This is a genomic window from Xanthomonas sp. WHRI 1810A (assembly GCF_040202885.1).
In the GTDB taxonomy this organism is placed as follows: domain Bacteria; phylum Pseudomonadota; class Gammaproteobacteria; order Pseudomonadales; family Pseudomonadaceae; genus Aquipseudomonas.
Genome location: NZ_JBEGED010000002.1, coordinates 115,343 through 171,861, shown reverse-complemented (window position 1 = coordinate 171,861; position 56,519 = coordinate 115,343). Strand labels below are relative to the sequence as shown.

Sequence of the window (56,519 nt, the reverse complement as noted above, 5' to 3'; positions counted from 1 at the left end):
GCAGCCCATCACGCCCTGCTCCATGTCGATCACCGCACCGGTCATCATCCCGGACTGATCGGACAGCAAAAAGGCCACGCTGTTGGCCACTTCCTGGGGCTTGAGCAGACGGCCGAAGGGCGACTGCGCTTCGGCCCGCGCCAGCCATTGATCGTCGGCGTTGTGGTACTGGCGCTGGATGTCGTCTTCGTGGGGCGTGTCCATCCAGCCGATGTTCAGGCCGTTGACCCGGATGCGGTTGCGCAGGGTGCTGAACGCGACGTTTTTGGTCAGCACCGCCAGCGCCCCTTTGGACGTAGCGTAGGCCGACAGGAACGACTGCCCGCCGTGCCCGCTGACGCTGAGAATGCTGACGATGGCGCCCTCGACGCCGGTGGCGATCATCAGCTTGATGGTGTCCTGCATCAGGAAAAACGGCGCGCGGACGTTGACCGCGAAGAGGCGATCGAACAGTTCCGGCGAGGTGTCGAGGATGCTGCCCCGGTCGGACATGCCGGCGCAGTTGACCAGCCCGTGGACGGTACCGAACTGTTGCCGGGCGGCGGCCACTACGCGGCGGCAATCCTCGACGCTTTCCATGTCGGCTTCGACGAAGAACACCTGGCAGCCCAGCTCACTGAGTTGTCGCGCCTGCTGCTCGCCCTTGTCACGGCTGCGCCCGCAGATGATCAAGCCTGCCGCGCCACGTTGGGCCAGGGTCAACGCGACCGCAGCGCCCAGGCCCTGGGTGCTGCCGGTCACGATGTAGTAACGACCGGTGAAGGGTGAAGAAAGATCGGTGGCGACTGACATGCCTGTCTCCTGCGATTTTTATTATTGGAATGCGGTGATGGGGAGTGAGGGCTTCCTGATGCGACTGGAATTTAAATTCCATCTGTACAAGAAACAGAACAAAGACTAGCCTTTCGATGACCTCACAGAGGCCCGATTCGACCTCAACAAAACCTCACCGCCAATAACAACAAAATGGCCAGGGGAAAACATGCTCGACCAAGCCCGACGCTTTTCCATCAAGCAGATCGCCGCACAAGCGGGCGTCAGCAAAGCCACGGTCGACCGCGTCCTGCACCAGCGCGGCAGCGTGCATTACCAGACCGACCGGCGGATCCAGCAAGCGCTTCAGGAACTCGACGCTCAGGAAAAGTCAGGCCCGGTGGTGGGCCGCACCTTTCACATCGACGTCATCCTGCACACGCCCACCCGCTTCAGCGACGCGGTGCAGGAAGCAATCCACGCTCAGCTCGGCAGCCTGGCGCCGTTCCGGATTTTCCCCCGCTTCCATCTGTATCAGGAGATCGACACCCCGCGCATGCACGACTTGATCCTGCGCTGCGCCGGCAAGGGCTCCCAGGGCATCATCCTCAAAGCCGCCGATGAACCGCAGGTCAACGAGGCGGTGAACCGGGTGACGGCGACCGGGATTCCGGTGGTGACGCTGGTGTCGGACCTGCCGCAAAGCGAGCGCGTGGGCTATGTCGGGATGGACAACCGCACCGCCGGGCAGACCGCGGCCTACCTGATGGCGCGCTGGCTGGATCAGGCGCCCCAGGACGTCGCGGTGGTGATCAGCAGCGAGCTGTTTCGCGGCGAAGAAGAGCGCGAGATGGGCTTTCGGGTCTGGCTGCGCAACCGGGCGCCGCACTTGCGGGTGGTGGACATCAGCGGCGGTTACGGGGTGTACGGCCCGACGTTCGACCGGGTCAGCCAGGCGTTGGCGGACAACCTCTCGTTGCGCGCGGTGTACAGCGTCGGCGGCGGCAACCGCGCCATCGTCGACGCCTTCGCTGCCCAGGACCGCCCGCTGTCCGCGTTCATCGGCCACGACCTGGACCAGGAAAATCGCCAGTTGCTGGCCGAAGAAAAAATCGCCGCCATCATCGACCACAACTTGCAGGTCGATGCGCGCCACGCCTTCCTGCACATCCTGCAGTTCCACCGCTTATGGAAAACCGACGCGATTCCCGCGTCACCGGTGCAGATTGTCACGCCGTTCAATCTGGCTCACTGACGGTTTCCGTCACGCAATGCCCGCAGCGCCGTTTTGCCAGTCCGAAAACCCGATCTACCCCACAACAACAATTCCAGGAGATCCACCCATGCTTCGCATCGCAGTCCTCGGCGCAGGCCGTATCGCTAACATTCATGCTGCCAATGTGGCGGCCCACCCCGACGTGGCGCTCTCGGTGATCGCCGACCCGTGGCGTGAGGGGGTCGACCGGCTGGCCGCCAGGCTGGGGAGCGCGGCGGCGTATGACTGCGCCGCGGCCATCGAACGCGATGACGTGGACGCCATCGTCATCGGCACCCCCACCGACACCCACATCGACCTGATGCTGCGGGCTGTGAAGCTGGGCAAACCGGTGCTGTGCGAGAAGCCCATCGACCTGGATTTCGCCAAGGCGGCCAAGGCCGTGGAGGACATCGAACGGCAGAACGGCAAGGTGATGCTGGGGTTCAACCGGCGCTTTGACCCGGACACCCTGGCCATGCGCAAAGCCATCGCGGCGGGGACCATCGGCGAGGTGCGCCAGGTGGTGATCACCAGCCGCGACCCGGGGCTGGCACCGGTGGAATACCTGAAGCACTCCGGCGGGATCTTCCGCGACATGACCATCCACGACTTCGACACCGCGCGGACCTTACTGGGGGAAGAGCCAATGGAGGTGATGGCCATCGCCAGCCGCCTGGTGGAACCGGCCTTGGCACAAATCGACGATTTCGACAGCGTGATGGTGCTGCTGCGCACGGCCTCCGGCAGACAATGCCACATCAATTGCTGCCGCGAAGCGGTGTACGGCTACGACCAGCGGCTGGAGGTGTTTGGCTCACAGGGCATGCTGCTCAACGACAACCACCGCCCCAGCACCCTGCGCAGCTGGACCGCCAGCCAGACCGACGTGCGCGAGCCGTTGATGAATTTCTTCCTGGAGCGCTACGCTGATTCCTACCGCATCGAGCTTGAGCATTTCATCGCCGCCGTCGTCGCCGGCGACCCCCTCCCCAGCACCGCCCGCGACGGCCTCAAAGCCCTGCGCCTGGCCAACTGCGCGATTGAATCAATCCAGACCGGGCGCGCGGTGGCGGTTGAGGGTTGAGGGTTGAGTTGCTTGTGACCGGCTGACGCAGGCCCGCTTTTGTAGGAGCAGTAAAACCTGAGCACGCGGTGTGTCAGGCGCAACCCGGTTGACTGGGTTCAGGGCCGCTTCGCAGCCCATCGCGAGCAAGCTGCGCTCCCACGGCCTCCGGCCAGAATCAAGGGCCATGAATGATCGTTCCCACGCTCCGCGTCCCGTTTATGACGCGGAGCATCACCAAAGGCATTCCCACACGGAGCGGGGGCATGATCAATATGCAAGGGCGTACGCCGATCCGCTTCTGCCGCAGGCGTGGGAACTGACTTGTCAGCGATCTGCCGGGAACCGGCAGTAAAACCTGAGCACGCGGTGTGTCAGGCGCAACCCGATTGACTGGGTTCAGGGCCGCTTCGCAGCCCATCGCGAGCAAGCTGCGCTCCCACAGGTTTTGCACACGGCGCGGAATCAGCGGCGCTCTCGGGACAACACCGGCACCTGCGCCAGTCTTCAAATTTATGGACGGCAGTCAAAGATACGAATTGCCGGGCTCGTCTTTTTCGTCGACCAGGCCCCAGTCGGCGACGCTGACCTGGGGTGCGGGCTGCGGCGGTGGGGGCGGTGTGGTGATGTCGCTGACGTGGTTTTCGCTGTGCAGCTTCAGGCGCAGGCGCACGTTGTTCATGGAGTCGGCATTCTTCAGCGCTTCGTCTTCGGTGATCACGCCTTCCACCGCCAGGTCGTAGAGCGCGTTGTCGAAGGTCTGCATGCCAATGTGGGTGGATTTCTCCATGATGCCCTTGAGTTCGGACAATTCGTTGCGGTGAATCAGGTCACGCACGGTGGAGGTCCCGAGCATCACTTCCACGGCGGCGCGGCGCTTGCCGTCGGTGGTCTTGACCAGCCGTTGGGACACGAAGGCCTTGAGGTTGTTGCCCAGGTCATGCAGTAGTTGCGCGCGGCGGTCTTCCGGGAAGAAGTTGATGATCCGGTCCAGCGCCTGGTTGGCGTTGTTGGCGTGCAGGGTCGAGATCGCCAGGTGGCCGGTGTCGGCAAACGCCAGGGCGTGCTCCATGGTCTCGCGGTCGCGGATTTCGCCGATCAGGATCACGTCCGGCGCCTGGCGCAGGGTGTTCTTCAGCGCGGCGTGGAAGCTGCGGGTATCGACGCCGACTTCGCGCTGATTGATGATCGATTTCTTGTGCTTGTGGATGAACTCCACCGGGTCTTCGATGGTGATGATGTGGCCGCTGGCGTGGCGGTTGCGGTGGTCGATCAACGCGGCCAGCGAGGTGGACTTGCCCGAGCCGGTAGCGCCGACAAACAGCACCAGGCCGTTCTTTTCCATGATCACGTCGAGCAGCACCGAAGGCAGGTGCAGGTCTTCGAATTTCGGGATGTCGAGCTTGATATTCCGCGCGACGATGGACACTTCGTTGCGCTGTTTGAAAATGTTGATGCGGAAGCGCCCGACGCCGGACAAAGAAAACGCCAGATTCATCTCAAGGTCGCGCTCGAAATCCTGACGCTGCTCGCTGTCCATGATGCTCTCGGCGATCTTCGCGATGTCGCCGGGTTTCAATCCTTCTGTGCTCAACGGCTTGAGCACGCCGTTGAACTTGGCGCACGGCGGTGCGCCCGTGGACAGGTAAAGGTCCGATCCATCCTGGCTGGCCAGAATCTTCAACAACGCCGGAAAATCCATAAACTGCACCGCACAAATAAGGTAAGAAAACGGCAGGTCGCCACTTAATGCGACCTATAACCCGGGACAGCGTTCGCTCATCCGATCGAGTGTACGGAAATTACCTGAAAGCGCGGCACAAAGGCATAATGCGCGGCGTTTTTATCGAGGGATTTCCATGAAAGCTCAGGCACGGCACATTCTGGTCAAGACCGCCGATGAAGCCGAACAGCTCAAGCAGCGCATCGCCAAGGGTGAAGCCTTCGATGTGCTGGCCAAAAAATACTCCACCTGCCCTTCCGGCAAACGTGGCGGCGACCTGGGCGAAGTGCGGCCCGGTCAGATGGTGGGGGCGATTGATCAGGTGATCTTCAAGAAACCGCTGCGGGTGGTTCACGGGCCGGTGAAGAGCAAATTCGGGTATCACCTGGTGCAGGTGTTTTATCGGGATTGAGTACCCGACCTCTACGGCCGATGAGAAACCCCGTGGGAGCGGACCTGTCCGCGAAGAGGCCGGTGCAGGCCGCAAGAGATTCAACGTCTGGACGTCCGTCTTCGCGGACAGGTCCGCTCCCACACGTATGAGGTTTTATCCGGAACTCAGGGTGCAAATGACACACTGCTATCGCGAGCAAGCACCCTCCCACACTTCATCCTCAAGCCGGCATCATCACAGTAACGGCATCAAACTTCTGGGAATCACCGCCCCCGCATGCTGGATCACCTGGCTCGCCAGTCGATGCCCGGCGTCTGCCGCGTCCACCGGGCTGCCGCCGCGCAAGCGCCGCGCCAGGTAGGCGGCGCTGAAGGAATCCCCCGCCGCCGTGGTGTCCACCACCGTCTGCACCGGGTACGCCGCGATTTCAAAGCGTGCGCCCATGGCGTCCACTACGCAGCTCTGGGCGCCGCGCTTGACCACCACTTCACTGACGCCCAGCGCGCGGTACGTCGACAACAACTGTTCGGTGTCGGTGAAACCGAACAGCGCCTGTTCGTCGTCCTCGGTCAGCAGCGCCAGGTCCACCTCCTGCATCACTGCGCGATAGGCCTGTTGCGCCTGCTCGACGCTGCGCCACAAGCGGGGCCGATAGTTGTTGTCGAACACCACCCGCGCGCCCCGGTCACGGGCTTCGCCCAGGGTCGACAACAGCCGCGCTCGACCCACCTCGCCCAGTACCGCCAGGGTAATCCCGCTGACATACAGCACGTCGTAGTCCGGCAGCGCCGCCAGAATCGGCTCGGCGGCCGGCGTGGTGAAACAGTCGCGCACCGCCGCCTCGTTGCGCCAGTACAAAAAGCGCCGCTCGCCGTTGGCATCGGTCTGGATGCAATACAGCCCGGGCAAGCGTCCGGGCAGGCGCTGGACCCGGCTCAAGCCGATGCCCTCCTCCGACCACAGCCTGCACATGGCGTCGCTGAAGCTGTCGTCGCCCAAGGCGGTCACGTAATCCACCTGCGCCGCCGAGCCCAGCAGGCGCGACAGATACACCGCCGTGTTCAGCGTGTCGCCGCCGAAGCTCTGCTTGAGCGTGCCGTTGGCGTTCTGCTGCAACTCGATCATGCATTCACCGATCAGGGCGACGCTGGGGTGGCTGTGGCAGATCAATTCGCTCATGCAATGGCGCTCCCTTCAATGGCCACGGTCAGAAACAGGTGTCCAGGGTTTCGATGACGCTCAGGTCATCGTCCACCAGACAGCCCGTGCGCCATTTGTCGAAGGTCAGACACGGGTGCGAGGTGCCGAACGAGATGATGTCGCCGATCTTGATGTCGCAGCCCGGCGCGACGGTCATGAACGCGTGTTGATCCATGACGGCCGTCACGGTGCAGGCGCTGACGTCATCGCCCTTGGCCGGCACCACCCCGGCCTTGTAGCGCAGCAACGGGCTGGGCATGCCGGCGTCGAACGCCACGTCGCGCTTGCCCAGCGCAATGACTGCAAATCCCGGCTCGGGCATCGATTGCACATGGGCCCAGACTTCCATGGCCGGTTGCAGGCCTTCGGTCAGGTCGTCGCGGCGGTCCAGCACGCAGCATTGCGCGTCTTTGTAGATGCCGTGGTCATGCACCACGTAACTGCCGGGGCGCAACACGCTGAGGAAACGCTCGCGCACTTGCTGCTTGTCGAATTCTTCTGCGATCAGGTCGTACCAGGCCGAACCCGACGCGGTCACGATGGGACGGTCCAGTGCGAATGCGCCCTTGTCCTGCAACGTGACCGCCAGGCGCACCAGGGATGTCGCGAACTCACGAATCCCGCTGACCGCGTGGTCGCCATGGATCACACCTTCGTAGCCTTCGATGCCGGTCAGTTGCAGCGCCGGCTGTGCGGCGATGGCGTCGGCCAGGGCCATGACCTCCTGCTCGCTGCGGCAACCGCAACGGCCGCCGACCACACCGTATTCGATCATCACGTTGAGCGTCAGGCCGCGCGCGGCGAAGAACTCGCCCAGCGCCTGCACGTTGTCCGGGTGATCGACCATGCAGTGGAAATCGAACATCGAGTCGCTGAGCATCTCGGCGATCAGCGCCATGTTCGGCGCGCCCACCAGTTGATTGGCCATCAGCACCCGGCGCACGCCGTGGGCATACGCAGCGCGGGTCTGCACGGCGGTGGCCAGGGTCATGCCCCAGGCGCCGACTTCCAGCTGGCGGCGGAACAGCGCGGGCACCATGCTGGTCTTGCCGTGGGGCGCCAGTTCCGCGCCGCTGTTGCTGACGAACTTCTGCATCCAGTGCAGGTTGTGTTCCAGCGCCTGGCGGTGAATCACCAGCGCGGGCAGGCTGACGTCGCGAACCAGTTGGTCGCCGGGGTGGGCGGCGCCTTTTTCGACCTGCGTGATGCTCATGGTGTTCTCCTGTTCTTGTTCATGGAGCGGGTGCTTGCGTTCATGTGGCCAGGCAGCGACCCGCGCGTCAGTCGTTGACCCGCCGCGCGAGGCTGTTGGCGCTGTCGATCAGCACCCGGCGGTAGTCGTCGTAATGGGTCTTGGCGTCGGCTCTTGGCGCGACGATGCACAGGGTCGCGATGCAGATCCCCTGCTTGTCCTTCACCGGCGCGGCAAAGCAATGGGTGAAGGTGTCGGCGATGCTGTTGAAGGAAAAGAAGCCTTCTTCGTGGGCCTTGCGGATTTCGGCGAGGAACGTGGCCATGGGCAGCTCTTCGCCGCTGGGCAGGATGTAGTCCTCGGGATCGATCAGGTCGGCAATCGCCTGGTCGCTGAGGTGGCCCAGCAGCAAGCGCCCGGACGCGGTCCAGGGAATGGGCGCGTCTTCGCCGATGTCCGAGGAAATCCGGAAATGCCGGGCGCCTTCTTTCATCAGCGCGACGGTGTATTTACGGCCGTTGAGCAGGCACATCTGCGCGGTTTCCCGGGTTTGCTCGACGATTTCGGTCAGGCTGACTTCGGCCTCGCGGGTGAAGTCGAAGTGCCGCAGGTGGGCCTGGCCGAGGAAGTACAACTGGCGCCCGAGGTAGACATGACCGTCCTTGCCGACGGTTTCCAGGATGCGCCGTTCCAGCAGCGACGCCACCAGCTCGTAGACCGTCGATTTCGGGCTACCAATGCCGCTGGCGATCTCGTTCGGGCGCATGGGCGTCCCGGTTTCCTTGAGGAAATCCAGAATATCGAACGCCCGGTCCAGACCACGGGCCCTGCGTTTGATCGTGTCTTCGGTCATGGTTGGGTTATCCATCGGTGCAGGTGTTTCCTTGATAAAGCATGCAGTCTACTTGTTGGAGCGAGGCTTGCCCGCGAAGCTAACCACGCGCAGTGTCAGGCATAACGCGGTGTTGCCTTCGCGGGCAAGCCTCGCTCCAACAACGATCCCGAGCGAGAACGCCCGGCTACGGCTTCTTCTTATACGCAATGCAATCAATCTCGACCTTGCAGTCCACCATCATGTTGGCCTGGACGCAGGCGCGGGCCGGGGCGTGTTCGGGGGTGAAGTATTCGCCGAAGACCTTGTTGAAACTCCAGAAATCCCGTGGGTCTTCCAGCCACACGCCGACGCGCACCACGTCTTTGAGCTCATAACCGGCCTCAGCCAGGATCGCCACCAGGTTGTCCATGGTCTGGCGGGTCTGCTCGATGATGCCGCCGGTGATGATTTCGCCGTCCACGGCCGGCACTTGCCCTGAAACATGCAGCCAGCCGTCTGCCTCGACTGCGCGAGCGAAAGGCCGTGGCTGACCACCACCTGCCGTGCTACCGGCGCCGTAACGAGTAATGCTCATGAGAAATCTCCTTTGATTGAGCGCTAAAAATACGGTGTTAAAAACGAATGTTCTTGAGGAATTCAGCCAGCCGCGCCGATTTGGGTTGTTCGAACAACGCTTTCGGCGGGCCCTGCTCTTCGATGCGACCTTGATTCATGAACACGATCTGGTCCGACACTTCATACGCAAAGCGCATCTCGTGGGTCACCAGCAGCATGGTCATGCCCTCCTCGGCCAGGCCCTTGATCACGCTGAGCACCTCGCCTACCAGTTCCGGGTCCAGGGCCGAGGTCACTTCATCGAACAGCATCAGGCTGGGGTTCATCGCAATCGCCCGGGCAATCGCCACGCGCTGCTGCTGACCGCCGGACAGCTGGCCGGGGAAGTGATTGCGACGTTCCAGCAGGCCGACCCGGTCCAGCCATTTTTCAGCCAGGGCGACGGCCTGATCCTTGGGCATCTTTTTGACTTTCAACAGGCCCAGGGTGACGTTCTGCAGCGCGCTCATGTGCGGGAACAGGTTGAACTGCTGGAACGCCATGCCGGTCATGGCGCGGTGCTGGGCGATGACCTTTTCCGGGTGCCGCACGCGCTTGCCGTTGATGTCGCTGTAGCCGATGTCCTGGCCTTCGAGGCGAATGTGCCCGCCCTGGAATTCTTCCAGCAGATTGACGCAACGCAGCAGCGTGGTCTTGCCCGAGCCGCTGGAACCGATCAGGGTCACGACGTTGCCCTTGTTCATCTTCAGGTCGACGCCCTTGAGCACTTCGACCGGGCCGTAGGATTTGTGCAGCCCTTCAATGCTCAGCAACGCAGGGGCAAGGGGCGCGGTGTGAGTCTCTGTCATGGCAAGGCCACCCTTTTTTCGATTTGCCGACCAAGAAGCTCGATGGCGTAGTTGATGATGAAGAACAGAAATCCGGCGAACAGGTAAAACTCGAGGGTCATGAAGTTGCGGGCGATCACCTGTTGGGTGCTCAGCAGCAACTCCGCCACGCCGATCACCGAGAGCAAGGTCGAGGCCTTGACGATCTCGGTGGACGAGTTGACCCAAGTCGGCAGGATCTGGCGTAACGCCTGGGGCAGCAAGACGTAGCTCAACGACTGGCTGAACGTCAGGCCGATGGCCTTGCCCGCTTCCAGTTGCCCGCGCGGGATGGCTTGCAGCGCGCCGCGGACGATTTCCGCCACGTGTGAGCCGCAGAACAGCGTCAGCCCGAGGGCGCCGGCCTGAAACGCACTGATCTGCCAGCCCAGGGCCGGGGCCATGTAAAAGCAGGCCAGCACCAGCACGAAGACTGGCGTGCCGCGAATCAGGTCCACGTAGATGCGGAACGGCAGGCGCGACCAGAGCGTGCCATAGGTCAGGATCAGACCGGCGAACACGCCAATCACCGTGCCGCAGACAATCGCCAGCGCCGAGCACTGAATGCTGGTCAGAAAGCCCGACCACAACGCTTCGCGGGCAATCCACAGTTCATGCAGCCAGGTAGGTTGTTCGTACATGGGGGCCTCCTAGCGGCGAATCGCCAGGCGCTGCTCGAGGTAGCGCAGCAACAGGGCGATGAGGTAACAGGCCGCAACGTACAACGCCGTGGTCACCAGCCAGGTTTCAATCACCCGGTAGCTCTCGACGTTGATCTTGCGCGCGTAATAGGTCAGTTCCGGCACGGCGATGGCAGCGGCCAGCGAGGTGTCCTTGAACAGCGAAATGAAGTTGTTCGACAACGCCGGCAACACGTTGCGCAGCATCACCGGGACCACGATGTAGGCCCGCACCTGCCATTCACTCAGGCCGATGGCCAGTCCCGCTTCGCGCTGGCCTTTGTGGATGCTGAGCAAGCCTGCGCGGAACACTTCGGTCAGATACGCGCCGGCATACAGCGACAGCGTGACGATGAACGAGGCGATTTTGTCCATGCGAATGCCCAGGCTCGGCAGGGCAAAGTAGATCAGCAGGATCAAGACCAGGATCGGCGTATTGCGCACGACGGTGACGTACACCGAGGCGATGATCCGCAACGCACGAAACGTCGAGAGCATGGCGAAGGCCATCATCAGCCCGATCACGCAGCCAATGGCAATCGAGATCAGCGCCAGCTCAAGGCCCAGTCCCAGGCCCGACAGCAGACTGGGGAAGTCCCGCCAGACCGCTGCAAAATTCAACTGATAATTCATGGTCAGCAGTACCTGGGACGGGAAGGCACGAGGGCCTTCCCTGCCCCGTCAGTTCGGGTTCGCTTTATTTGTACTCAACCGGGAAGCCGATTTCCGGTGACGGCAGATCGACGCCAAACCACTTCTTGAACGACTCGGCATACGTCGGGAACTCGACGCCGGTCATGGCTTCATGCAGCGCGGTGTTGACGAAGTTCAGCCAGTCCTGATCGCCTCGCTTGACGGCGCAGGCGTAGGTTTGCGGGCTCCAGGCGAATGCGGGCGAGCGGTAGCGGCCGGGGTTCTGCACCATCAGGTACTTGACCGACGACTGATCGGTGGCGGCGGCATCGGCGCGTCCGGAGTTGATGGCCTGATACATCAGGTCAACGCTGTCGTACTGGTCGACCTTGGCCTTGGGCAGCGCCTGATGCACCAGTTCTTCGGCGTACACGTTTTGCAGCACGGCCACGGTAACGCCGTCGCCTGCGCCCTTCAGGTCGTCGATTTCCTTGTGCTTGCTGTTGGTCGGCAGCAACAGCGCCACGCCTTCGCGGTAGTACGGCAGGGTGAAGGCCACCTGTTGCGCGCGGCTGGCGGTAACGGTGATGAATTGACAGCTCATGTCGACCTTGTCGGTCAGCAGGTTGGGAATCCGCGCATCGGAAGACTGCACCACGAACTCGACCTTGCTCGGGTCATTGAACAGGCCCTTGGCAACGATGCGGGCGATGTCGATATCAAACCCCTGCAACTTGCCGTCCGCGCCCTGGAAGTGCCACGGGGCATTGGTGCTCCCGGTGCCGACCACCAGATGCCCGCGCTGCAGCACGCTGTCGAGTTTGCTGTCTGCCGCTTGCGCCGTGCTTGCCACTGCGGCGGTGGCCGCCAGGACGAACGCACAAGCTTTCAAAAAGGAAGGTCCGCGTTGCATGAGAAGAACTCCGCCGAAGATGTAGGTTTTCCGCTATAGCGGAAGCTAGTGTGTAACAACGGAATGAAGTGCAGAAAGTGTGCCACAGAACCCACTCCAGGCAACAGCATTGAGAAAGTCTTGCGAGATCAATGGCGTGAGCCCGATCACGATTTGGCGGCGAGGGAGAGACGAGGGGACTGAGCGCTACCGTTCGATACGCGACGGGGCAATGGCCCCAGTTCTGTGCGTCGATGAACCACAAACGTGCGCCCTGCTGCAGTCACGCGACGGGTTGTCCGCTCGTCGCCGAGGCCCGCACCCTGGGCGCCCTTTCGCTGCCTAAGTGGAGACAATTCGAACAACGGAGTGAATGAAATGAATATCAGGGTCTCGCGCTGGCTACTGACCAGCCTTCTCTCGATCGCGGCCTGTTCGGCGCAGGCCGCCACGGCTGAGGGCGGCGCCGACGTGGTGGCTTCAGCCATGCCGCCAGGCGTTAACCCCACCACGCCGGCGGGCGGGAACGGGGGGGACGCCGCCGGTTACGATCACATGCCCAAGGCCGGCGACCCTCCCGGCAAGACGGCCAATGACCAGGCCCAGAAGAAACAGGGCAGCGGCAGCGGCACCGGCAGCACCCAGACGCCTAAACCCAAACATTCCGGCAGCGCCCCCAAACCGAAGCCCGGCGCCTCCGGCAGCGAGTAATCGTCTGCACCCTCCCTGCGAAGGTTGAATCGGTGACCCGGTGCATGTGTGCTATTACAAGGCCACCCGAGATCACTCCTCCGCAGGATTGTCCAGATGCTGCCCACCCCGGTCTTTCGCTCCAATAACCCACGTCTGATCCGCGCCCGTGTATGGCGCGGTCGTGTCGGGCTGAGCCTGGTGGCCAGCCTGTCCGTACTGGCGGGCATGACCGACGCCATCGGCTTCATGGCCACGGGGGACTTTGTTTCCTTCATGAGCGGTAACACGACACGACTGGCGGTGGCCATCAGCGATGGCGACCTACCGCTGATCGGCAGGCTGGTGGCGCTGGTCCTCGCCTTTATCGCTGGCAATGCCTTGGGCATCGTGGTCTCTCGGTTCAGCGGGCGACGTGCCGTGATCCTGTTGTCAGTGCTGGGCGCTTTGCTGTGCCTGTCCGCAGCCCTGCCTGTTGCCTGGCAAACGCAAGCATTGCTGGCGGGCATTCTGGCCATGGGCATGCTCAACGCCGTGGTTGAACAGGTGAACGGATTGCCCATCGGACTGACTTATGTGACCGGCGCGCTGTCTAGGTTTGGGCGTGGGCTGGGTCGCTGGCTGGTAGGCGAACGGCCCAGCGGCTGGCGAGTGCAACTGGTGCCGTGGACCGGCATGTTCATTGGCGCGGTGGTGGGCGCTTTGCTGGAACAGCACATGGGTTTGAGCGCGTTGTATTTCAGTGCCGGGCTGGCGTTTGTGATCGGCCTTGCAACCCTGAAAATCCCCCGCCGTTGGCAATTGGGCTACATGCCCCGCTGATCGGCCGAGCCTTCAGTCGCGTTCATTCCGGCCGATCTATGCTTTAGAAGCCGAGACACGGAACTTTGGCACCGATAATGCTTCTTTACAGTTATATGACTTTTTTGTGACAGAAGCATCGCGTCAAGCAGGGGGATGTATGAAACAACGAGCGACCATCATTTGCCGGCGGGAGGATCAGATCCTCTACGTGCGTAAGCCCAAATCCAAATGGAACCTGCCAGGGGGCAAGGTCGAGCGCGACGAAACCCCCTCCCAGGCGGCCGAACGCGAACTGCGGGAAGAGACCGGTCTGATCTTCAGCGACCTGGCCTACGTCAGCCAGTACGAAGGCAACAACGTGCTGCACCATGTGTTCGAGGTTTCGGTGAACCCAATCGCCAGCCCGACGCCGAAAAACGAAATCGCCGACTGCCGCTGGTTTACCGCCAAACAACTGGGTAACAGCCCCAATGTGAACCCTGCCGCCAAGTCCATCGTGAAAGCTTTTCTGAATACGGCGATTGTGTAACCGAATTCACACAACTTTCACATTGGCTCCGTTATCGTTCACTGGCTCCTCCAAGAAACACTTAAAAGCCCGCTTTCCCCCATCGCGGGCTTTTTCTTGCCTGCGATTTGGCAAAGCGGTCTTCAGCCGTCACTTGGCGTTGCGCATCGAATGGATTCAACGGCGCCTGCTTGAACAGCGAGGCGCCGGTCGTCATCCCCTATAGCCGGAATTGCGCCACCAAGGTATTAAACGACACTGCCAGGCGTGACAGCTCCTGACTGGATGCACTGGTCTGGTTAGCGCCAGCCGCGGTTTGAGTGGAAAGATCCTGAATGTTCACCAGATTGCGATCGACCTCACGCGCCACCTGAGCCTGCTCCTCTGCCGCGCTGGCTATCACCAGGTTTTGCTCGTTGATCTGACTGACGCCCAGACTGATCCGCTCAAGTGCCTGGCCAGCTTCAGTGGCCAGCAACTGAGTATTACGCACAAGCGTCTGGCTTTTGCCCATGGCCTGCACTGCATCGTCGGCCCCGCTACGAACCCGGCTGATCATGGCCTCGATCTCGCCGGTGGAGGTTTGCGTTCGGTGCGCCAACGCACGTACTTCGTCGGCCACCACCGCAAAACCACGCCCTTGCTCCCCGGCACGTGCCGCTTCAATCGCAGCGTTGAGCGCCAGCAGGTTGGTCTGCTCCGCAATCCCGCGGATCACGTCCAGCACCTTGGTAATGTCGTGGATCTGCGCGGCCAGTGTTTCTACCCGCTGTGTGGATTCAGTGATTTCTTCTGTCACTGTGTCGATAGCCGTCACAGCCTGCTGGACTTGTTTTTGGCCTTTCAAGGCGTCTTCAGCAGTCTGGCCGGATATTTGAGAAGTGCTCGCGGCGTTGCGAGCCACCTCTTCCACGGCAGCCGTCATCTCGTTGACCGCTGTGGCCGCTTGTTGGATTTCGTCGTTTTGCCGAACCAGTCCGCGTGTGCTGTCCTCTGTCACTGCGGTTAATTCTTCGGCGGCGGAAGCCAGTTGGTCAGAGGCGTCAGCAATTTGCTGCACGGTGCCTTTGAGGTTGCTCTGCATATCGGACAACGACTGCAACAGTTGTCCTGTTTCATCGGTACCACGCACAAGGATGGGCTGGGTCAGATCGCCTTTGGCGACGCGGCCCGCGCCTTCGACCGACAGGAAAATGGGGCGGGTGATCATGCCAGTGACGATCATGCCAAGCGCAACGGCGAACACCATGGCAATCAGACAGCCTGCGATCAGGATCCAGGTCACTTGCTTGTTCGTGCTATCGCCAACAGCCATGACGTCGACGGCCTGCCGCGTATTGGACGCGATCATGATATTGATTTCAGCCATCAGCTTGGCGTAAACCGGTGTAACAGTGCTTGTGGCGATCAGTCTGGCCTGGACAACATCACCGCTTTTAAGCGCTGCCAGACCCGCATCAATGGCAGAAATATAGGCTGGCCAGTCACGTTCGAAGTCGTCACCCGCTGCTCGTTCGTCTGCTTCCAGCGGAGTGGCGCGGTAGATCTTGAACGCCGTCTGAACCTCGGATTGATTATCGCGATAGGACTGGATGACGGCATTGATATCGTCAGCGCTGGCGTTAGCAACCGTCAGCACAATGGCTTTGAAGAAGTCACGGTTGGTGGCGACGGCACCCACCTTGATGGCATCGGTTTTCTGGATCGACACCAGGTTGTTGGTCACCGTAGCTTGCAACTGGCCATACATTTTGGCGATGCCCGACTGCCCTAACACGGCCACCACAACAGTGATTAACGCGCATAAACCAAAGGCGATCAGCAGTTTTGACTTCAGCTTAAGACGTGTCAGCCAAGACATAGGGGTTACTCATGAGTAGGTCAGAGAGAGTCAGGAAAGTTGTTCCTGAAAACCATGTCGGCGGGGGTTTTGCAAACTTTAGAGGGTGCCGAAGCAGGATAATGCTTAAGCCTGAAAAGCTGATTAGTTCATTCAAAGCGACAGTCCGCCTACCGATCAGCATCCGGTAAGGGGACTATCGCCAGATGAGGCACGTCGCCTGTTTGCGTAGCAGGAATATCCTCCAATGCCTCGTGCAGAGCCTTGAACGCGGTGCGTTGCTTGACGACCGCCTCATTCCAGAGCGGAGAGGCTATCAAGCCCAGGCCCACCAGCTTCATCAATTCGATTGTTGCAGCATCCAGCCTTAAGAGCAGCTCGTGGGTATGAAAACGAATGTCCTCATCAGACTCCATGGTCGGGATTCCAAGTCAATAGAAGGTACTGGTTAGGCTAAGATCAGTTTCACTCATTACAAATAACCGACGACCGGCAGCCTCTTAGTTTGCAGGGCAGCGCCTCTTATCTGCCCGGTTGGGTGTTGCGGTTATGGCGAGAATCGTAAAACCCATAACAAACCTTGTTGACAGGAATCGGCGGTTCCTTCCTGACGTCATGTATCTGAAAGGCAAGCTGTGCAATAATGCCGCCACTGTCCGGCACACTCCCCCAATACCAATAAGCTGCAGCTCCCCTCGCGGGTCGACGCTGCAGCTTATTTTTTGCCTGTCGGGTCCATCGAAAACGCGTGGTGGTTACAGGTCCTGGCCCGACATTTATGGCTGCGACTCAAGGCATCCACCCTCAAGCTGTTGAAAGGTAAGGTAATTGATCTCCACCGCTAACATCACCATGCAATTTGGCGCCAAGCCGCTGTTCGAGAACGTTTCGGTCAAGTTCGGCGGCGGCAACCGTTACGGCCTGATCGGTGCCAACGGTTGCGGCAAGTCTACTTTTATGAAGATCCTTGGCGGCGACCTGGAGCCTTCGGGTGGGCAGGTGATGCTGGAGCCGAACGTGCGTCTGGGTAAGTTGCGCCAGGACCAGTTCGCGTACGAAGATTTCACCGTCATCGACACCGTCATCATGGGCCATGAAGAGCTGTGGAAGGTCAAGGCCGAGCGCGACCGCATCTACTCGCTGCCGGAAATGACCGAAGCCGACGGCATGGCTGTCGCGGAGCTGGAAACCGAGTTCGCCGAGATGGACGGCTACACCGCCGAGTCCCGCGCCGGCGAGCTGTTGCTGGGCCTGGGGATTGGCATCGAGCAGCACAATGGCCCGATGAGCGAAGTGTCGCCGGGCTGGAAACTGCGTGTTCTGCTGGCCCAGGCGCTGTTCTCCGATCCTGAAGTGCTGTTGCTCGACGAACCGACCAACCACCTGGACATCAACACCATCCGCTGGCTGGAAAACATCCTGACCCAGCGTTCGAGCCTGATGATCATCATCTCCCACGACCGTCACTTCCTGAACAGCGTCTGCACGCACATGGCTGACCTGGATTACGGCGAACTGCGTCTGTTCCCGGGCAACTACGACGAATACATGACCGTGGCGACCCAGTCCCGCGAGCAGTTGCTGTCGGACAACGCCAAGAAGAAAGCCCAGATTTCCGAACTGCAGTCGTTCGTCAGCCGCTTCTCGGCCAACGCTTCGAAAGCCAAGCAGGCCACGTCCCGCGCCAAGGCGATCGACAAGATCCAGCTGGCCGAGGTCAAGCCATCCAGCCGGGTGAGCCCGTTCATCCGTTTCGAGCAGACCAAGAAGCTGCACCGTCAGGCGGTCATCGTTGATCGCATGGCCAAAGGTTTCGACGGCAAGACCCTGTTCAAGGACTTCAGCTTCCAGGTTGAAGCCGGCGAGCGCGTCGCGATCATCGGCCCGAACGGCATCGGCAAGACCACGCTGCTGCGCACCCTGGTCAACGAACTGACGCCGGACGCCGGTACCGTCAAGTGGACCGACGCCGCGGAGCTTGGCTACTACGCGCAGGATCACGCTTCGGATTTCGAAGACGAATCCAACCTGTTCGACTGGATGGGTCGCTGGACCCAGGGCGGCGAGCAGGTCGTGCGGGGCACCCTGGGCCGCATGCTGTTCTCCAACGACGACATCCTCAAGTCGGTCAAAGTGATTTCCGGTGGTGAGCAAGGCCGCATGCTGTTCGGCAAGCTGATCCTGCAAAAGCCCAACGTACTGATCATGGACGAACCGACCAACCACCTGGACATGGAATCCATCGAGGCGCTGAACCTGGCGCTGGAGAACTACCCCGGTACGCTGATTTTCGTCAGCCACGACCGTGAGTTCGTGTCGTCCCTGGCCACCCGCATCATCGAGCTGAGCCCAAGCGGCGTGATCGACTTCAGCGGCACTTACGACGATTACCTGCGCAGCCAGGGTGTGGTGTTCTGACAGGCCCGTCCTGATCAGGCATCACCGCTGCAAAGAGCCCCGTCCACGTGTCGGGGCTTTTTTTCGCGCGAATTGCCGCGCGAACGGAGCTAACCGTTAGGGTGCTTTCTTTTATCGCTACCACAAGCGATGATGACCGCACCCCCTCTGCCTGCCAGCGAAGAGCCCATGTCTGCTGCCCTACCCCCGTCGACGCCCGCGGCAAACGCCCACTCCAGGGCGATTACCCTGCAAATCGTTTCCATCGTCATCTACACCTTTATTGCCTTCCTGTGCATCGGGCTGCCGATCGCGGTGATCCCTGGCTACGTGCATGACCAGTTGGGTTTCAGCGCGGTCATCGCGGGCCTGACCATTGGTGCGCAATATTTGGCGACCCTGCTCAGCCGCCCCATCGCCGGCCGGATCTGCGACAACATCGGCACCAAGCGCGCCATCGTCTACGGCCTGAGCGGGATCACCCTGAGCGGCGTGCTGACGATCATCGCCGTGCTGCTGGAGAGCCTGCCGCAGGTGAGCCTGACGGTGTTGATCATCTCCCGACTGTTTCTCGGTGCGTCCCAGGGGCTGATCGGCGTGGGCACCATCAGCTGGTGCATCGGCCAGGTGGGACCGGAGCACATGGCCCGCTCGATCTCCTGGAACGGCATTGCCTCCTACGGCGCCATCGCCATCGGCGCGCCGCTGGGGGTGGTGATGGTCGGCAGCCTGGGCTTTGTTTCCCTGGGTATCGCCTTGACGGTGCTGGCTTGTGGCGCCCTGTTACTGATCCGCAAGAAACCCGCAGTACCGGTGATCCGGGGCGAGCGGCTGCCGTTCTGGTCGGTGTTCGGGCGGATTGCGCCGTTCGGCATCAGCCTGACGCTGGCGTCCATCGGTTACGGCACCCTCACGACCTTCATCACCCTGTTCTACATCAGTCGCGGCTGGGAAGGCGCGGCCTGGTGCCTGACGGTGTTCGGCGTCTGCTTCATCCTGGCGCGGCTGTTGTTCATCAACGCCATCAACCGCTTCGGCGGGTTCCGCTCGGCCATCACCTGCATGGCGGTGGAGACCGTCGGCCTGGTGCTGCTGTGGGTGTCGCCGAGCACCGAATTTGCGCTGTTGGGCGCCGCGTTTGCCGGCTTCGGATTGTCCCTGGTCTACCCCGCCATTGGCGTGGAAGCCATCAAGCAAGTGCCCAACAGCAGCCGTGGCGCCGGCCTGAGTGCGTTTGCGGTGTTTTTCGATCTGGCCCTGGCCATCGCCGGCCCGCTGATGGGCGCCATCGCATTGGGCATGGGCTATGGATGGATCTTCTTTTTCGCCGCGTTGTTGTCGGTGGCGAGCCTGGGGTTGACCGTGGTGCTGTCACGTCGCGCGGGCATCGACACGCGGGTGTAAACCCGCGCCGGTGCAGGCGGCGCCCAGTCAGGCTGAACCCCTGTCGCGCTCGCGGGTCCCAGCTACACAACCCTTGAACAGGAACGTCCGAGTGACACCCGACCCCGCTGGCATTAGCGCCGACTCGCCCGGCATTTCCGATGCCCCTGACGTGCATCGTTTGCGGGTGCTGACCGTCAACACGCACAAGGGCTTCACTGCACTCAACCGTCGTTTCATCCTGCCGGAACTGCGCGAAGCCGTCCGTGCCACCAGCGCTGATCTGGTGTTTTTGCAGGAAGTGCTCGGCGGCCACGACGGGCATGCCACGCGGTATCAGGACTGGCCGAGCATGTCGCAATACGAGTTCCTGGCCGACAGCATGTGGAGCGATTTCGCCTATGGCCAGAATGCGGTCTACCCCGACGGCCACCACGGCAATGCCCTGCTCTCCAAGTACCCGATCATTCGTCATCGCAACCTGGACATTTCCATCACCGGCCCCGAACGCCGCGGGTTGCTGCATTGCGTCTTGCAGGTCCCCGGACACGAAGAAGTGCATGCCATCTGCGTGCACTTGAGCCTGCTGGAAAGCCACCGCCAGTTGCAGCTGGATTTGCTGTGTCAGTTGCTGGACTCGCTGCCGGACCATGCGCCGGTGATCATCGCCGGCGACTTCAACGACTGGCAGCTGCAAGGCAACAAGCGCCTGGGACGGGTCGAGTACCTGCACGAGGTGTTCGAGCGCCATGGCGGGCATCTGGCCAAGACCTACCCCGCGCGCTTTCCGATGCTGCGCCTGGACCGGATTTACCTGCGTAACGCCACCAGCCATGAGCCGCGCATTCTGGGGACGCGCCCGTGGACGCACCTCTCGGACCACCTGCCACTGGCGGTTGAAGTGCACATGTAACGCGCAAAAAAAAAGCCAGACACCGTATATCGGCGTCTGGCTCTTTTTATAACAACCCCCGGCTCAGAAGATATTGATCGGGTAATCGGCAATCAGGCGCAACTCATTGTTGTCCCCTTCAGCCTGATCGGCATTGCCGCGATGGAATGCCTGACGCATACGCAGCGACAGATCCTTGAGCGAACCGGACTGAACCACGTACTTGGCTTCAAGGTTAGTTTCGTGATGTTTGCCATCCTCTCCGTAGCCGTAGGCCCCGTAAGTACTGTTAGATGGCAGATGGCTGCCATCGATATCATCGCCGCTGATATAACGGGCCATGAAACTGAGCCCCGGTACGCCATAACTGGCCATGTTCAAGTCATATCGGGCCTGCCAGGATTTCTCCCCCGGACCGTTAAAGTCAGAATATTGAACCGAGTTCGCCAGGAAGATCGAATCTGCGGTGTCACCGGGGCCGTTAACGCCGAACGCTACATAATCGAAGGGGGTATCGCCGTGAACTTTCTGGAAGGCCAGGGTCACGGTGTGCGCGGTCAGGAACGAATAAGCCGCCGCCAGCGACCAGGTGGTGTTGCTGATATCGCCTGCTTTGGCCGAGCCTGAATCATTGGTGCGGTAAATATTGAAATCGAAATTTAACGACTGCTGATCGCTGATCGGCAAGGTGTAGTTGGCGTTGGCGTAGTACTGATTCCAGACGTCCTTGAGATCGGAACCGTAAAGGCTCAACGACAAGTTATCGGTCAGCGCATATTTGCCGCCCGCGTAGTCGATACTCGACGCCGTGACGTTGGCGTACGACGCAAAGATGTCGTGATCGTTGTTGGTAGTAACCGGTCCATTGCCACCGGTGAAGTGACCGCCGTCCAGTTCCAGGCCGGCAATCTCGCTGCTCAACAGGTTAAAGCCGGTGGCCGTTTGCGGGAACAGGCGTGAGCCCCCCGCCCCGAAAACCGGCGCGGTCGGCTGCAGATTGCCGTAGCGCAGCTCAGTCTTGGAAATGCGCATCTTGATCGCACCACCGGCCGTGCCGTACTCGTCTTCCGGGTCGCCGTTGCGGTCCACCGGCAGGTTGCCGGTGCCCGAGGTGCCGCCACCGCCGTCCAGTTTCAGGCCCCAGTTGGCATACGCGTCAACACCGAATCCGACCGTGCCCTGGGTGAAGCCCGAGCTGAAGTTGCCCAGTACGCCCTGCGTCCAGTCCTTGCGGTCGCCGCCGCCGTTCTTGCCGTCGCGATTGAAATAGTAGTTCTTGAGGTGAACAGTGAGGCTGCTGTCCTCGACGAAACCCTTGGTTTCGGACTGATCACTGACGACCCCGGCTGTCGCCAACTGACTTACGCCCAGTGAAACCGCGAGCGTGACGAGGTTCCATTTTACAAACGTCATTGTTATCCCCTGTTTATTAAGGCCCAACATTCCAGACGCCTGACACACGGGCCGTGCCCCTGATCCAGGCGATTGAAGAACGGTGGAGTAAGCGCTGTGGCAGATGGGCTAAATACATCATGACCGTGGTTCAAGCCACGGCGAGTTCACAGACTCTGAGCCTGTTATCGTTATAGTGCCGCTTACGCATTTGCGCAATGACAGGCGGGGTGTGCTCCCCTCGCCGTCGAATTTTTAGCATCTCCCCGGGCCGCCAATGATCAATGAGTCGTGATAGTCACTATCGACTAACGTAATAGTTCAAACATCGGATGCGGTGTTACCGTTGTCGGCGATGAAAGACCACGTATCCACTGCCTGATGACTCCGCAGCTTCAGGCACCAGACACTTGCTCCACTTCATCATTCCTTTGGTAAGACTTTTTAGCCACTTCACTTTTGTGCGGTGGCTTTTTTTATGAATTATTTTTCATAATTAAGACGCGGTCCAGTTAGTTGCGCTGCCCGTTAACGCCCTCAACTTAGCGATTCTTCGTCCGGGCCTGAACACGGATTGATCGTCACAGATCAAGCCGGTCAACCACCCGCCGACGCGCGTTGTCGTCGCGCATGTCATAGCCCACCGTGGTAGCGATGTTGGTGTGGTGGGCGAGCTTCTGAGCGATGGCCAGGTCGTGCTCCTCTATCACGCGGGTGATGAACGAACGCCGAAAATCATGGGGCATGATCTCGACCCCGACCTGGCGCCCGCGCTGCTTGGCGATGAAGTAGATGGCGTGTTTGGTGATGCGCTCGCGGGTGATGTGATTGCCGCGGCGGATGCGGTTGAACAGAAACGTGTCGTCCGGCACACCCGCCGGCAAATGATCCCGACGCAACGTCAGCCATTCACTCAAGGCCTCGAACGCCCACGCCGGGGCATATTTGATCAGCTGCCGGTTGCCCTTTCCCGTCACCCGCAGGCTGCGCTCGGCGAAATCCAGCTGCGCCAGATCGAGGTTCACCGATTCCGATTTGCGCATGCCCGAGCCATACAGGATCGCGATCAGCGCCGCATCACGCTTGCCCTGGGGTTTGGGGTCGGCGGCGCAGACCGCCATCAATTCGCGGATCAACGTGCGACGGATGTTGCTGCCGCGCCCGAGTCGCGTACCGCCCATGGCCTTGATCCCGCGAATCTTCAGCAGCTGCTCGTGACTGATCAGGTCCTGACGCCACGCCTCGTTCATCACCCCGCGAATCGCGTTGACGTAGAGCGAGGACGTATTGGGCGCGTAATTGTCGTCGCGCAGTGCCGAAACCAGCGCCGTGATGTGGCCCGGTTGCAGCTGATGCCAGGGGATGTCGTGCAGGTCGACGTCGACAAAACCCAGGCGGTCGGCAGCGTCCTGCAACACGTATTTGATGGTCAGGCGACTGGACGGCGCCAGGCGCGCGAGGTACAGCGCCAGCGGTGCCTGGAGCGCCGGCATGAGCGGCGCAGCGATATGGGGTGCTTCGGGCGGGCGATGGGCAGGTATGTCAGACACGTGCTTGGGGGCTCCGGTAACGGCGAAGGCTCTGCAATGGCCTTTTTGCGACACTGAAAAGCAGGACTCTACAGCACAGCCCCGGTGATTAATCAACCGGTCCGGGAGGTGGGGGGATCTCTGGCGGCGCTCGGAGATCGGATTGTCTGGAATCGTGGTCGGCTTTCTGGTCTAGTAGCCCGCGGATCGTCGCGCACCCTTGCGTCGATTTCCCTGCCGTTCAACCCGCCGCACCGTTCACTGCCGCAATGATAAAAAAGGTACCCCGATGTTTGCCAAACGCCTCAAGTACGCCCTCTCCTCCCTCGCCGTCCTGGCCTGCCTGACCACCGCCACCTACGCCCTCGCCCACGCCCATCTGCAAAGCCAGTCGCCGCCCGCCGACAGCGAAGTGACGTCGCCCAAAGAGCTGCGGCTCACGTTCTCCGAAGGCGTGGAAGAAAAATTCAGCAAAGTCAGCATCAGCCGCGACGGTCCGGGGGACAGCACCGAAATTGTCGCCACGCAGACCATCGTCACCGACCCTGCCGACAAGAAGGTCCTGATCGTCACCCCCGCGGTCGCGCTGAGCCCCGGCAAATACAAGGTCGAGTGGCACGCGGTCTCCGTAGACACCCACAAAAGCGAGGGTGTGTACCGCTTCGAGGTTACCCCGTAACGCCATGCACGAAGGATTGATCCTGTGCCGGTTCGTGCATTTCGGTGCCGTGTTGCTGCTGTTCGGCCTCCTCCTGTTCCGGCGGCTGTTCAGGGCAAGCCTGACCCCTTTTGAACACGGCCCCGTTGCGCGGCGCGTCGATGACCTCAACCGCTGGCTCGCCGCCGTGGCCCTGCTCAGTGCCGTCGCCTGGCTGATGCTGACCGCCGGCAGCATGGCCGGTGACTGGCGTGACATACTCGTCCCGGACACCGTGGCCCTGGTCCTGGGCAGCACCTTTTTTGGTCACGTGTGGGTCGTGCATCTGGTCCTTGCGCTGCTGGCGCTGCTCGGCGCATGCACCCCGCGCCGAATGCCCGTGGCGCTGCAAACCCTGCTGGTCACGCTGCTGCTGTGGACGCTGGCGCCGGTGGGGCACGGCGCCATGTTCGACGGAGTTCGTGGGCAACTGCTGATCGTCAACCAGATGATTCACCTGAGCGGTGTCGGCCTGTGGCTCGGCGGACTGTTGATGCTGGCGCTGCTGCTGGCCGCACCGGGTGCGCTGGATCTGCGCGCGATCCTGCAACGGTTCAGCGGCATCGGCTATATGCTGGTGGCGACGATCATCGTGACGGGGCTGATCAATGTTCGCGCCCTCAGCGGTGGGTTCTGGCCGCAGCCGGCGTTCTCCGGGTTCGGCCTGGTGCTGGCGGTCAAAGCCGCTCTGGTGCTGGCGATGCTGGTGCTGGCCCTGATCAATCGGACCCTGTCCCGCGCGGGCTCGCTCAACGTGGCGGCACTGCGGGTCAGCGTAGGGCTTGAGTGCGCGTTCGGGGCGTCGGCCCTGGCGGCGGTTTCCCTGCTGGGCACCCTGCCACCGATGCTGATGGGGTGAGCGGCACGACACGGAATTAGAATCGCAAGACTCGGAGTTTGCGGCCCCGCACGAGGGAATAATCTGCAAGCATCCGTCATCAGAGGTCATGCAGCCATGTCACGCGTCAGAACCGTTGCCCTCATCAGCACTGTCGAGAATGACCCGCGGTGGACCGCCGTGGTGTCCCGCGACGCCTCGGCTCAGGGCCAATTCGTTTACGGCGTGCGCACCACCGGTATTTACTGCCCGCCCGGCAGCACGGCCCGTTTGCCGCGTCCGGAAAACGTCGAGTTCTTTGACACCCCGGCCCAGGCGGAGGCCGCCGGTTATCGTCCCAGCAGGCGGGCAACGGCGGTTCAGGCCCAACTGAGCGGACAACACGCCGTGCGGGTGGCCAACGCGTGCCGGCAGATCGCCGAGGCGGAACAATTGCCCAGCCTGCATCAGTTGGCCGAACACGCCGGATTGAGCCCTTGGCATTTTCACCGGGTATTCAAAAGCGTGACCGGCCTCACGCCCAAGGGCTATGCGGCGGCGCATCGCGGCCAGAAGATGCGACGCCAGCTGGCGGACACCGGCTCGATCACCGATGCGCTGTATGCCGCCGGTTTCAATTCCAACAGCCGGTTCTACGAAACGTCCGACAAGCTCCTGGGCATGACCCCCACCGATTACCGCCAGGGCGGCACCCATCACCAGATCCGTTTCGCGGTGGGCGAGTGTGCGTTGGGCGCGATTCTGGTGGCGCAAAGCGCACGGGGGGTCTGCGCGATATTGCTGGGCGACGACCCGCAGCAACTGGTGCATGAGTTTCAGGATCGCTTTCACAGCGCCGAGCTGGTGGGCTGTGACCCCGCGTTCGAGCAGCGAGTGGCGGCGGTGGTGGGGTTTGTCGAGGCGCCAGGCGTGGGGCTAGATCTGCCGCTGGATGTTCAGGGCACGGCGTTTCAGCAGCGGGTCTGGCAGGCCCTGACGCAGATTCCCTCCGGCAGTACCGCCAGCTACGCCGAGATTGCCGCTCGCATTGGCGCGCCCACGTCATCCCGGGCCGTGGCCCAGGCCTGCGGTGCCAACTGGCTGGCGGTGGCCATTCCCTGCCATCGGGTGGTGCGCAGCGACGGCGGGCTGTCCGGGTATCGCTGGGGCATCGAGCGCAAGCAAGCATTGCTGGCCCGCGAAGCGCGGGATGTCGCGGCGGCTGAACAACCCGGTAATACCTTCACGCGCTAGGCAAGTTGCGCTGGGCTAGCCTTTTCGGACCGCCACACCGGCACGACAAGGAATGCCCAGCCGATGGACACCCGTAAGCCCACACCACTTGATGCTCCCACCTTCTGGCTGATCGCCGACCAACTCAACGCGCGCACCGAAGCCGAGCGCCTGCGCTACATCCAGGCAGGCTTTCCGCCGGGGTGGGTCAAGGCCACGCGGCAAGCGTTCAAGCTGACGCCGCGACGGCTCGAACGATTGCTCAACGCCTCGATGTCCACCCTCGAACGCCGGCAACGCCAGATGCAACCGCTGGATGTGGTGGCTTCCGAACGGCTGGACCGCGTTGCCGAGATGGCCACCCAGGCGGTGTCGGTGTTGGGCGACCACGCTGCCGCCAGCCGCTGGATGGTGCGTTGTCAGGCGGCGCTTGGGGATCAGACGCCGCTTCAGCTGTGCGAAACCGAGCTCGGCGCGCGGCAGGTCCGGCGACTGCTGCACGCCATGGCCGGGGTCAACGATTGACGTTGACCACCACCCGTCCCCGAACGGTGCCGTCCAACAACTGTTGCGCCACCTCGATCGCCTCGCTGAGGCCGATTTCCCGGGTGATAAGCGCCAGCTTTTCAGGATCCAGGTCGACGCCCAGCCGCTCCCACGCGTCGATCCGGTCCTGGTAAGGCCGCATGACGCTGTCGACCCCCGCCAACGTGACCCCACGCAGAATGAACGGCGCCACGGAACCGGGGAATTCCATGCCCTGGGCCAGGCCGCACGCTGCTACGGTGCCGCGATAGCGGGTGGTGGCGCAGACGTTGGCCAGGGTGTGACTGCCCACTGAATCGATGGCGGCGGCCCAACGCTCCTTTCCCAGCGGACGGCCCGGTTCGGACAAGGTGGCGCGGTCGATGATGTCAGCGGCGCCCAGTTGCTTCAGGTAATCGCTCTGCGCCAGCCGACCGGTGGAAGCCACCACCCGATAGCCCAACCGCGCCAGCAACGCGATGGAAAAACTGCCGACGCCGCCGTTGGCGCCGGTCACCAACACCTCGCCCTTGTCCGGGGTCAGGCCGTTTTTCTCCAGGGCCATGACCGCCAGCATCGCGGTGTAGCCTGCCGTGCCAATGGCCATGGCTTGCGCCGGGGTAAAGGCCTTGGGCAACGGAATCAGCCAGTTGCCGTCCAGCCGCGCTTTTTGCGCCAGCCCACCCCAATGCCCCTCGCCCACGCCCCAGCCGTTGAGCAGGACCGCATCGCCGGGCTTGAAAGCCGGGTGGCTGCTGCTGTCCACGGTGCCGGCGAGGTCCACACCGGGCACCATGGGAAATGTGCGCACCACCGGGCCTTTGCCGGTGATGGCCAGCGCATCCTTGTAATTGAGTGTGCTGTACGCGACGTTGACCGTGACGTCGCCCGCTGGCAGGTCAGCTTCATCAAGGGACGTCACGCGGGCGTGATAACCACTGTCGTCTTTGTCGATCAAAATACCGTTGAACACGCGGCTGGACATGGATGCCTCCGATAGGAACCGGTCGTTTGAGGGTTGAACGATGATGTCAAACAGGGCTTGATTGAGCCGTTCAGCATTAGGACACCGCACGCACTCATCCTGTGCGCTATAAAATCACATTCGCGGATTCACTGCCCCCTGGAGAACTGCCCATGATTGCCTGGCCCGACACCCGCCTGCTCCAGCTCCTGGACATCGAACTGCCCATCCTGCAGGCCCCCATGGCCGGGGCCAGCGGGTCTGCCATGGCTATTGCTGTCGGCACTGCGGGCGGTTTGCCGTCCTTGCCCTGCGCCATGCTTAACGCCGAGCAGATCCGCGAGGAAGTCAGCCTGATCCGCCAACACACCCGTGCCCCGCTGAACCTGAACTTCTTTTGCCACGCAAGCCCTGCAGCGGATCCCGAACGCGACGACGCCTGGAAAACCCTGCTCCAGCCGTATTACCACGAACTCGGTGCGGACTTCGACGCACCGACCCCCACCTCCAACCGCCACCCGTTCGACGCCGCCGCCTGCGCGTTGGTCGAAGAACTGAAACCTGAGGTGGTGAGCTTCCATTTCGGCTTGCCGGACGCCGGGCTGCTGGCGCGGGTCAAGGCGACTGGCGCCAAGGTCATTTCCTCGGCCACCACCGTAGAGGAAGCCCGGTGGCTGGAGGCCCGGGGCTGTGACGCGATCATAGCCATGGGGTATGAAGCGGGCGGCCATCGCGGCATGTTTCTCAGCGATCAACTGCACACGCAGGTGGGCACCCTGGCGCTGGTGCCGCAGATCGCGGACGCCGTCCGTGTGCCGGTAATTGCTGCCGGCGGAATCGCCGACGGGCGCGGCATTGCAGCCTCGTTCATCCTCGGGGCCTCGGCGGTGCTGATCGGCACGGCGTACCTGTTCTGCCCTGAAGCGAAAGTGAACCCCTTGCACCACCAGGCGTTGCGCGCAGCCACCGACAGCCAGACCGCCCTGACCAACATTTTCACCGGGCGGCCTGCACGGGGCATCGTCAACCGCATCATGCATGAGCTGGGCCCCATGAGCCCGCAGGCACCGGCATTCCCCACCGCCGGCGGCGCGTTGATCCCGCTGCGGGCCAAGGCCGAGGCCCGAGGCGATGACGGCTTCATGAACCTGTGGGCCGGGCAAGCCGTGGGGATCAAACACGAACTGTCCGCCGGCGACCTGACCCGAAAGCTGGCTATCAACGCGCTGGAGAAACTGGCGGGGCATTAAATCGCTTTTGATTCTGGCCGCAGGCATTGGATCTGCGGCGCACGCGGGATTGGAGGCGTGACAAGACTCGTGGAGGTAGCCGGAACAGGGACCGCTCCGCGCTCCATCGCGGGCAAGCCTCGCTCCCACGCCTTCGGCAGAAGCGGAAATCCGTCGCGCTTGAAATCTGTGCTTCCTTGCATCGAGGAGTCGCTATATATTTCGGTTCATAGCGACTGGCCTGCAAGAGCCGCCCCCCCTTATTTCCCTCACACAACAATCCGGAGCCGATTCATGCGCGCCAACGTCCTGCGTCATACCCTGACATCCCTCGCCCTTGCAGTGGCCGTCTGTTCGGCCGGCAGCGCGCTCGCCGATGAGGTGCAAGTGGCGGTGGCGGCCAACTTCACCGCGCCTATTCAGGCCCTCGCCCGGGATTTCGAACAGGACACCGGCCACAAACTGGTCGCTTCCTTCGGGGCCACCGGCCAGTTCTATACCCAGATCAAGAACGGCGCGCCGTTCGAAGTGTTCCTCGCCGCCGACGACACGACCCCGGCCAAACTGGAGCAGGAAAACGAGACCGTCAAAGGTTCGCGCTTCACCTACGCGGTGGGCACCCTGGCCCTGTGGTCGGCCAAGGAAGGCTACGTCGACGACAAGGGCGACGTGCTGAAGAAGAACGCCTACCAACACCTCTCCATCGCCAACCCGAAAGCCGCGCCTTACGGCCTGGCGGCCACGCAAGTGCTGGACAAACTCGGCCTGACCGACGCCACTAAACCGAAGATCGTCGAAGGCCAGAGCATCGCCCAGGCGTACCAGTTCGTGTCCACCGGCAACGCTGAACTGGGCTTTGTCGCGCTGTCTCAGGTGTACAAGGACGGCAAACTGAACAGCGGCTCGGCGTGGATAGTGCCCGCCAACCTGCACGAGCCGATCAAGCAGGACGCCGTGATCCTCAACAAAGGCAAGGACAATCCGGCCGCCAAAGCGTTGATGGACTACCTCAAGGGCCCGAAAGCCGCCGCAGTGATCAAATCCTTCGGGTATCAGCTGTAAATGCCGCTGGGCAGTGCCGACATGGCGGCAATCTGGCTGACGCTGAAACTGGCGTCGCTCACCACCGTGATCTTGCTGATCATCGGCACGCCCATCGCCTTGTGGCTGGCGCGCACTGACTCCTGGCTCAAAGGCCCGGTGGGCGCGGTGGTGGCGTTGCCGCTGGTGCTGCCGCCCACCGTCATCGGGTTTTACCTGCTGCTGCTGCTCGGGCCCAATGGCGCGCTGGGCCAGCTGACTCAGAGCCTGGGGCTGGGCACCCTGACCTTCAGTTTCACCGGGCTGGTCATCGGCTCGGTGCTGTACTCGATGCCGTTCGTGGTGCAGCCGTTGCAAAACGCGTTTGTGGCCATCGGCACGCGTCCCCTTGAAGTCGCCGCGACCCTGCGCGCAGGTCCATGGGATACGTTTTTCTCGGTGGTCTTGCCCCTGGCCCGGCCCGGCTTTATTACCGGTGCGATCCTGGGGTTTGCCCATACCGTCGGTGAGTTCGGCGTGGTGCTGATGATCGGCGGCAATATCCCGGACAAGACCCGGGTGGTGTCCACGCAGATCTTCAACCACGTGGAGTCCATGGAATACCTGCAAGCCCACTGGCTGTCGGGCTTCATGCTGGTGTTTTCATTCCTGGTCCTGTTGGCGCTTTATTCCAGCGGCAAGACCAAAGCCGGCTGGAGCTGAGCCCATGACATTGCCTCTGGACATCCGCCTGAACATGGGCTTCAACGACTTTACGCTGGACGTCGACCTGGCCCTGCCCGGCCGTGGCGTCAGCGCGCTGTTTGGCCACTCCGGCTCCGGCAAGACCACCTGCCTGCGCTGCATCGCCGGGCTGGAAAAAGCGCCGGAAGGCTTGATCCGCATCAACGGCGAAACCTGGCAGGACAGCGCCAACGGCGTGTTTCTGCCGCCGCACAAACGCGCCGTCGGTTATGTCTTTCAGGAGGCCAGCCTGTTCCCGCACCTGTCGGTGAAAGGCAATCTGGAATTCGGCCTGCGCCGCATCCCCACTCATCAACGGCGCGTGCAACTGGACCACGCCAGCGAACTGTTGGGGATCGATCACTTGCTGGCCCGCGACCCCGCCACGCTGTCCGGGGGCGAACGGCAACGGGTCGGCATCGCCCGCGCGCTGCTGACCAGCCCCCGGTTGCTGCTGCTGGACGAACCGCTGGCGGCACTGGACGCCCGGCGCAAGAGTGAAATCCTGCCGTACCTGGAACGTCTGCACGACGAGCTGGAGATTCCGATGCTGTATGTCAGCCACTCACAGGACGAAGTGGCGCGGCTGGCGGACCATCTGGTGCTGCTCAGTGACGGCAAGGTGCTGGCCAGCGGGCCCATCGGTGAAACCCTGGCGCGACTCGATCTGCCGCTGGCCATGGGCGACGACGCGGGGGTGGTCATCGAAGGGATCGTCAGCGCCTATGACGCCGACTACCAGTTGCTGACCGTGCGCCTGCCCCGCAGTGAGCTGACGATTCGTGTCGCGCATTCGCCGCTGCAACCGGGCAAACCGCTGCGCCTCAAGGTCCAGGCACGGGACGTGAGCCTCAGCCTGCAGCCAGACGAACACAGCAGCATCCTCAACCGTCTGCCGGTCACGGTCGTCAGCGAAATTCCGGCGGACAACGCCGCCCACGTGCTGGTGCGCATGGACGCCGGCGGCACGCCCCTGTTGGCGCGCATCACCCGCTTTTCCCGGGATCAATTGCACCTGCAGCCCGGCCAGCGATTGTGGGCGCAGATCAAATCGGTGGCGCTGCTGGCCTGATCCTGCGACACGCGATGACGGCGTCCGGTTAAATTCTCGGCACCACTGCAAGCGGCGGCGGTCAATCAAAGGACCAGCCTTGAGGACGCCCCGTCATGCCCGATTCCGATGTCATCGCCAATCTCCCGAAGGACTTGCACTACGTCGATGACAGCCAGCCCGGTTTCAGTCGCAAGGTCCTGCGGGGCAAAGTCGTTTATTTCGATAAGGCCGGCGAGCGCATTCGCGACGAAGCCGTGATCAAGCGCATCAACCTGCTGGTTATCCCGCCCGCCTACACCGACGTGTGGATTTGCGCCGACCCGCGCGGCCATTTGCAGGCCACCGGCCGTGATGCCAAAGGCCGCAAGCAATACCGCTACCATCCCCGCTGGCGCGAGATCCGCGACGAGAACAAATACTCGCGGATGATCGCCTTCGGTATTGCTCTGCCCAAAGTGCGCAAGAAACTGGAAGCGCAACTGGCGCTTCCGGGCATAGGCCGCGAAAAAGTCATGGCGACCGTGGTCTCGCTGCTCGATGCCACATTGATCCGGATCGGCAACACGCAGTACGCGCGCGACAACCGGTCCTACGGACTGACCACGCTGCGCAATAAGCACGTGGACGTCAAAGGCAGCGAGATCCTCTTCGAGTTTCGGGGCAAGAGCGGCGTCGAGCATCAGATCAGCGTCAAGGACCGGCGCCTGGCCAGGATCATCAAGCGCTGTATGGAGCTGCCCGGCCAGAACCTGTTCCAGTACCTGGACGATGACGGCCAGCGGCACACCGTGTCGTCTTCGGACATCAACAACTATCTGCACGAACTCACCGGCGCCGACTTCACCGCCAAGGATTACCGCACCTGGGCCGGCAGCGCACTGGCGTTGTCAACGCTCAGCAAGCTGGACTGGCAGCCTGCCGCCGATGCCAAAAAGCACATTGTGAGCATGATCAAGGCGGTCTCGCAGCAACTGGGCAATACGCCCGCGGTGTGCCGCAAATGCTACATCCACCCGGCCGTACTGGAAGGGTTTCTCGTGGGGGACCTGCATAAGCTGCCGCCCTCGCGACAACGCAAAGGCCTGCGCATGGAAGAGGTCGCACTGGCGAACTTCCTCAAAGGCCTGCAAGCGCAGCTCGAAAGCCAGGCGAGCTAGACACACTGACCGAGCCCCGCAGGCTCGGCCTGTCCACTCTCAATACAGGAAGACCTGACATGGCCCAAGACAAGCACGACCAACGCGGCATCAACCTCAACGACCCGGACGCGCGCCCTTCGGACGCCGCTGATCACGAAGACCGGGTTGATGAGATGCGCGAGGAAAAATCCGTCACCGGCGGCGAGCACGATGACCAGGGCCACACCCCGAAAGTACCCGGCGCGAACTGATCCGTTCGCCACCTTGATGCCCCCATAAGGCTGGACAATGACTTCAAAGCTTCCCTCCTCCACTCCCGCCCACGCGTCCTCTTCTTCACCGCAGCCCGGTGAGTCCGTTCACAGCGGGTTCGTCAGGGTGCGGGGCGCCCGTGAACACAACCTCAAGGACGTGGATGTCGACATTCCGCGAGATGCCTTGGTGGTGTTCACCGGGGTGTCCGGCTCGGGCAAGTCCTCGCTGGCCTTCTCCACGGTGTATGCCGAGGCCCAGCGGCGTTACTTCGAGTCGGTGGCCCCTTACGCCCGGCGCCTGATCGATCAAGTGGGCGTTCCGGACGTCGATTCGATTGACGGCCTGCCACCCGCCGTCGCCCTGCAGCAGCAACGCGGGACGCCCAGTACTCGCTCGTCAGTGGGCAGCGTCACCACGCTCTCCAGCCTGATTCGCATGCTCTACTCCCGCGCCGGCCATTACCCGGCCGGCCAGCCGATGCTCTACGCCGAGGACTTTTCGCCGAACCTGCCACAAGGCGCGTGCCCGGAATGCCACGGCCTGGGCCGGGTCTATGAAGTCACGGAACAGCTGATGGTGCCGGACGACTCGCTGACGATCCGCGAGCGTGCGATTGCCTCGTGGCCGCCCGCGTGGCAGGGCCAGAATCAGCGGGACATCCTGGTGACCCTGGGTTATGACGTGGACATCCCGTGGCGCGATCTGCCAAAAAAAGACCGCGACTGGATTCTGTTCACCGAAGAGTCCCCCACCGTGCCGGTCTACGGCGGGCTTTCACCCGCAGAGACCAAAATCGCCCTCAAGCGCAAACTCGAGCCGAGCTACCAAGGCACCTTTACCGGCGCCCGGCGCTACGTGTTGCACACCTTCACGCATTCGCAAAGCGCACTGATGAAAAAGCGCGTGTCGCAGTTCATGCGCGGCAGCCCCTGCCCGCTGTGTGATGGCAAACGCCTCAAGCGTGAAGCCCTGTCGGTGACCTTCGCCGGCCTGGACATCGGCGAGCTGCAGCAAATGCCGTTGCTGGCCCTGGCGGAAGTGTTGCGACCGGTGGCAGCAGGCACCTTTTCAGCGGAGGCCGAATCAGACAGCGGCACGCTGGACGCCGCCCAACGGGACAAGGCACGCAAGCAGCGCGTCAAAGCCGGTGGTTCGGCCCACGACGCCGCGCCGGATGTGCGCCCCACTCCTAATCTGTCCATCGAAAAGCGTCTGGCCGCGCAACGCATCGCCCAGGACTTGCTCGCGCGGGTCAGCACATTGACCGACCTGGGGCTGGGCTACCTTTCCCTTGATCGCAGTACGCCAACGTTGTCGTCCGGCGAATTGCAGCGCCTGCGCCTGGCCACACAATTGGGGTCGCAGCTGTTTGGGGTGATCTACGTGCTGGACGAGCCCTCGGCGGGCCTGCACCCGGCGGACAGTGAAGCGCTGTTCAACGCCCTGCAACAACTCAAGGCTGCGGGCAACTCGCTGTTTATCGTGGAGCATGACGTGGAAACCATGCGCCGGGCCGACTGGCTGATCGATGTCGGCCCTGCCGCCGGCGAGCATGGTGGGCGCGTGCTGTACAGCGGGCCGCCAGCCGGTCTGGCCGATGTCGAGGAATCGCAGACCCGGGCGTACCTGTTCGCCGGGCCCGTCGCCAAGCCGGACGACCGGCGCACCGCCACCGGCTGGCTGAAGCTTGAAGGCATCACCCGCAACAACCTGAACAAGCTGAACGCCGAGTTTCCTTTGGGTTGCTTTACCGCAGTCACCGGGGTGTCCGGCTCGGGCAAATCGAGCCTGGTCAGCCAGGCCCTGCTTGAACTGGTGGGCGCCGCCTTGGGCAAGCCTGCCGCAGCGAGCGAACAGGAAGAGCCCAGCCTGGAAGACGATGCGCCGCAGGTCACCGATGGCCGGATTGCCAGCGGACTGGAATCCATCACGCGTCTGGTGCAAGTGGACCAGAAGCCCATTGGCCGCACGCCGCGCTCCAATCTGGCGACCTACACCGGGCTGTTCGACAACGTGCGCAAGCTGTTCGCCGCCACGCCCGAAGCCAAAGCCCGTCACTATGACGCCGGACAGTTTTCATTCAACGTCGCCAAAGGGCGCTGCCCGGTGTGCGAGGGCGAAGGTTTCGTCAGCGTCGAGTTGTTGTTCATGCCGAGCGTTTACGCGCCCTGCCCGACCTGCCACGGCGCCCGCTACAACCCTGAAACCCTGGCCATCCAGTGGCAGGGCCTCAGCATCGCGCAAGTGCTGCAACTGACGGTTGAGGAAGCGGTTGACGTGTTCGCCGAACAGCCCGGCGTCGCGCGGTCGTTAGCCGTGCTGCGCGACATCGGGCTGGGCTATCTGCGCCTGGGCCAGCCCGCGACCGAACTGTCCGGTGGCGAAGCACAACGGATCAAACTGGCCACCGAACTGCAGCGCGCCCAGCGCGGCGCCACGTTGTACGTCCTGGACGAGCCCACCACCGGGCTGCACCCCCGCGACGTCGACCGCTTGCTGCTGCAACTGAACGCGCTGGTAGACGGTGGGCATACGGTGGTGGTGGTCGAGCACGAAATGCGCGTCGTGGCCCAGAGCGACTGGGTCATCGACATCGGGCCCGGTGCGGGTGACAAAGGCGGCAGAATCGTTGCCAGTGGCACGCCAGAGAAAGTGGTCAAGGCGTCGGCCAGCCGCACTGCACCGTTCCTCAAGAACGCCCTGCACGGAAAGTGACGCTTAGGCCTGGCTTGGAACCTGAACCTGCACGGCGGAGATGCCCAGCAACTCCGCCTGACGCAGAATCTCGTCCGGGGTCGCGTCGGCATTAGGCATGTTCAGACTGTTTTCGGAGTCGCCAAAGTGCAGCTGGATCAGGTGCAGCGCGGCGTCATGGGGAGAAAGGTGTTGATCAGCGAGCGCAAAGGCGTGGCTGCGGGGATTGTGCTCGAACAGATAGTCGACGGTGTAAAGAGGCATGCTGAACTCCCGAGGTGCGCAGTTTGGACACCTGTATCCTGACTGTCCGGTCAGGTAAAGGTTCCCGCTGCATCAAGGAGTACGGCTGGGCTTCCTGGTCAGGCCGCAACCAGATCCGTTGTTCTGCCTTTGGGCAGTGGATCGCGTCGCAGGTAACGCAACCAGCTGGCGAATGCCTGCTGCTGACGAAGATGCGCTTCGTGCCAGTCTGCGCTGCCGACCTGGCTCAGGCCGATCTCCATCATGGCGGTGGTAGCCCTGTTGAGTTCGCAGAGAAGCCGTTGGCTGTCTTGAGGATGAATTTCAATGGGTTGCATTGGGATGTCTCGAATGACTGGACACTACACAGACCCGTCAAATCGGGATTAGATTCCGGAGGTAGTGCTGGCACTGACGAGCGGTAGCACAAGATGACTGTCGAAAGGAAGCTTAGGGGGCGCCTGCTAACGCGTTGATGCGTCGCAAAATGTATCGTTTCCCTGCTTGAGTCGCTTCAAATACCCAGAAACGACTCAGGCGCTCCGGATTGCTCCGTAAGTGCCTGACTTATTTGGTGCCCCGAGCCGGAGTCGAACCGGCACATCCTTTCAGACTACGGATTTTAAGTCCGCAGACAAGCCCTTGTAATTTAACGACTTATACCGCTAATCGTTCCGCAATCTTTGTTTTTTGTCTTGTCCGTATCCCTTTGTTTTCAAGGGGGGCAGGTTATTTTTGCGGCAAGATTTCAACCCCTCCCCTGGCGTCCTGCCCACCGACACAAAATCCAAATCCAAATCAGTTATGCCCCGATGGGAGATAGAAGACAGTGTTCAGAGAGGAGCCGATGAACTTGCACCATTGGTGTCGAATTTCTATAACTTAAATTTGAGTAACGTCGTGTTTAAATTGTTTGCCAGCAGTGCCAATGACTGGCTGGCGCTGCTTGTCTGGTCGGCGCGAACAGCGGACTGGACTGACAGATCTCGGATACGCACCAAGTTGCGGTCAACTTCCCGAGCGACCTGAGATTGCTCTTCAGAGGCACTGGCGATAACCATATTTCGTTCGTCAATGACCGTGACTGAGCTCGCTATGAGGGTGAGTGCATCATTGGCCGACTGAGCTTGGCCCTTAGTGCGCTGCGCTTGGTCAGTGCTTACTGCAAGCGCCGATACTGTGCTGCTCGTCCCGGCCTGGATAAGACCAATCATCGCTTCAATTTCCCGTGTAGATTCACTGGTGCGGTGGGCAAGGGCGCGCACCTCATCAGCGACCACCGCAAAACCTCGGCCTGCATCGCCTGCACGTGCAGCCTCAATCGCGGCATTGAGTGCCAACAGGTTGGTTTGCTCCGACACTGAGCGAATCACCTCCAGTACCTTGCTAATTTCTACCGTTCGGGTAGCAAGGATCTGCGCCTGTTCCGAGGCAGTAAGCACGTTTTGCGTCAGCTCAATGATGGAACTGACTGTCTCGTTCAGCTCCGCTTGGCCTTGCAGCGCGGTGCGGGATGAACGCTTGGATTCTTCCGATGTGGAGACGGCGTTACGCGCCACTTCTTCGATGGCCTGACTCATCTCGGTGACGGCTGTGGCGGCCATTTCGATTTCGCTGTTCTGTGCCTGCAAGTCCACGTTGCTGCTGAGCATCAGTGCATTCATTTCCTCAGCGGCCGACGATAGCTGACTGGCAGCGTCACCCACCTGATTAAGCGTCGAACGCAGATTCTCTCGCATGCGAGCCATCGACTGGAGCAGTAAGGCCGGCTCGTCAATGCCGGCAGCATTAGATTCACTCTCTCTCAAATCGCCGGCCGCAACGCGTTCCGACGCCCTGAGTGCGTCATTGATGGGGCCTGCCAGGCTCCTGGTCAACCGCCAGGCCATTATCAACGTCGTGAATATCGCCAAAACGATTACTAAGGCCGTGATCAGCTTCGCGCTGGCAAATTCATTAGATGCGACCGCGCTGGATTGGGCTTCAGAATCATTATTTAATTTTTCGAGCTTGCCCAATAATTCCGACATCCCGTCCGCAACTGACGGCAATGTGTCCCAGGCGATCTGCCGCGCCTGTTCCCCTTCAGCGCTCTTCGCCAGATTGAACATTCGATCGGACTGATCGGCATAGGTTTTGTAAGTTGCCTTCAGATCAGCAATCAGTGAGCGCTCGTCATCACTTGTAATAAGCGGCGTGTAGGCCACAATTGCGTCATTAAACGCGTCTTCCTTTTTCACAAGCTCGCTATGGGCCAAGTCGATTTGGCTGCTATCTTTGGCGGTGAGCAGCTTCATTACCCCATAGCGGGTATTGGCAAATGCCAAGGCGATGTCATCACCTAGTGCGATGCCTGGCAGCGAGTCATTCTCGATCTCAAGCCCTTTTTCTCGAATAGTGCTCATCTGATGAAGACTGAAGGCTCCCAGACCCAAGACCATTAGGATCATGAAGGCGAAGCAGGCTAATGTTCGGTTAGAGATTTTCAACGATCGTAGGGCCATGCAAACACCTGGTCATTTGGAGGACATCGAAGAATGCCTATGCCAATGCTTTTGTATCGCCCTAGCAACGGTAATAATGAGGGGCAAATCTTAAATAAGCGTACTGTCAGGAAAACACCTTCTTCGGCGCGTAGGGATCTTGGACACCGCTGTCGAAGTAGTGTAACGCTGATAAATTTTTACTCTCGTGGTTTGATCGATTAAGTATGACGGTGCTGATGTCAATCCCGGGCGGTAAGGGCGAGATAATTCCGAATGCGTTGCTCCCTGTAGAGTAGGTCAATGAATACGGGGTTTAGGTTCCGGCGCCCTTTATCGTGCCCATCGCCAACTGGTCAGGCGAAACGGTGCAGTTAGCCAATCAGCCGCTGCGCACCGTCACCTCCTACCCGAAAGGCGGCGCGTTCTCAGTGGTCGGCCCGGTCATTGCGCCAGCCACTCACCAGGGCAGCGACCGCATCAACGATCCAATGGAGCCGCTGCCGACTGTGACATGCGCCAACCGCGGCGAACTCACGCTGATCAGCCCTGTGATGATCACCGCGGCCCACGGCGAAGGAAAGCCTGGCGGCGTACAACGCTGGGGGGGACGGCAGTAGGTCGGCGGCAGATCCAGTTGGGACTGTCACGGCAAGCCGCGCTGAAGGTGAGGTCTACCAAGCTGATTATCACCGTCGACGGCGCCGCGATGACGGCAGCGATCCTGAGGAAGCGATTTGATGACGCCAGGAAGGCAGCGAATGTGCCGAAGGCTGAATTTCAGATGAGGCATTTGCGTGCGAAGGCGGGCACGGACAAAGCGGAAAGCAGCGGGGATATCTTGCAGGCGAAGGATCAGTTAGGTCACACCACGGTGGCGATGACCGAGCATTACATCCGAAGAAGGAGAGGGAAAAAGGTCACTTCAACGAAGTGAATTGCGGCAAAATTTTATAATTGCGGCAATACTGAAATAAATCAGGCGCTTAGGGATCATTCCTAAGCGCCTGATTTGTATGGTGCCCCGAGCCGGAGTCGAACCGGCACATCCTTTCGGACGACGGATTTTAAGTCCGGTGTGTCTACCAATTTCACCATCAGGGCGGTAGCACGCTTGCGCGCTGCGGCGTCTATGAACACAAAGCGCCTGCGCGGCAAGAGGGTGGGAATATATACATCCCTTTGCGGTGGCGCAAGGGTGGCGGTGAGCTAAATGACTCCAGGCCTTGTCGCAGACGGCAAATAAAAAGTGCCGTAAATCAGTGATCTACGACATGCCCCGCGCAGCCTCAACGGTTCTCAATCTCTGGCATGACCGTACGATGCGCTTTGCGCGGCAACCTGCTCGCTCTCAACCCGTGTATGCCACACGCTCAACGCTGTTCCCCGTTGCGGACACCGGCAAATTTACTCGGCAAGCTGAATGAGTCATGAGCAAATTCCGCCCTGTATCAACACGTCCAGTGGGTACATAGACAGGCAGACAGGGCTATATCTCGAAAAGATTCCTTGGTAGACCAGCTCGGGCGGCAAAGCTAGCCTTCCAATCTGTAGCGCTCAGAATCAGTGGATTCAAGAATTAGGACCCTCGTTAAGGAAATCAAAATGCTACAGGACGACCGAAAATTTCTTGAGCTTGAAAAGCTGCAGATTGAGACCAGGAAATTGGTTTCCGAGACTCGTAAGCTGCTAGCTGAGGAAAGGAAACTAAGAAGCGAGGCCTTTTGGTATCCATTCCTGGTGGGGGCTGGTCTGATCACTGCTGCAAGCGCAATCATTAACCTGCTGTCCGATGCTTGAGTCATTGGCGACGCAAGATGCGTTACACGCAAAATCTTGAATTTTTTTGCCGGCAGACTCACATTACTCAGCAGCTATCCAAAGATCCGACGAGACATTTCAATGAACAATGCACGCAATAGCAACAACACACCTAGAGCCCTGAGTCGTGAGATAGCGGATCTGGACGCCCAGATGAATGCAAAGCTCTCATTTGCATCACGCGTGGGGTTGTTGCCCTTCGCCGTCGGCGCAGCATCTGCACTGGCTACCTTGCTGGTGTTCAAGTTCGTCATCCATCTTTGAGCAGCGCTGGTGAAAATTCTATGGTACGAGCGCAGCAGTACACCAGTCGCTAACTTAGGAACATGAAGCTAGCTGCGGAAGTGACTTGAACTGAAGCGGAAGTAATTGCTTAATCCAAGACATAAGAAAAAGCCCCTAAGACGTTGATCTTAGGGGCTTTTAAAGTGGAGGCCGAGGTCGGAATCGAACCGGCGTAAGTGGATTTGCAATCCACGGCATAACCATTTTGCTACTCGGCCTCAAACATTCAGGGTTCCAACCGCTAACACCAAATGCATTTTAAACTGGAGCGGGAAACGAGACTCGAACTCGCGACCCCGACCTTGGCAAGGTCGTGCTCTACCAACTGAGCTATTCCCGCTTCTTGGTGGCCGCCATTCTATAGATTCAAATGACGGCGTCAACCCTTTGATTCAAAAACTTATTTCTCTTCCGTCGTGGGACGCAGATGAGGCCAGGCGGCGCGCAAATATTGCACCATCGACCACAATGTCAGTCCGGCGGCGATCATCAGCAGCACGTAACCCAGCACCACCCAGAAGGTGAACGCGGGGGCGTTGGCGAGCAAGATGATGAGCGCGACCATCTGCGCAGCCGTTTTCCATTTGCCCAGGTTGGACACGGCCACCTGAGCACGCGCCCCCAGTTCGGCCATCCATTCGCGCAATGCAGAGATCACGATCTCGCGGCCGATGATGACAGCAGCAGGCAACGTCAGCCAGAAGTTGGCGTGGGCCTGGACCAGCAGCACCAATGCCACCGCCACCATCAATTTGTCTGCCACCGGATCGAGGAACGCACCGAACGGCGTGCTCTGCTCCAGGCGTCGGGCCAGATAGCCATCCAGCCAGTCCGTTGCAGCGGCCAAAGCAAAGACCGAACTGGCCGCCATGTAGCTCCAGTGATAGGGCAAATAAAACAACAGAATGAAGATCGGAATCAGCAGGACACGTAAAACGGTGATCAGATTAGGGATATTCATCGGCACAACTGGCTACGAGGTGAGCGGGCAGTCTACTCGCTGTGCAGGTTCGCATAAATCGACTCTGCGAGCTTTTTACTGATTCCGGGTGCTTTTGCTATTTCTTCGATGCTGGCGCGGGCCAATTCCTGCAAGCCGCCGAAATGCTTCAGCAGATCACGTCGACGTGTCGGGCCTACCCCTGCGACACCTTCCAGCGTCGAGGTGCGGCGGGTCTTGCCACGTCGTGCACGGTGTCCGGTAATGGCGAATCGGTGCGCCTCGTCGCGGATCTGCTGAATCAAATGCAGTGCCGGCGAGTCCCCTTTCAGCGTGAACTCATGGGCCGCGTCGTTCAGGTAGAGGGTTTCAAAACCTGCCTTGCGCGTGGCGCCCTTGGCAATACCCAGCAAAATCAGGTCGGGTACGGCCAGCTCGTTCATCACATCGCGGGCCATGGACAACTGTCCCTTACCGCCGTCGACGATCAGGATGTCGGGCAACTTGCCCTCGCCGTCCTTGATCTTGCCGAAGCGACGCGTCAGCGCCTGGTGCATCGCGGCGTAATCGTCGCCGCCGGTGATGCCTTCGATGTTGTAGCGGCGATAATCGGCCTTGATCGGGCCTTCCGGTCCGAACACCACGCACGACGCCACAGTGGCTTCACCGCTGGAATGGCTGATGTCATAGCATTCCAGGCGCAGAGGGATTTCGTCGAGCTTGAGCACCCCGGCCAACGCCTCGAAGCGCGCTGCCATGTGTTGCCGGTTGGCCAGCCGTGCGCCCAGTGCCTGTTCGGCATTGGTCACTGCCATTTGTTGCCAGCGTGCGCGGGTGCCGCGCACGCGGTGGCTGATGGTCAATTCGCGTCCGCGCGAGGTTTCAATCGCCTCGATCAGTGCCGGGAAGTCTTCGTTCAGCACATTGACGATGATTTCGCCCGGCAATTCGCGATCTGTGCCGCCCAGGAAATACTGCGCCAGGAACGCCGACATCACCTCGCCCACCTCTTCCTCAATACCGACCTGCGGGAAGAAGTTCTTGCTGCCCAGGACTCGTCCGCCACGCACGCTGATCAAGTGAACGCAGGCGCCGCCCGGGTTGACGAATGCGGCGACCACATCGACATCCCCGGTACCGCCGTCCATGTTCTGCTGGTCCTGCACACGACGCAGCAGACCAATCTGGTCCCGCAGCTCGGCGGCGTGTTCGAAATCCAGCGCCATGGCGGATTTCTCCATCAGCATGTTCAACTCGTCAGTCAGCGCATTGCTGCGGCCTTCGAGGAACATCACGGAGTGGCGCACGTCTTCGGCGTAAGTCTCGGTCTCGACCAGTCCCACGCAGGGCGCCTTGCAGCGCTTGATCTGATATTGCAGGCACGGCCGGGTGCGGTTCTTGTAAAAGCTGTCCTCGCACTGCCGCACCAGAAAAGTCTTCTGCATCAGGCTCAGGCTTTCGCGAATCGCACCTGCGCTCGGATACGGGCCGAAATAACGGCCCTTGCCCTTCTTCGCCCCGCGATGAATGCTCAGGCGCGGGAAAGGCCCGTCCGACAAATACACATAGGGGTAGGACTTGTCGTCACGCAGCAGGATGTTGTACGGCGGACGCGACTCCTTGATCAGCGTCTGCTCCAGCAGCAACGCCTCGGTTTCGTTGGCGGTGATGGTGGTTTCGATCTGCGCGATGCGGGCGACCAGCGCACCGGTCTTGGGCGCATGGCCGGTCTTGCGGAAATAGCTGGCAAGACGCTTTTTCAGGTTTTTGGCTTTGCCGACATACAGCAGACGAGCATCGGCATCGAACATCCGGTAAACACCCGGACGACCGCTGCACGTGGAAAGAAAAGCACTGGGATCGAACAATTGAGTCATTTCAGGCGCTGGCATCCACCATGCCGTGACGGACAGCCAACAAAGCGAGTTCGACATCACTGCCGATCGAAAGCTTTTCAAAGATGCGGTAACGGTAGGTATTCACGGTTTTAGGGGAAAGGCACAACTTGTCGGAGATGGTCTGCACTTTCTGGCAGCCGACAATCATGAGCGCAATCTGGATTTCACGCTCTGACAATAAGTCGAACGGCGAGTTGTTGGTTTGCGGCTGGAACGACTTGAGCGCGAGCTGCTGGGCAATCTGCGGACTGATGTACCGTTGCCCGGCGAACACCAGACGAATGGCCTGGACCATTTCAGTCAACCCGGCCCCCTTGGTCATGTAGCCGGCGGCACCGGCCTGCAGCAGCCGAGTGGGGAAAGGATCTTCCTCACAGACCGTCACTGCCACCACCTTGATCTCAGGGTGGCTGCGGAGCATTTTGCGCGTGGCCTCAAGGCCGCCGATGCCTGGCATCTTGACGTCCATGAGCACCACGTCGGGCTTGAGCTCCCGGGCCTTTTTCAAGGATTCTTCACCGGAGTCAGCTTGTCCCACGACCTGCAGACCGTCAATGTCGGCCAGCATCCGTGTGATACCTGTCCGAACCAGATCGTGGTCATCGACAACCAGCACCCTAATCAAGCAGACACCTCACGAACGATATGACGACAGGCCGTCACTGTAGCAAAAAAAGGCGATCGAGACCTTTGATGCCAAGCCCGAGCTGACGCAGTAAAAAGGTTAATACTCCCAATAACCTACCATCATCGACGACATCTTTTGTAAAAAACTTGAGCTGACTGCATTGGCCAGTGCGCTGCCATCATTCCTCCGTCACCGGCTTTTTCTGCACCCCGTAAGGCGCCGAAAACTCCGCCAACGTTGTCGTCAGGCGCCGTATTGCATCTTGATCCTCTTTTTCCAAAGACCGATAACTGCCCAAAACCCACTCCTCGACCTGGCTGAGGCGGTCAAGAGAGACAGGCGTGCGTTGCCCTGTCAGAACGTACAACACGTCTACCCCCTTGCGTGCGACGGCGGCCAAATAGTCGGCCTTGGGGGCCCGACTGCCGCTCTCATATTTCCCCTGAGCGTTGGCCTCAACTCCTCCAATTTCACCGAAAGCCCTCTGGGAAAGCCCCAGTCGCTCCCTTTCTTCCCTAAGTCGAACGCCGATTCCACTCATTTGAATATATAGCCCTGTTGACTCCATCCTTACGAATGGTAGAATCCAGATAAAGTAAACTAACTTGAACGGTTTTGAACTATGCCCGGAACTCGTACTGCTGCACAAGCCAAGGCCTGGCTAGAAGAGCAAGGAAAATCAGTTCAAGAGTTTGCACGGGAAAACAATGTCGATCCGGCAACCACCTACCAGATTCTGTCCGGACGAAAGAAAGGGCGTCGCGGTGAAGCGCATCGCGTCGCCGTGCTGCTGGGGATGAAAATTGGCGTGATTCCGGGTGCTGACGTGAGTGATGTGGAACCGCCTTCCCAGTGACGGCGACCCGCAGCCGCGTCTTCATCACCGTTATTGATTTTTCCAATTGAATATCGGCCCGGGCCTGAAGTAAGCTCGGCCCACTCAACGGAGACTCACCATGTTGCATTCCACCCCTTCCCAGCTTTGCCGCACTGCCGACGCCCCGCGTTCGGCTGCGCTGAAAGCTGCCCGGGTTGCGAGTCAACAGAGCGTCTCCCGCGTGTCCTATTTTTATGGGTATTGGTTTAGCCACTGGCGCGCCTGATACCCATCCGGCGCCCACTACTCAGGGGACGCCAACCAGAGAATTCTCTACCCCCGGTCGGCTACCCGACCGGGGGTTTTGTTTTTTCAGCCCCTATAAAATCGACGATTGATCACTCAAAGACTTAAACGAGGAACACCCCTATGAACACTCAACGCTATTACCGCAACGACATCGATTTCGCCTGGCGATTTAGCGGGCTCCGTTCGGGACAACCAGCCGCCTCCGATCGGTCACTGACAGGTGGCAGCCCAACCCAGACACCCCGTCCGGTCCATTGTCGAACACCCCAGTAGGCCCGCGCGGGATACGCCCGCCGGCCAGGAAGCCAGAACATGAATTCGTCCGTTGCCACCAAGACCCTGCCAGACCACGCGTCCGCCCCCGTGACCCTGCTTGACAGCGTTCCCGGCCCAACGCGCTTGCCCAGTCCCTTGCAGCTCAAACAGCAGTTGCCACTGGATGCAGCGCTGAACCAACAAGTCGCAGCCCACCGCCAGTCCATTCGCGCGATCCTCAACGGTGAAGACTCCCGTCTGCTGGTGATCGTCGGTCCCTGCTCGATCCACGATCCGCAGTCGGCGCAGGAATACGCCCAGCGCCTGGCCGACCTGGCCATGTACGTCAGCGACCAGATGCTGCTGGTCATGCGCGCCTACGTTGAAAAGCCCCGGACCACGGTGGGCTGGAAGGGACTGGCCTACGATCCTCAACTGGACGGCAGTGACGACATGGCCGGTGGCCTGACGTTGTCTCGCCACCTGATGCGGGAAATGCTGCGACTGGGCCTGCCGGTCGCCACGGAGTTGCTGCAGCCCATGGCGTCAGGCTATTTCGATGACCTGCTGAGTTGGGTGGCGATTGGCGCGCGGACAACTGAGTCACAGATCCATCGCGAAATGGCTAGCGGCCTGCCCATGCCGGTGGGCTTCAAGAACGGCACCGACGGCGGCGTCGCGGTCGCCTGTGACGCCATCCGCTCTGCCGCCCATCCCCATCGTCATTTCGGGATGGACCCCCAGGGGCATACCGCCATCATCGAAAGCCGGGGCAATCCGCACACCCACATTGTCTTGCGCGGCGGTCACAGCGGCCCGAACTACGACGCCCAGAGCATCGCGCATGTCAACGCCAGCCTGCTGAAAAACCGCACCGCCGCCCGGATCATGGTGGACTGCAGTCACGCCAACAGCGGCAAAGACCCGCTGCGCCAACCAAGCGTGTTCAATGAGGTGCTCGAACAGCGCCTGACCGGCGACAGCAGCCTGATCGGCATGATGCTGGAAAGTCACCTGTTTGAAGGCTGCCAGCCCTTGAGCGCTTCGATGCGCTATGGCGTATCCGTCACAGACGGCTGCCTTGGCTGGGAGGCCACCGAGCAGTTATTGCGCAGGGCCGTGGACAAGCTGCGTTTCCGGTAACACCCGAAAGCAGGAAGCCGGCCGCGCAAGCGTGGCCGGCATGAATTCCCGGTGTCACCCAAGACTGAGCAGCACCCCGTTCATCAAGACGGCAGCCGTACGAAAAAGCGCCGCCGCCCTCAGGACACTGTCCGTTATCCGGTCATCTGGCGCGCCAGCCCCCGAGCCGTCGGGGCTTGCAGCGCATAGGGCGCGCGCCACCCTCTGTCCCGACGAATCGTCATCCTGTAAAACCCCGCCGTTTTCTATCGTCCGCCTGCCGGTATCGTCTGCAGCCCTCAAGCAGCCCGGACGCGTTTTCATGCACACGGAAGTGACCACCAAATACCCCATCCTGCTGGTTCATGGCCTGTTCGGCTTCGACCGCATCGGCTCATTCGACATGTTTCATGGCATTCAGCCGGCGCTGGAGAAAGCCGGTTGTCGCGTCCATGTCCCGGCGTTGTCCGCCGCCCACGACAATGAAACCCGCGGCGAGCAACTGCTGGAACAGATCCAGCGTTTCCTCAAGCGCACCGGCTACACCAGGGTCAACCTGTTTGGCCACAGCCAGGGGGCATTGACTGCCCGCTATGCCGCAGCCACACGGCCTGACCTCACCGCCTCCGTGACCTCCATCAGCGGCCCCAACCATGGCTCGGAAGTGGCCGACCGCCTGCGCGAGGCGTTTGAACCCGGCGCAGTGCCGGAACACGTCGCTGCCGCACTCACTCAAGGCTTTGCCCGGTTCCTGGGACTGCTCAGCGGCAACACCGGGCTACCACAGCAGCCGATCGCGGCGCTGGACGCATTGACCACCGCAGGCGTCAGCGCCTTCAACCTCAAGTACCCGCAAGGGTTGCCTGTGACGTGGGGTGAAAGCGGCCCGGAATGGGTCGACGGCGTCGGATATTACTCATGGAGTGGCTGCATCAGCGGCAACCTGCTCAGCGAAGGGCGCAACGGCTTTGATCCCCTGCACCTGGCATGTCGCAGTTACGCCCTGTTGTTCGAGCGGGAAAAGGAATTCAACGACGGACTGGTCGGACGCTTCAGCTCGCATCTGGGCCAGGTCATCCGTTCCGATTACCCCATGGATCATGTCGACACCATTAATCAGACGGCTGCGGTAGTGCGCACCAGCGTCGATCCCGTCGCGCTCTATATTGAGCACGCCGTCAGGCTCAGCCGTAAAGGCTTGTAGCGCCGCGAACCGACTGCCGACAAGCGAAACGGTCAGGAACTTTAGTGGTAAAAACCGTCCTTAGTCCGGTAGGCTCTTTCTTTTTCCACAGGAGTAATTTCAAATGGCTAAAGCCACTGCCCGCCACATTCTCGTTTCCGACGAAGCCAAATGTAACGAACTCAAAGCCCAGATCGAAGGCGGTGCTGATTTTGCAGAAGTAGCAAAAGCCAATTCCAGCTGCCCGTCCAGCCGTCAAGGCGGCGACCTGGGGTCTTTCGGTCCAGGACAGATGGTTAAGGAATTCGACACCGTCGTGTTCAGCGCGCCGGTCAACGTGGTTCAGGGCCCGGTCAAGACGCAATTCGGTTATCACTTGCTGGAAGTGACCAGTCGTCAGGACTGACACCGCGACACCGCCTGTCGAAAAACGGCCCGCTTCTGAAGCGGGCCGTTTTTGTTTCGATCAAGCGTCTGCAGTGCATAAGCAGAGGCGGCAAAGAAATTGCTTCCTTTTGGCGCATATCCCGTTGATCACGTCTTGCGGTTTGCCAGGCGCTGACGACACTATGACGGCGCCCAATTCCACACGTAGTATGCGGTTACAAGCCGCCTGGATAGTCCGCTGCCTCGGCGCTCCAGGTAACGAACAAGAACAGTGGGACCGGCGCCGTCGCCTGTCCGTGACCCTCAACCCTGATGCCTTGCTTCGCGCATCAGTCAGGATTTGTTTAATGCGTTTTGTTTTTTCATCGCTGATGGTTGCAACGCTGGCCCTTGTCTCGGGTTTTCAATCATTGTCCGCCGCCCCCCAACACGCCCTGACTGTCTACGGAGAAGCACCCCGCTACCCCGCCGGTTTCCAGCACTTCGATTACGTCAACGCCGACGCCCCGAAAGGCGGCAGCATGCGGCGCTCGGCGTTAGAAATCGGGCAGTTCGATCACATCATGCCGTACCTGGACAAAGGCACCGGTGTCTCACAGGTCAATGGCCTGCTTTATTCGCCGCTCGCCGTACGTTCGCTGGATGAGCCCTACACCGTCTACGGGCTGGTCGCCGAGAACATGGAGCGTGGCGCCGACGGCCTGTCGCTGCGGTTTTACCTGAATCCCAAGGCCCGTTTCGCCGACGGCACGCCGATCACCGCCGACGACGTGCGGTTCACTTACAACCTGCTGATGACCCAAGGCAGCCTGTCCTACCGCACCGAGTTCGAGGACGTAAAGGCGGTCGAGGTCGAATCACCCACTCAGGTCCGTTTCGACTTCAAAAGTAACCAGAGCCGCACCCTGCCCCTGGACCTCGCCTCGCTACCGGTCTTCCCCGAACACTGGTGGAGATCCCGGGACTTCGCCGATGCGGGCAATTTCGAGCCGCCCGTGGGCAGCGGACCGTACCGGATCGGCAAGGTCGACCCCGGACGCAGCATTACTTTCGAGCGCAACGCAGACTGGTGGGGCAAGGACTTGCCAGTCGCCCGGGGCCAGTACAATTTCGATCATTTCAGCGTCGAGTACTTTGGCGACATCGACGTTGCGCGCCAGGTCCTGCGCGGTGGCGGCTATGACTACAACCGTGAGTTCTCGGCCACCGGCTATTCCATCGGGTACGCCAGCGATGCCCTGACCGAAGGCCGTCTGCAGCGGGCTCATCTGGCGCGGGGCGCGGTGCAGAGCTCCCAGGGTTTCGTGTTCAACCTGGACCGCCAGAAATTCCAGGACCGGCGGGTGCGGCAGGCGTTGGACCTGCTCTGGGACTTCGAGTGGACCAACAAGCAGATGATGCGCAATGTCTACATCCGTCAGAGCAGCTATTTTTCCAACAGCGACCTGGCCGCCACGCAGTTGCCCACCGAAGCGGAGCTGAAGATCCTCGAGCCCCTGCGCGGGCAAATCCCGCCTGAAGTCTTCACCACCGTGTTCGAAACGCCGAAAACCGATGGCACCGGCTTTATTCGCGACAAGCAACTGCAAGCGCTGGGCTTGCTGGAAGAAGCCGGCTGGATGCCCAAGGGCGACCATCTGGTGAATGCCGCGGGCGAGGCACTGAGTTTTACCTTTCTCAACGCCCAGAACGGTCTGGAAAAAATCCTGCTGCCGTACAAACGCAACCTGGCGCAGATCGGCATCGATTTCGAGATCCGGCGTATCGATTCGGCGCAGTACCTGAACCGGGTCATGGCCCGGGACTACGACATGATCGTCACCGGCTACAACGTCTCGACCTCCCCCGGCGTCGAGCTGTACAACAGTTTCGGCTCCCGGGTCGCCAAGGACCCGGGCTCCAGCAACTACATGGTGCTGCAGGATCCCGCCGTCGATGCGCTGATCAACGGCCTGGCCACGGCGGACAACAAACCGACGATGGTCGACTACGCCCATGCCCTGGACCGGGTCATGCAGTGGGGCTACTACTGGATTCCCAACTACTACCCGCCGGGCTCGTCCACGGTCTGGTGGAACCGCTTCGGCATCCCGAAAGTACAGGCCAGCAACAGTGAAGCCATCGAGACCTGGTGGGAAATCAGCCCGCAGGCCCTGACCAACGAGCAGTTCGCCCGGCAACGCGGCGCCTCGGCCATCCCCACGGAGGTGAAGTGATGCTCGGCTACCTGCTGCGGCGCCTGTTGCTGATCATCCCGACGTTGTTTGCCATTCTGCTGGTGAACTTCTTTATCGTGCAGGCCGCCCCCGGTGGCCCAGTGGAACAGGCCATCGCCAAGCTGCAAGGGGTCGCGGGCGGCTCCATCGGCGCCGGTCACACCGAGACCATGAACGCCGGGCAATCCCGGGCCAGCCGTGGCCTGGACCCCAAGCTCATTGAAGACATCAAACACCAGTACGGCTTCGACAAGCCGCTGCATGAACGTCTGTGGCTGATGGTCAGCAGTTACGCACGGCTGGATTTCGGCAACAGCTTCTTTCGCGGGGCCAAGGTCACCGACCTGATTCTGCAAAAGATGCCGGTGTCGATCTCCCTAGGGCTGTGGGCCACGCTGATCACCTACCTGGTGTCGATCCCCCTGGGGATTCGCAAGGCGGTCCGGCACGGCAGCCATTTCGACATCTGGACCAGCACCGCCATCATCATCGGCTACGCGATGCCGGCGTTTCTGTTCGCCATGTTGCTGGTGGTGATGTTTGCCGGCGGCACGTCCCTGAACTGGTTCCCAGTGCGGGGGCTGGTGTCGGAAAACTTCGATCAACTGACTACGCTGGGCAAGATCGCCGACTATTTCTGGCACCTGGTGCTGCCGGTCGCGTCGCTGGTGATCGGCGGTTTTGCCACGCTGACGATCCTGACCAAGAACTCCTTCCTCAATGAGGTCACCCGCCAGTACGTAGTCACTGCCCGGGCCAAGGGCCTGAGTGAACGCCGCGTCCTCTATGGCCACGTGTTTCGCAACGCCATGCTGCTGGTGGTCGCCGGGATTCCCCAGGCGTTCATCAGCGTGTTCTTCGCCGGTTCGCTGTTGATCGAGGTGATTTTCTCCCTCGACGGGCTGGGCCGCATGAGCTACGAAGCGGCGGTTGCTCGGGATTACCCGGTGGTGTTCGGCTCGCTGTTCATCTTCACGCTGTTCGGCCTGGTGATCAAACTGGTGGGCGATATCTGCTACACGCTGGTGGACCCCCGAATCGACTTCAGCGCGAGGAATGCCTGATGCGCAGACTGTCTCCGGTGGCGCGCCGGCGCTTCGAGCGTTTCCGCAACAACCGCCGCGGCTGGTGGTCGTTGTGGCTGTTTTGCGGCCTGTTTCTGATCAGCCTGGGCGGCGAGTTGATCGCCAACGACAAACCCCTGGTGCTCAGCTATCAGCACGACCTCTACTTCCCCGCGTTCAAGCGTTACACCGAGCAGGAATTTGGCGGTCAACTGCCGTTCCAGCCCGATTACCGCAGCGATTACGTGCAGAAGCTTATCCAGAAGGGCGACGGCTGGATGCTGTTCCCGCCGATTCCGTTCAGCGATGACACACCCAATTACGACCTCAACAAACCGGCGCCCACCCCGCCCTCCTCGGTCAACTGGCTGGGCACCGACGATCAGGCCCGGGACGTGCTGGCACGGGTGATCTTTGGCGCGCGGGTCTCGATTCTCTTCGCGCTGGCGTTGACCCTGATCAGCGCGCTGATCGGCATCGCGGCCGGCGCCCTGCAGGGCTATTACGGCGGCTGGGTAGACCTGATCGGTCAGCGGCTGCTGGAAGTCTGGTCCGGGTTGCCGGTGCTGTACCTGCTGATCATCCTGTCGGGCTTCGTCGAGCCCAATTTCTGGTGGCTGCTGGGAATCATGGCGCTGTTTTCCTGGCTGGCACTGGTGGACGTGGTCCGCGCCGAGTTCCTGCGCGGGCGCAATCTTGAGTACGTCAAGGCCGCACGCGCTTTGGGCCTGGGGGATCGCAAAGTGATCATGCGCCACATCCTGCCCAACGCCATGAACGCCACCCTGAGCTACCTGCCGTTCATCCTGACCGGCGCGATTTCGACCCTGACCGCCCTGGATTTTCTCGGTTTCGGCATGCCGGCCGGGAGTGCTTCGCTGGGCGAACTGATCGGCCAGGGCAAGCAGAACCTGCAGGCGCCGTGGCTGGGCCTGACGGCTTTCTTCACATTGGCGCTGATTCTGTCGCTGCTGGTTTTCATAGGCGAGGCGCTGCGTGATGCCTTCGACCCGAGGTCCTGACATGTCTGAGCACCTGATCGAAATACGCGACCTGACGGTGTCCTTCAGCGGCAATACGGTGGTCAAAAACCTGAGCCTGGACATCCCGGCCGGTGAATGCCTGGCGCTGGTGGGCGAATCGGGCTCGGGCAAGTCGGTGACGGCGCACTCGATCCTGCAACTGCTGCCCCAGGCGGGCACGGTCAGCACCGGCAGCATCCGTTATCGCGGGCAAGAGCTGCTGGGGGCCAACGGCAAGGTGCTGCGCGAGATTCGCGGCAACCAGATCGCGATGATCTTCCAGGAGCCGATGACCTCGCTCAACCCGCTGCACACGGTGTCCCGGCAGATCGGCGAAACCCTGTTGCTGCACAAGGGCATGACCGGTCGCGCGGCGCAGAAACGCATCCTGGAGCTGCTCGAGCTGGTGGGCATCCAGCACGCGAAGAAGCGGCTCAAGGCCTATCCGCACCAGCTTTCCGGTGGTCAGCGGCAGCGGGTGATGATTGCCATGGCGCTGGCCTGCGAGCCTGAACTGCTGATTGCCGACGAGCCCACCACTGCCCTCGACGTCACGGTCCAGCGCAAGATCCTGCTGCTGCTCAAGGCACTGCAACAACGGCTGAACATGTCGTTGTTGCTGATCAGCCATGACTTGAATCTGGTCCACAGCATCGCCCAGCGGGTGTGCGTGATGCGCGGCGGCGAGATCGTCGAGCAGGCCGATTGCCGCACGCTGTTCAGTCAGCCGCAGCACCCTTATAGCCGGCTGTTGCTGGACGCCGAGCCCGCCGGTGAACCCCTGCCCCGCGACACCCGGGAAAAGGTGCTGGAAGTCGACAACCTGCGGGTGTGGTTTTCCCTGGGCGGCGGGATTTTCGGTCGGCATCGGGAGTACATCAAGGCGGTGGATGACATCAGCCTGAGCATCGAACGCGGCAAAACCCTGGGCATCGTGGGCGAATCCGGTTCAGGCAAATCGACACTTGGTCAGGCAATCCTGCGCTTGCTGGAATCGCGTGGCAGTATCCGTTTCAACGGTCAGTCGCTGGACACCCTCACCCAGAAGCAGATGCGCCCTTGGCGCAAGCAGATGCAGGTGGTCTTTCAAGACCCCTATGGCAGCCTGAGCCCGCGGATGTCCGTGGCGCAAATCATCAGCGAAGGGCTGGAAGTGCACAGCGAACTGGACAACGTCTGCTGTGAAAACGAAGTCATTCGTGTACTGGAAGAAGTCGGGATCGACCCGCTGAGTCGGCACCGTTACCCCCACGAGTTTTCTGGCGGTCAGCGACAACGTATCGCGATCGCCCGTGCGCTGGTGCTCAAACCTGCCCTGATATTGCTGGATGAACCGACGTCTGCACTGGACCGTACCGTGCAGAAGCAGGTCGTGGCGCTCTTGCGCCAGTTGCAGGAAAAGCATGGCTTGACGTACCTGTTCATCAGCCACGATCTGGCGGTGGTCAAGGCCCTGGCCCATGACGTGATCGTGGTCAAGGATGGCAAGGTCGTCGAGCGCGGCGCCAGCCATGATGTGTTCGATGCGCCGCAACACCCCTACACCCGCGAGTTGCTGGCAGCGGCGCATCCTGGCTTCAATTGAATCAACACCCGTAATCTGACCGGCCAGCTGCCGAAAAAGCGATGACGGACACGGCATGAACGACAGCAATAGCCTCAAGGATTACCACCGCGTCAGGCGCCTGGCGATCCGTTCGTTGTTCGAGATCATCGAGCAGTCCAGTGAAGGCACGGTCATCGTCGACAAGGATGCGCGGATCGTCTGGATCAACGAGCGCTATGCCAGGCGCTTTGGCCTGGAAGACGCCAGCCGCGCCGTCGGCCAGCCATGTGAAACCGTCATTCCCGGCAGTCTGCTGCGCCAGGTCGCCTGTGATGGCCAACCCATTTTGCTGGACATGATGGACACCGCCAAAGACCCGATGGTGGTGATGCGCCTGCCCATTCACGACGACATCGGCGGGGTCATCGGCGCCATCGGCTTCGCCCTGTTCGATGAACTCAATGCCATGTCGCCGCTGCTCAAGCGCTACCTGAGCCTGCAGCAGGAACTGGCCTCGACCCGTTCGCTACTGCGGGCGCGACAGGCCAGCTACAGCTTTTCGCACTTCATTGGCACCTGCGCACCGAGCCTTGAGGTCAAGCGCCGGGCACGGCGCAGTGCCAGTGCCGACTCGCCTGTGTTGCTGCTGGGTGAGACCGGAACCGGCAAGGAGCTGCTGGCCCACGCCATTCACAACGCATCGCCCCGTGCCGGCAAACCCTTTGTCAGTATCAACAGCGCGGCCATTCCCCAAGCGCTGCTGGAGGCCGAGTTTTTCGGCACCGCCCCCAGCGCCTTCACCGCTGAGCGCAAGGGCCGTCACGGCGAATTCCACGTGGCCGAAGGCGGTACGTTGTTTCTCGATGAGATTGGCGACATGCCACTGCCGCTGCAGCGCAAATTGCTAAGGGTGTTGCAGGAAAAGGAATTCGAGCCGGTGGGTTCCAGCCAGAGGCTCAAGAGTGATGTGCGCCTGATTGCGGCGACCTCCACGGACCTTGAGGCCGCCATCAAGCGCGGCGAATTCAGTGCCGATCTGTTTGACCGGCTCAGTGTGATCCCGATCCAGGTGCCGCCATTGCGCGAGCGTCTGGACGACCTGCCCGCCTTGAGCGAAGCGATTCTTGAAGAACTGCACAGTCAGCACGAGCTTGACCCCGCAGCGGCGAGCGTCCTGGCGCAACACGCCTGGCCGGGCAATATCCGCGAACTGCACAACGTGCTCGAACGAGCGGCGTTGCTCAGTGATGATTTGCTGCTCAACGCCCACGACATCCGCACGGCCATTGGCACCCTCATCCCGCTGGATACCGGCGCGCTTCCTTCAAGCGCAAACGGGCTGAACAGCGTGGAAACCTATACCGAAGCCCGGCAGCGGTTTGATCGGACGTTGATCCAATCGACACTCGCCGAATGCGGCGGCAACGTGGTCCTCGCCGCCCGGCAACTGGGGCTTGGCCGTTCTACGCTGTACAAGAAGATGGCGGCGTTGGGGATCATGGAGTCTTGATAAAAAGACTCCCATTCGCTTAAGGGCCTGTTGGAGCGAGGCTTGCCCGCGAAGAGGCGCTTGTTCCTGGTGCATCTCCATGGATGAAACACTGCATTCGCGGGCAAGCCTCGCTCCAACACTGCCGCGCAATTGGCGGGTGCGTTAGTCGCTTGGTCCTTTGCTTTTGTAGGAGCTGACGACCAGCGGGAGGCTGCGATTGCGGTGTGTCAGACAGATTGAATCGGTCGAGCGCGACCCCGGAGCCTTCCGCTGGTCGTCAGCTCCTACATATCCATGGGGTGCTCATGGCCTGACGCTCACTTGAAATCCCGACTGCGCACGTCCAGCCCGGTGAGCAGCGGCGTGAGGTCGAACAGCCGTTGGGCGATGACGTGCCGCACGCCCTTCTGGTATTCGAACTTGCCGAACACCTGCATCAGTTGCGAACCCACCAGCACTTTGCGCTGCCGGTCGGCCAGGTCCAGCCAGACCACCACGTTGAGCATGCCGTGCTCGTCTTCCAACGTCACAAAAGTCACGCCACTCGCCGTGCCGGGCCGTTGTCGGCCCACCACCAGTCCGGCCACGTTGACGGTGCAACCGTGTTCCAGGTCCAGCAGATCCTTGGAGCTGCGAAAGCGCTTGGCCGCCAGTTTGCCGCGCAACAAGGCCATGGGGTGCGGGCCCAACGTCGTCCCGAGGGTCTGATAATCGGCCACCAGATCTTGGGCCACACTCGGCAGCGGCAACGCCACCTGGGGCTCGTCGGAGGTGCATTGGTCGGTGAACAGCGGCCGCTGCGCTTCAACCCCGGCGATCTCCCAGCGCGCGCGATGGCGATGGCCTATCAGGCCGCGCAAGGCCCCGGAATCGGCCAATGCCTCCCGGGCGCGGTTGTCCAGGTTCGCCCGCAGGCACAGGTCGGTGGCGTCGCTGAACACTTTGTCGATGCGCACGG

The 56,519-nt window shown here is 61.1% G+C and carries 56 protein-coding genes, 3 tRNA genes and 1 pseudogene (2 of these 60 running past the window's edge); 33 read left to right on the top strand and 27 right to left on the bottom strand.

The annotated features are described in order from the left end of the window. Positions 1-792: the 5' portion of an SDR family oxidoreductase gene (locus ABQX22_RS04075; RefSeq protein ID WP_349796744.1), read on the bottom strand. It extends 69 nt beyond the left edge of the window; 792 of the gene's 861 nt are visible here — the first part of the coding sequence; the start codon lies at positions 790-792; its stop codon lies beyond the left edge, outside the window. A 190-nt stretch (positions 793-982) separates the two neighbouring features. Here ABQX22_RS04075 and ABQX22_RS04070 point away from each other — a divergent pair, with 190 nt between their 5' ends. Together ABQX22_RS04070 and iolG are read left to right on the top strand one after the other, a co-directional pair. Next, the gene (locus ABQX22_RS04070; RefSeq protein ID WP_349796742.1) at positions 983-2,008 is read left to right on the top strand and encodes a LacI family DNA-binding transcriptional regulator; all 1,026 of its coding nucleotides are present in this window, start codon (positions 983-985) and stop codon (positions 2,006-2,008) included. 88 nt (positions 2,009-2,096) lie between these two features. Then, complete coding sequence (iolG, locus tag ABQX22_RS04065) at positions 2,097-3,095, top strand: inositol 2-dehydrogenase (protein WP_349796740.1); 999 nt, start codon at positions 2,097-2,099, stop codon at positions 3,093-3,095. Between the two features lie 505 nt (positions 3,096-3,600). Here the strand turns inward: iolG and ABQX22_RS04060 are convergent. After that, on the bottom strand, positions 3,601-4,776 hold the full coding sequence (locus ABQX22_RS04060; protein WP_349796738.1) for a PilT/PilU family type 4a pilus ATPase: 1,176 nt from the start codon (positions 4,774-4,776) through the stop codon (positions 3,601-3,603). A 157-nt stretch (positions 4,777-4,933) separates the two neighbouring features. On the opposite strand from ABQX22_RS04060, the gene ABQX22_RS04055 reads away from it, so the two are divergent. Beyond that, a complete protein-coding gene (locus tag ABQX22_RS04055; RefSeq protein WP_349796736.1) occupies positions 4,934-5,209 on the top strand; it encodes a peptidylprolyl isomerase in 276 nt (91 codons plus the stop codon). A gap of 216 nt (positions 5,210-5,425) precedes the next feature. Here the strand turns inward: ABQX22_RS04055 and ABQX22_RS04050 are convergent, their stop codons facing one another. The 8 genes from ABQX22_RS04050 to ABQX22_RS04015 all read right to left on the bottom strand — a co-directional run bounded on the left by ABQX22_RS04050 (position 5,426) and on the right by ABQX22_RS04015 (position 12,065). After that, entirely contained in the window at positions 5,426-6,370 is a 945-nt protein-coding gene (locus tag ABQX22_RS04050; RefSeq protein ID WP_349796734.1) for a sugar kinase, read from the bottom strand. 28 nt (positions 6,371-6,398) lie between these two features. Next, positions 6,399-7,604, bottom strand: a complete 1,206-nt coding sequence (locus tag ABQX22_RS04045; protein WP_349796732.1) for an amino acid deaminase — start codon at positions 7,602-7,604, stop codon at positions 6,399-6,401. Between the two features lie 67 nt (positions 7,605-7,671). Next, positions 7,672-8,451, bottom strand: coding sequence for an IclR family transcriptional regulator (locus ABQX22_RS04040; RefSeq protein ID WP_349796730.1), 780 nt, complete (start codon positions 8,449-8,451; stop codon positions 7,672-7,674). A gap of 151 nt (positions 8,452-8,602) precedes the next feature. Further along, positions 8,603-8,992: a RidA family protein gene (locus ABQX22_RS04035; RefSeq protein WP_349796728.1), complete on the bottom strand. Its 390-nt coding sequence runs from the start codon at positions 8,990-8,992 to the stop codon at positions 8,603-8,605. A gap of 37 nt (positions 8,993-9,029) precedes the next feature. Further along, positions 9,030-9,821, bottom strand: coding sequence for an amino acid ABC transporter ATP-binding protein (locus ABQX22_RS04030; protein WP_349796726.1), 792 nt, complete (start codon positions 9,819-9,821; stop codon positions 9,030-9,032). Then, positions 9,818-10,480: an amino acid ABC transporter permease gene (locus ABQX22_RS04025; RefSeq protein ID WP_349796724.1), complete on the bottom strand. Its 663-nt coding sequence runs from the start codon at positions 10,478-10,480 to the stop codon at positions 9,818-9,820. The genes ABQX22_RS04030 and ABQX22_RS04025 overlap by 4 nt, the downstream gene beginning before the upstream one ends. Positions 10,481-10,489: 9 nt before the next feature. Continuing rightward, on the bottom strand, positions 10,490-11,152 hold the full coding sequence (locus tag ABQX22_RS04020; RefSeq protein ID WP_349796723.1) for an amino acid ABC transporter permease: 663 nt from the start codon (positions 11,150-11,152) through the stop codon (positions 10,490-10,492). A gap of 64 nt (positions 11,153-11,216) precedes the next feature. Continuing rightward, positions 11,217-12,065: a transporter substrate-binding domain-containing protein gene (locus tag ABQX22_RS04015; RefSeq protein WP_349796721.1), complete on the bottom strand. Its 849-nt coding sequence runs from the start codon at positions 12,063-12,065 to the stop codon at positions 11,217-11,219. Positions 12,066-12,422: 357 nt separating this feature from the next. Between ABQX22_RS04015 and ABQX22_RS04010 the strand changes: the two genes are divergently transcribed. The 3 genes from ABQX22_RS04010 to ABQX22_RS04000 all read left to right on the top strand — a co-directional run bounded on the left by ABQX22_RS04010 (position 12,423) and on the right by ABQX22_RS04000 (position 14,067). After that, positions 12,423-12,755, top strand: coding sequence for a hypothetical protein (locus ABQX22_RS04010; protein ID WP_349796719.1), 333 nt, complete (start codon positions 12,423-12,425; stop codon positions 12,753-12,755). A gap of 96 nt (positions 12,756-12,851) precedes the next feature. Further along, positions 12,852-13,556, top strand: a complete 705-nt coding sequence (locus ABQX22_RS04005) for a YoaK family protein (RefSeq protein WP_349796717.1) — start codon at positions 12,852-12,854, stop codon at positions 13,554-13,556. Positions 13,557-13,695: 139 nt separating this feature from the next. Then, positions 13,696-14,067: an NUDIX hydrolase gene (locus tag ABQX22_RS04000; protein ID WP_349796715.1), complete on the top strand. Its 372-nt coding sequence runs from the start codon at positions 13,696-13,698 to the stop codon at positions 14,065-14,067. Between the two features lie 199 nt (positions 14,068-14,266). Here ABQX22_RS04000 and ABQX22_RS03995 read toward each other — a convergent pair whose 3' ends face one another. Then, complete coding sequence (locus tag ABQX22_RS03995; RefSeq protein WP_349796713.1) at positions 14,267-15,907, bottom strand: methyl-accepting chemotaxis protein; 1,641 nt, start codon at positions 15,905-15,907, stop codon at positions 14,267-14,269. 149 nt (positions 15,908-16,056) lie between these two features. Next, a complete protein-coding gene (locus ABQX22_RS03990) occupies positions 16,057-16,302 on the bottom strand; it encodes a hypothetical protein (protein ID WP_349796711.1) in 246 nt (81 codons plus the stop codon). A 412-nt stretch (positions 16,303-16,714) separates the two neighbouring features. Between ABQX22_RS03990 and ABQX22_RS03985 the strand changes: the two genes are divergently transcribed. The 3 genes from ABQX22_RS03985 to ABQX22_RS03975 all read left to right on the top strand — a co-directional run bounded on the left by ABQX22_RS03985 (position 16,715) and on the right by ABQX22_RS03975 (position 20,579). Then, positions 16,715-18,304, top strand: coding sequence for an ABC-F family ATPase (locus ABQX22_RS03985; protein WP_349796709.1), 1,590 nt, complete (start codon positions 16,715-16,717; stop codon positions 18,302-18,304). Positions 18,305-18,472: 168 nt separating this feature from the next. Then, positions 18,473-19,687 (top strand): MFS transporter, encoded by a 1,215-nt coding sequence (locus tag ABQX22_RS03980; RefSeq protein ID WP_349796707.1) that lies wholly within the window; start codon positions 18,473-18,475, stop codon positions 19,685-19,687. A 91-nt stretch (positions 19,688-19,778) separates the two neighbouring features. Then, positions 19,779-20,579, top strand: coding sequence for an endonuclease/exonuclease/phosphatase family protein (locus ABQX22_RS03975; RefSeq protein ID WP_349796705.1), 801 nt, complete (start codon positions 19,779-19,781; stop codon positions 20,577-20,579). A gap of 63 nt (positions 20,580-20,642) precedes the next feature. Here ABQX22_RS03975 and ABQX22_RS03970 read toward each other — a convergent pair whose 3' ends face one another. Together ABQX22_RS03970 and ABQX22_RS03965 are read right to left on the bottom strand one after the other, a co-directional pair. Next, complete coding sequence (locus ABQX22_RS03970; protein ID WP_349796703.1) at positions 20,643-21,971, bottom strand: OprD family porin; 1,329 nt, start codon at positions 21,969-21,971, stop codon at positions 20,643-20,645. A gap of 560 nt (positions 21,972-22,531) precedes the next feature. After that, on the bottom strand, positions 22,532-23,500 hold the full coding sequence (locus ABQX22_RS03965; RefSeq protein WP_349796701.1) for a site-specific integrase: 969 nt from the start codon (positions 23,498-23,500) through the stop codon (positions 22,532-22,534). Between the two features lie 268 nt (positions 23,501-23,768). On the opposite strand from ABQX22_RS03965, the gene copC reads away from it, so the two are divergent. The 4 genes from copC (at position 23,769) to ABQX22_RS03945 (ending at position 26,751) form a co-directional block, all read left to right on the top strand. Continuing rightward, complete coding sequence (gene copC, locus ABQX22_RS03960) at positions 23,769-24,158, top strand: copper homeostasis periplasmic binding protein CopC (RefSeq protein WP_349796699.1); 390 nt, start codon at positions 23,769-23,771, stop codon at positions 24,156-24,158. A 4-nt stretch (positions 24,159-24,162) separates the two neighbouring features. Then, positions 24,163-25,035 carry a copper homeostasis membrane protein CopD gene (gene copD, locus ABQX22_RS03955; RefSeq protein ID WP_349796697.1) on the top strand — a complete coding sequence of 291 codons (873 nt, stop codon included), beginning with the start codon at positions 24,163-24,165 and terminating at the stop codon, positions 25,033-25,035. Between the two features lie 96 nt (positions 25,036-25,131). Next, positions 25,132-26,247: a bifunctional DNA-binding transcriptional regulator/O6-methylguanine-DNA methyltransferase Ada gene (gene ada / locus ABQX22_RS03950; protein ID WP_349796695.1), complete on the top strand. Its 1,116-nt coding sequence runs from the start codon at positions 25,132-25,134 to the stop codon at positions 26,245-26,247. A 63-nt stretch (positions 26,248-26,310) separates the two neighbouring features. After that, the gene (locus tag ABQX22_RS03945) at positions 26,311-26,751 is read left to right on the top strand and encodes an antitoxin Xre/MbcA/ParS toxin-binding domain-containing protein (RefSeq protein ID WP_349796693.1); all 441 of its coding nucleotides are present in this window, start codon (positions 26,311-26,313) and stop codon (positions 26,749-26,751) included. Here ABQX22_RS03945 and acuI read toward each other — a convergent pair. After that, a complete protein-coding gene (gene acuI, locus ABQX22_RS03940; RefSeq protein ID WP_349796691.1) occupies positions 26,741-27,736 on the bottom strand; it encodes an acrylyl-CoA reductase (NADPH) in 996 nt (331 codons plus the stop codon). The two genes, ABQX22_RS03945 and acuI, sit on opposite strands and share 11 nt — an antisense overlap. A 152-nt stretch (positions 27,737-27,888) precedes the next feature. Between acuI and ABQX22_RS03935 the strand changes: the two genes are divergently transcribed. The 7 genes from ABQX22_RS03935 (at position 27,889) to ABQX22_RS03905 (ending at position 35,871) form a co-directional block, all read left to right on the top strand. After that, complete coding sequence (locus ABQX22_RS03935; RefSeq protein ID WP_349796689.1) at positions 27,889-28,965, top strand: NAD(P)H-dependent flavin oxidoreductase; 1,077 nt, start codon at positions 27,889-27,891, stop codon at positions 28,963-28,965. Positions 28,966-29,238: 273 nt separating this feature from the next. Beyond that, complete coding sequence (modA, locus tag ABQX22_RS03930; protein WP_349796687.1) at positions 29,239-30,006, top strand: molybdate ABC transporter substrate-binding protein; 768 nt, start codon at positions 29,239-29,241, stop codon at positions 30,004-30,006. Next, entirely contained in the window at positions 30,007-30,687 is a 681-nt protein-coding gene (gene modB / locus ABQX22_RS03925) for a molybdate ABC transporter permease subunit (RefSeq protein ID WP_349796685.1), read from the top strand. Positions 30,688-30,691: 4 nt separating this feature from the next. Continuing rightward, entirely contained in the window at positions 30,692-31,780 is a 1,089-nt protein-coding gene (modC, locus tag ABQX22_RS03920; protein ID WP_349796682.1) for a molybdenum ABC transporter ATP-binding protein, read from the top strand. 95 nt (positions 31,781-31,875) lie between these two features. Continuing rightward, entirely contained in the window at positions 31,876-32,919 is a 1,044-nt protein-coding gene (locus tag ABQX22_RS03915; RefSeq protein WP_349796680.1) for a DNA topoisomerase IB, read from the top strand. Between the two features lie 59 nt (positions 32,920-32,978). Continuing rightward, positions 32,979-33,152, top strand: coding sequence for a hypothetical protein (locus tag ABQX22_RS03910; protein ID WP_349796678.1), 174 nt, complete (start codon positions 32,979-32,981; stop codon positions 33,150-33,152). Between the two features lie 37 nt (positions 33,153-33,189). Further along, positions 33,190-35,871, top strand: coding sequence for an excinuclease ABC subunit UvrA (locus tag ABQX22_RS03905; RefSeq protein WP_349796676.1), 2,682 nt, complete (start codon positions 33,190-33,192; stop codon positions 35,869-35,871). Between the two features lie 3 nt (positions 35,872-35,874). On the opposite strand, the gene ABQX22_RS03900 is transcribed toward ABQX22_RS03905, so the two are convergent. The 3 genes from ABQX22_RS03900 to ABQX22_RS03890 form a co-directional block, all read right to left on the bottom strand. After that, positions 35,875-36,114, bottom strand: coding sequence for a hypothetical protein (locus ABQX22_RS03900; protein WP_349796674.1), 240 nt, complete (start codon positions 36,112-36,114; stop codon positions 35,875-35,877). A gap of 98 nt (positions 36,115-36,212) precedes the next feature. Beyond that, complete coding sequence (locus ABQX22_RS03895) at positions 36,213-36,431, bottom strand: hypothetical protein (protein ID WP_349796671.1); 219 nt, start codon at positions 36,429-36,431, stop codon at positions 36,213-36,215. 537 nt (positions 36,432-36,968) lie between these two features. Further along, positions 36,969-38,597 (bottom strand): methyl-accepting chemotaxis protein, encoded by a 1,629-nt coding sequence (locus tag ABQX22_RS03890; protein ID WP_349796669.1) that lies wholly within the window; start codon positions 38,595-38,597, stop codon positions 36,969-36,971. Positions 38,598-38,914: 317 nt separating this feature from the next. On the opposite strand from ABQX22_RS03890, the gene ABQX22_RS03885 reads away from it, so the two are divergent. Together ABQX22_RS03885 and ABQX22_RS03880 are read left to right on the top strand one after the other, a co-directional pair. Continuing rightward, positions 38,915-39,196, top strand: coding sequence for a hypothetical protein (locus ABQX22_RS03885; protein WP_349796667.1), 282 nt, complete (start codon positions 38,915-38,917; stop codon positions 39,194-39,196). A gap of 17 nt (positions 39,197-39,213) precedes the next feature. Then, positions 39,214-39,513: a tyrosine-type recombinase/integrase gene (locus ABQX22_RS03880; protein ID WP_349796665.1), complete on the top strand. Its 300-nt coding sequence runs from the start codon at positions 39,214-39,216 to the stop codon at positions 39,511-39,513. An 80-nt stretch (positions 39,514-39,593) separates the two neighbouring features. Here ABQX22_RS03880 and ABQX22_RS03875 read toward each other — a convergent pair. Beyond that, a tRNA-Leu gene (locus ABQX22_RS03875) sits at positions 39,594-39,680 on the bottom strand. Positions 39,681-40,181: 501 nt separating this feature from the next. Here ABQX22_RS03875 and ABQX22_RS03870 point away from each other — a divergent pair. Both ABQX22_RS03870 and ABQX22_RS03865 read left to right on the top strand, forming a co-directional pair. After that, on the top strand, positions 40,182-40,376 hold the full coding sequence (locus tag ABQX22_RS03870) for a hypothetical protein (protein WP_349796663.1): 195 nt from the start codon (positions 40,182-40,184) through the stop codon (positions 40,374-40,376). A gap of 102 nt (positions 40,377-40,478) precedes the next feature. Continuing rightward, complete coding sequence (locus tag ABQX22_RS03865; RefSeq protein ID WP_349796661.1) at positions 40,479-40,661, top strand: hypothetical protein; 183 nt, start codon at positions 40,479-40,481, stop codon at positions 40,659-40,661. 165 nt (positions 40,662-40,826) lie between these two features. Here the strand turns inward: ABQX22_RS03865 and ABQX22_RS03860 are convergent. From ABQX22_RS03860 to ABQX22_RS26875, 7 genes and pseudogenes are all read right to left on the bottom strand, one after another. Continuing rightward, positions 40,827-40,900, bottom strand: a tRNA-Cys gene (locus ABQX22_RS03860). Positions 40,901-40,946: 46 nt separating this feature from the next. After that, positions 40,947-41,022, bottom strand: a tRNA-Gly gene (locus ABQX22_RS03855). 60 nt (positions 41,023-41,082) lie between these two features. Beyond that, a complete protein-coding gene (pgsA, locus tag ABQX22_RS03850; protein WP_349796659.1) occupies positions 41,083-41,649 on the bottom strand; it encodes a CDP-diacylglycerol--glycerol-3-phosphate 3-phosphatidyltransferase in 567 nt (188 codons plus the stop codon). A gap of 26 nt (positions 41,650-41,675) precedes the next feature. After that, positions 41,676-43,499: an excinuclease ABC subunit UvrC gene (uvrC, locus tag ABQX22_RS03845; protein ID WP_349796657.1), complete on the bottom strand. Its 1,824-nt coding sequence runs from the start codon at positions 43,497-43,499 to the stop codon at positions 41,676-41,678. A 1-nt stretch (position 43,500) separates the two neighbouring features. After that, positions 43,501-44,145 (bottom strand): response regulator transcription factor GacA, encoded by a 645-nt coding sequence (gacA, locus tag ABQX22_RS03840; protein WP_349796655.1) that lies wholly within the window; start codon positions 44,143-44,145, stop codon positions 43,501-43,503. A gap of 181 nt (positions 44,146-44,326) precedes the next feature. After that, a complete protein-coding gene (locus ABQX22_RS03835; RefSeq protein ID WP_349796653.1) occupies positions 44,327-44,518 on the bottom strand; it encodes a hypothetical protein in 192 nt (63 codons plus the stop codon). Positions 44,519-44,542: 24 nt separating this feature from the next. Next, positions 44,543-44,689, bottom strand: a pseudogene (locus tag ABQX22_RS26875) (helix-turn-helix domain-containing protein); the annotation flags it as partial. Between the two features lie 81 nt (positions 44,690-44,770). On the opposite strand from ABQX22_RS26875, the gene ABQX22_RS03830 reads away from it, so the two are divergent. From ABQX22_RS03830 to ABQX22_RS03790, 9 genes are all read left to right on the top strand, one after another. Continuing rightward, on the top strand, positions 44,771-45,004 hold the full coding sequence (locus ABQX22_RS03830) for a DNA-binding protein (protein WP_349796651.1): 234 nt from the start codon (positions 44,771-44,773) through the stop codon (positions 45,002-45,004). Positions 45,005-45,586: 582 nt separating this feature from the next. Beyond that, positions 45,587-46,672, top strand: a complete 1,086-nt coding sequence (locus ABQX22_RS03825; protein ID WP_349796649.1) for a 3-deoxy-7-phosphoheptulonate synthase — start codon at positions 45,587-45,589, stop codon at positions 46,670-46,672. A 301-nt stretch (positions 46,673-46,973) separates the two neighbouring features. Next, positions 46,974-47,855, top strand: coding sequence for a lipase family alpha/beta hydrolase (locus ABQX22_RS03820; protein ID WP_349796647.1), 882 nt, complete (start codon positions 46,974-46,976; stop codon positions 47,853-47,855). Between the two features lie 103 nt (positions 47,856-47,958). Continuing rightward, complete coding sequence (locus tag ABQX22_RS03815) at positions 47,959-48,240, top strand: peptidylprolyl isomerase (protein ID WP_349796645.1); 282 nt, start codon at positions 47,959-47,961, stop codon at positions 48,238-48,240. Positions 48,241-48,568: 328 nt separating this feature from the next. Continuing rightward, the gene (locus ABQX22_RS03810; RefSeq protein ID WP_349796643.1) at positions 48,569-50,437 is read left to right on the top strand and encodes an extracellular solute-binding protein; all 1,869 of its coding nucleotides are present in this window, start codon (positions 48,569-48,571) and stop codon (positions 50,435-50,437) included. Beyond that, a complete protein-coding gene (locus tag ABQX22_RS03805) occupies positions 50,437-51,501 on the top strand; it encodes a microcin C ABC transporter permease YejB (protein ID WP_349796641.1) in 1,065 nt (354 codons plus the stop codon). Before ABQX22_RS03810 ends, ABQX22_RS03805 begins: the two co-directional genes overlap by 1 nt. Then, complete coding sequence (locus ABQX22_RS03800; protein WP_349796639.1) at positions 51,501-52,523, top strand: ABC transporter permease; 1,023 nt, start codon at positions 51,501-51,503, stop codon at positions 52,521-52,523. Before ABQX22_RS03805 ends, ABQX22_RS03800 begins: the two co-directional genes overlap by 1 nt. A 1-nt stretch (position 52,524) precedes the next feature. Then, positions 52,525-54,108 carry an ABC transporter ATP-binding protein gene (locus ABQX22_RS03795; RefSeq protein ID WP_349796637.1) on the top strand — a complete coding sequence of 528 codons (1,584 nt, stop codon included), beginning with the start codon at positions 52,525-52,527 and terminating at the stop codon, positions 54,106-54,108. Positions 54,109-54,163: 55 nt separating this feature from the next. After that, positions 54,164-55,579, top strand: a complete 1,416-nt coding sequence (locus ABQX22_RS03790; protein ID WP_349796635.1) for a sigma-54 interaction domain-containing protein — start codon at positions 54,164-54,166, stop codon at positions 55,577-55,579. 299 nt (positions 55,580-55,878) lie between these two features. On the opposite strand, the gene ABQX22_RS03785 is transcribed toward ABQX22_RS03790, so the two are convergent. Continuing rightward, positions 55,879-56,519: the 3' portion of an error-prone DNA polymerase gene (locus ABQX22_RS03785; RefSeq protein WP_349796633.1), read on the bottom strand. Its footprint extends 2,461 nt past the window's final position; only the last 641 of its 3,102 coding nucleotides appear in the window; its start codon lies off the right edge, out of view; its stop codon occupies positions 55,879-55,881.

Coding starts and splice junctions, on each gene's coding strand:
- ABQX22_RS04005 (WP_349796717.1), top strand. CDS start 12,852: ATGCTGCCCACCCCGGTCTTTCGCTCCAATAACCCACGTCTGATCCGC.
- ABQX22_RS03980 (WP_349796707.1), top strand. CDS start 18,473: ATGTCTGCTGCCCTACCCCCGTCGACGCCCGCGGCAAACGCCCACTCC.
- ABQX22_RS04010 (WP_349796719.1), top strand. CDS start 12,423: ATGAATATCAGGGTCTCGCGCTGGCTACTGACCAGCCTTCTCTCGATC.
- acuI (WP_349796691.1), bottom strand. CDS start 27,736: ATGTCCAGCCGCGTGTTCAACGGTATTTTGATCGACAAAGACGACAGT.
- iolG (WP_349796740.1), top strand. CDS start 2,097: ATGCTTCGCATCGCAGTCCTCGGCGCAGGCCGTATCGCTAACATTCAT.
- ABQX22_RS03820 (WP_349796647.1), top strand. CDS start 46,974: ATGCACACGGAAGTGACCACCAAATACCCCATCCTGCTGGTTCATGGC.
- ABQX22_RS04000 (WP_349796715.1), top strand. CDS start 13,696: ATGAAACAACGAGCGACCATCATTTGCCGGCGGGAGGATCAGATCCTC.
- ABQX22_RS03905 (WP_349796676.1), top strand. CDS start 33,190: ATGACTTCAAAGCTTCCCTCCTCCACTCCCGCCCACGCGTCCTCTTCT.
- ABQX22_RS04070 (WP_349796742.1), top strand. CDS start 983: ATGCTCGACCAAGCCCGACGCTTTTCCATCAAGCAGATCGCCGCACAA.
- modA (WP_349796687.1), top strand. CDS start 29,239: ATGCGCGCCAACGTCCTGCGTCATACCCTGACATCCCTCGCCCTTGCA.
- copD (WP_349796697.1), top strand. CDS start 24,163: ATGCACGAAGGATTGATCCTGTGCCGGTTCGTGCATTTCGGTGCCGTG.
- ABQX22_RS03900 (WP_349796674.1), bottom strand. CDS start 36,114: ATGCCTCTTTACACCGTCGACTATCTGTTCGAGCACAATCCCCGCAGC.
- ABQX22_RS03995 (WP_349796713.1), bottom strand. CDS start 15,907: ATGTCTTGGCTGACACGTCTTAAGCTGAAGTCAAAACTGCTGATCGCC.
- uvrC (WP_349796657.1), bottom strand. CDS start 43,499: ATGACTCAATTGTTCGATCCCAGTGCTTTTCTTTCCACGTGCAGCGGT.
- ABQX22_RS04025 (WP_349796724.1), bottom strand. CDS start 10,480: ATGTACGAACAACCTACCTGGCTGCATGAACTGTGGATTGCCCGCGAA.
- ABQX22_RS03910 (WP_349796678.1), top strand. CDS start 32,979: ATGGCCCAAGACAAGCACGACCAACGCGGCATCAACCTCAACGACCCG.
- ABQX22_RS03915 (WP_349796680.1), top strand. CDS start 31,876: ATGCCCGATTCCGATGTCATCGCCAATCTCCCGAAGGACTTGCACTAC.
- ABQX22_RS03825 (WP_349796649.1), top strand. CDS start 45,587: ATGAATTCGTCCGTTGCCACCAAGACCCTGCCAGACCACGCGTCCGCC.
- ABQX22_RS03935 (WP_349796689.1), top strand. CDS start 27,889: ATGATTGCCTGGCCCGACACCCGCCTGCTCCAGCTCCTGGACATCGAA.
- ABQX22_RS03945 (WP_349796693.1), top strand. CDS start 26,311: ATGGACACCCGTAAGCCCACACCACTTGATGCTCCCACCTTCTGGCTG.
- ABQX22_RS04035 (WP_349796728.1), bottom strand. CDS start 8,992: ATGAGCATTACTCGTTACGGCGCCGGTAGCACGGCAGGTGGTGGTCAG.
- ABQX22_RS03865 (WP_349796661.1), top strand. CDS start 40,479: ATGAACAATGCACGCAATAGCAACAACACACCTAGAGCCCTGAGTCGT.
- ABQX22_RS04030 (WP_349796726.1), bottom strand. CDS start 9,821: ATGACAGAGACTCACACCGCGCCCCTTGCCCCTGCGTTGCTGAGCATT.
- ABQX22_RS04020 (WP_349796723.1), bottom strand. CDS start 11,152: ATGAATTATCAGTTGAATTTTGCAGCGGTCTGGCGGGACTTCCCCAGT.
- ABQX22_RS03800 (WP_349796639.1), top strand. CDS start 51,501: ATGCGCAGACTGTCTCCGGTGGCGCGCCGGCGCTTCGAGCGTTTCCGC.
- copC (WP_349796699.1), top strand. CDS start 23,769: ATGTTTGCCAAACGCCTCAAGTACGCCCTCTCCTCCCTCGCCGTCCTG.
- ABQX22_RS03815 (WP_349796645.1), top strand. CDS start 47,959: ATGGCTAAAGCCACTGCCCGCCACATTCTCGTTTCCGACGAAGCCAAA.
- ABQX22_RS03970 (WP_349796703.1), bottom strand. CDS start 21,971: ATGACGTTTGTAAAATGGAACCTCGTCACGCTCGCGGTTTCACTGGGC.
- ABQX22_RS04055 (WP_349796736.1), top strand. CDS start 4,934: ATGAAAGCTCAGGCACGGCACATTCTGGTCAAGACCGCCGATGAAGCC.
- ABQX22_RS04060 (WP_349796738.1), bottom strand. CDS start 4,776: ATGGATTTTCCGGCGTTGTTGAAGATTCTGGCCAGCCAGGATGGATCG.
- ABQX22_RS04040 (WP_349796730.1), bottom strand. CDS start 8,451: ATGGATAACCCAACCATGACCGAAGACACGATCAAACGCAGGGCCCGT.
- ada (WP_349796695.1), top strand. CDS start 25,132: ATGTCACGCGTCAGAACCGTTGCCCTCATCAGCACTGTCGAGAATGAC.
- ABQX22_RS04015 (WP_349796721.1), bottom strand. CDS start 12,065: ATGCAACGCGGACCTTCCTTTTTGAAAGCTTGTGCGTTCGTCCTGGCG.
- ABQX22_RS03990 (WP_349796711.1), bottom strand. CDS start 16,302: ATGGAGTCTGATGAGGACATTCGTTTTCATACCCACGAGCTGCTCTTA.
- ABQX22_RS03790 (WP_349796635.1), top strand. CDS start 54,164: ATGAACGACAGCAATAGCCTCAAGGATTACCACCGCGTCAGGCGCCTG.
- ABQX22_RS03810 (WP_349796643.1), top strand. CDS start 48,569: ATGCGTTTTGTTTTTTCATCGCTGATGGTTGCAACGCTGGCCCTTGTC.
- ABQX22_RS03895 (WP_349796671.1), bottom strand. CDS start 36,431: ATGCAACCCATTGAAATTCATCCTCAAGACAGCCAACGGCTTCTCTGC.
- ABQX22_RS03890 (WP_349796669.1), bottom strand. CDS start 38,597: ATGGCCCTACGATCGTTGAAAATCTCTAACCGAACATTAGCCTGCTTC.
- ABQX22_RS03870 (WP_349796663.1), top strand. CDS start 40,182: ATGCTACAGGACGACCGAAAATTTCTTGAGCTTGAAAAGCTGCAGATT.
- modC (WP_349796682.1), top strand. CDS start 30,692: ATGACATTGCCTCTGGACATCCGCCTGAACATGGGCTTCAACGACTTT.
- ABQX22_RS03795 (WP_349796637.1), top strand. CDS start 52,525: ATGTCTGAGCACCTGATCGAAATACGCGACCTGACGGTGTCCTTCAGC.
- ABQX22_RS03830 (WP_349796651.1), top strand. CDS start 44,771: ATGCCCGGAACTCGTACTGCTGCACAAGCCAAGGCCTGGCTAGAAGAG.
- modB (WP_349796685.1), top strand. CDS start 30,007: ATGCCGCTGGGCAGTGCCGACATGGCGGCAATCTGGCTGACGCTGAAA.
- ABQX22_RS03805 (WP_349796641.1), top strand. CDS start 50,437: ATGCTCGGCTACCTGCTGCGGCGCCTGTTGCTGATCATCCCGACGTTG.
- ABQX22_RS04050 (WP_349796734.1), bottom strand. CDS start 6,370: ATGAGCGAATTGATCTGCCACAGCCACCCCAGCGTCGCCCTGATCGGT.
- ABQX22_RS04045 (WP_349796732.1), bottom strand. CDS start 7,604: ATGAGCATCACGCAGGTCGAAAAAGGCGCCGCCCACCCCGGCGACCAA.